General features: G+C 72.8%; 43 protein-coding genes and 1 pseudogene (1 of these 44 running past the window's edge). 15 read left to right on the forward strand and 29 right to left on the reverse strand.

Annotation, left to right across the window (positions count from 1 at the left end):
* Window positions 1-203, forward strand: a pseudogene (locus QSK20_RS26100) (hypothetical protein); the annotation flags it as partial.
* A gap of 105 nt (window positions 204-308) precedes the next feature.
* Here QSK20_RS26100 and QSK20_RS26105 read toward each other — a convergent pair.
* From QSK20_RS26105 to QSK20_RS26135, 7 genes are all read right to left on the reverse strand, one after another.
* On the reverse strand, window positions 309-1,055 hold the full coding sequence (locus QSK20_RS26105) for an AroM family protein (RefSeq protein ID WP_285791253.1): 747 nt from the start codon (window positions 1,053-1,055) through the stop codon (window positions 309-311).
* A complete protein-coding gene (locus QSK20_RS26110; RefSeq protein ID WP_285791254.1) occupies window positions 1,052-2,821 on the reverse strand; it encodes an ABC transporter ATP-binding protein in 1,770 nt (589 codons plus the stop codon). The genes QSK20_RS26105 and QSK20_RS26110 overlap by 4 nt, the downstream gene beginning before the upstream one ends.
* A gap of 43 nt (window positions 2,822-2,864) precedes the next feature.
* Window positions 2,865-3,821 (reverse strand): DUF1177 domain-containing protein, encoded by a 957-nt coding sequence (locus QSK20_RS26115; protein ID WP_285791255.1) that lies wholly within the window; start codon window positions 3,819-3,821, stop codon window positions 2,865-2,867.
* A complete protein-coding gene (locus tag QSK20_RS26120; protein ID WP_285791256.1) occupies window positions 3,818-5,143 on the reverse strand; it encodes a M20 family metallopeptidase in 1,326 nt (441 codons plus the stop codon). The genes QSK20_RS26115 and QSK20_RS26120 overlap by 4 nt, the downstream gene beginning before the upstream one ends.
* Before the next feature lie 106 nt (window positions 5,144-5,249).
* Window positions 5,250-6,827, reverse strand: a complete 1,578-nt coding sequence (locus tag QSK20_RS26125) for an ABC transporter substrate-binding protein (RefSeq protein WP_285791257.1) — start codon at window positions 6,825-6,827, stop codon at window positions 5,250-5,252.
* 73 nt (window positions 6,828-6,900) lie between these two features.
* On the reverse strand, window positions 6,901-7,809 hold the full coding sequence (locus tag QSK20_RS26130; RefSeq protein WP_285791258.1) for an ABC transporter permease: 909 nt from the start codon (window positions 7,807-7,809) through the stop codon (window positions 6,901-6,903).
* The gene (locus QSK20_RS26135) at window positions 7,802-8,809 is read right to left on the reverse strand and encodes an ABC transporter permease (RefSeq protein WP_285791259.1); all 1,008 of its coding nucleotides are present in this window, start codon (window positions 8,807-8,809) and stop codon (window positions 7,802-7,804) included. The genes QSK20_RS26130 and QSK20_RS26135 overlap by 8 nt, the downstream gene beginning before the upstream one ends.
* Before the next feature lie 166 nt (window positions 8,810-8,975).
* Between QSK20_RS26135 and QSK20_RS26140 the strand changes: the two genes are divergently transcribed.
* Complete coding sequence (locus tag QSK20_RS26140) at window positions 8,976-9,803, forward strand: IclR family transcriptional regulator (protein ID WP_285791260.1); 828 nt, start codon at window positions 8,976-8,978, stop codon at window positions 9,801-9,803.
* A 43-nt stretch (window positions 9,804-9,846) separates the two neighbouring features.
* Entirely contained in the window at window positions 9,847-10,593 is a 747-nt protein-coding gene (gene pepE / locus QSK20_RS26145; protein ID WP_285791261.1) for a dipeptidase PepE, read from the forward strand.
* A gap of 85 nt (window positions 10,594-10,678) precedes the next feature.
* Here pepE and QSK20_RS26150 read toward each other — a convergent pair whose 3' ends face one another.
* Together QSK20_RS26150 and QSK20_RS26155 are read right to left on the reverse strand one after the other, a co-directional pair.
* Window positions 10,679-12,907, reverse strand: a complete 2,229-nt coding sequence (locus QSK20_RS26150) for a S8 family peptidase (RefSeq protein WP_285791262.1) — start codon at window positions 12,905-12,907, stop codon at window positions 10,679-10,681.
* Between the two features lie 134 nt (window positions 12,908-13,041).
* On the reverse strand, window positions 13,042-13,677 hold the full coding sequence (locus QSK20_RS26155) for a flavin reductase family protein (RefSeq protein WP_502889032.1): 636 nt from the start codon (window positions 13,675-13,677) through the stop codon (window positions 13,042-13,044).
* Between the two features lie 203 nt (window positions 13,678-13,880).
* Here QSK20_RS26155 and QSK20_RS26160 point away from each other — a divergent pair, with 203 nt between their 5' ends.
* The gene (locus QSK20_RS26160; protein WP_285791360.1) at window positions 13,881-14,630 is read left to right on the forward strand and encodes an ArsR/SmtB family transcription factor; all 750 of its coding nucleotides are present in this window, start codon (window positions 13,881-13,883) and stop codon (window positions 14,628-14,630) included.
* Here QSK20_RS26160 and QSK20_RS26165 read toward each other — a convergent pair.
* Window positions 14,601-15,245 (reverse strand): TetR/AcrR family transcriptional regulator, encoded by a 645-nt coding sequence (locus QSK20_RS26165; protein ID WP_285791264.1) that lies wholly within the window; start codon window positions 15,243-15,245, stop codon window positions 14,601-14,603. The genes QSK20_RS26160 and QSK20_RS26165 overlap by 30 nt on opposite strands.
* Window positions 15,246-15,328: 83 nt before the next feature.
* Here QSK20_RS26165 and QSK20_RS26170 point away from each other — a divergent pair, with 83 nt between their 5' ends.
* Window positions 15,329-15,787: a GNAT family N-acetyltransferase gene (locus tag QSK20_RS26170; RefSeq protein WP_285791265.1), complete on the forward strand. Its 459-nt coding sequence runs from the start codon at window positions 15,329-15,331 to the stop codon at window positions 15,785-15,787.
* 553 nt (window positions 15,788-16,340) lie between these two features.
* On the forward strand, window positions 16,341-16,517 hold the full coding sequence (locus tag QSK20_RS26175; RefSeq protein WP_285791266.1) for a hypothetical protein: 177 nt from the start codon (window positions 16,341-16,343) through the stop codon (window positions 16,515-16,517).
* Window positions 16,518-16,762: 245 nt separating this feature from the next.
* Here QSK20_RS26175 and QSK20_RS26180 read toward each other — a convergent pair whose 3' ends face one another.
* The 9 genes from QSK20_RS26180 to QSK20_RS26220 all read right to left on the reverse strand — a co-directional run bounded on the left by QSK20_RS26180 (window position 16,763) and on the right by QSK20_RS26220 (window position 36,075).
* Window positions 16,763-19,228 carry a M14 family metallopeptidase gene (locus QSK20_RS26180; protein ID WP_285791267.1) on the reverse strand — a complete coding sequence of 822 codons (2,466 nt, stop codon included), beginning with the start codon at window positions 19,226-19,228 and terminating at the stop codon, window positions 16,763-16,765.
* A 479-nt stretch (window positions 19,229-19,707) separates the two neighbouring features.
* On the reverse strand, window positions 19,708-21,627 hold the full coding sequence (locus QSK20_RS26185; protein WP_285791268.1) for a hypothetical protein: 1,920 nt from the start codon (window positions 21,625-21,627) through the stop codon (window positions 19,708-19,710).
* Window positions 21,624-25,283: a vWA domain-containing protein gene (locus QSK20_RS26190; RefSeq protein WP_285791269.1), complete on the reverse strand. Its 3,660-nt coding sequence runs from the start codon at window positions 25,281-25,283 to the stop codon at window positions 21,624-21,626. The genes QSK20_RS26185 and QSK20_RS26190 overlap by 4 nt, the downstream gene beginning before the upstream one ends.
* On the reverse strand, window positions 25,280-26,470 hold the full coding sequence (locus QSK20_RS26195) for an ATP-binding protein (RefSeq protein WP_285791270.1): 1,191 nt from the start codon (window positions 26,468-26,470) through the stop codon (window positions 25,280-25,282). Before QSK20_RS26195 ends, QSK20_RS26190 begins: the two co-directional genes overlap by 4 nt.
* A gap of 51 nt (window positions 26,471-26,521) precedes the next feature.
* Window positions 26,522-31,588, reverse strand: coding sequence for a hypothetical protein (locus QSK20_RS26200; protein ID WP_285791271.1), 5,067 nt, complete (start codon window positions 31,586-31,588; stop codon window positions 26,522-26,524).
* A complete protein-coding gene (locus QSK20_RS26205; RefSeq protein WP_285791272.1) occupies window positions 31,585-32,442 on the reverse strand; it encodes a DUF4132 domain-containing protein in 858 nt (285 codons plus the stop codon). The genes QSK20_RS26200 and QSK20_RS26205 overlap by 4 nt, the downstream gene beginning before the upstream one ends.
* 410 nt (window positions 32,443-32,852) lie before the next feature.
* Window positions 32,853-33,878: an aldo/keto reductase gene (locus tag QSK20_RS26210; RefSeq protein WP_285791273.1), complete on the reverse strand. Its 1,026-nt coding sequence runs from the start codon at window positions 33,876-33,878 to the stop codon at window positions 32,853-32,855.
* A gap of 70 nt (window positions 33,879-33,948) precedes the next feature.
* The gene (locus QSK20_RS26215) at window positions 33,949-34,347 is read right to left on the reverse strand and encodes a (R)-mandelonitrile lyase (RefSeq protein WP_285791274.1); all 399 of its coding nucleotides are present in this window, start codon (window positions 34,345-34,347) and stop codon (window positions 33,949-33,951) included.
* Between the two features lie 177 nt (window positions 34,348-34,524).
* Window positions 34,525-36,075 (reverse strand): MFS transporter, encoded by a 1,551-nt coding sequence (locus tag QSK20_RS26220; RefSeq protein WP_285791275.1) that lies wholly within the window; start codon window positions 36,073-36,075, stop codon window positions 34,525-34,527.
* 129 nt (window positions 36,076-36,204) lie between these two features.
* Here QSK20_RS26220 and QSK20_RS26225 point away from each other — a divergent pair, with 129 nt between their 5' ends.
* The gene (locus QSK20_RS26225) at window positions 36,205-36,765 is read left to right on the forward strand and encodes a TetR/AcrR family transcriptional regulator (protein WP_285791276.1); all 561 of its coding nucleotides are present in this window, start codon (window positions 36,205-36,207) and stop codon (window positions 36,763-36,765) included.
* Window positions 36,766-36,916: 151 nt separating this feature from the next.
* Here the strand turns inward: QSK20_RS26225 and QSK20_RS26230 are convergent, their stop codons facing one another.
* The 3 genes from QSK20_RS26230 to QSK20_RS26240 form a co-directional block, all read right to left on the reverse strand.
* The gene (locus QSK20_RS26230) at window positions 36,917-38,791 is read right to left on the reverse strand and encodes a pectate lyase-like domain-containing protein (RefSeq protein ID WP_285791277.1); all 1,875 of its coding nucleotides are present in this window, start codon (window positions 38,789-38,791) and stop codon (window positions 36,917-36,919) included.
* Between the two features lie 272 nt (window positions 38,792-39,063).
* A complete protein-coding gene (locus QSK20_RS26235; RefSeq protein ID WP_285791278.1) occupies window positions 39,064-40,257 on the reverse strand; it encodes an NAD(P)/FAD-dependent oxidoreductase in 1,194 nt (397 codons plus the stop codon).
* Between the two features lie 140 nt (window positions 40,258-40,397).
* The gene (locus QSK20_RS26240) at window positions 40,398-42,191 is read right to left on the reverse strand and encodes an ABC transporter ATP-binding protein (protein ID WP_285791279.1); all 1,794 of its coding nucleotides are present in this window, start codon (window positions 42,189-42,191) and stop codon (window positions 40,398-40,400) included.
* Between the two features lie 77 nt (window positions 42,192-42,268).
* Between QSK20_RS26240 and QSK20_RS26245 the strand changes: the two genes are divergently transcribed.
* Both QSK20_RS26245 and QSK20_RS26250 read left to right on the forward strand, forming a co-directional pair.
* Entirely contained in the window at window positions 42,269-42,694 is a 426-nt protein-coding gene (locus QSK20_RS26245) for a MarR family winged helix-turn-helix transcriptional regulator (protein WP_285791280.1), read from the forward strand.
* Between the two features lie 111 nt (window positions 42,695-42,805).
* The gene (locus QSK20_RS26250) at window positions 42,806-43,387 is read left to right on the forward strand and encodes a Pycsar system effector family protein (RefSeq protein ID WP_285791281.1); all 582 of its coding nucleotides are present in this window, start codon (window positions 42,806-42,808) and stop codon (window positions 43,385-43,387) included.
* Here QSK20_RS26250 and QSK20_RS26255 read toward each other — a convergent pair.
* The 4 genes from QSK20_RS26255 to QSK20_RS26270 are packed head-to-tail and all read right to left on the reverse strand — an operon-like array spanning window position 43,377 to window position 49,719.
* Window positions 43,377-45,428, reverse strand: coding sequence for an Hsp70 family protein (locus QSK20_RS26255; protein WP_285791282.1), 2,052 nt, complete (start codon window positions 45,426-45,428; stop codon window positions 43,377-43,379). The two genes, QSK20_RS26250 and QSK20_RS26255, sit on opposite strands and share 11 nt — an antisense overlap.
* 49 nt (window positions 45,429-45,477) lie before the next feature.
* Entirely contained in the window at window positions 45,478-47,367 is a 1,890-nt protein-coding gene (locus QSK20_RS26260) for a dynamin family protein (RefSeq protein WP_285791283.1), read from the reverse strand.
* A 16-nt stretch (window positions 47,368-47,383) separates the two neighbouring features.
* A complete protein-coding gene (locus QSK20_RS26265; protein ID WP_285791284.1) occupies window positions 47,384-47,971 on the reverse strand; it encodes a nucleotide exchange factor GrpE in 588 nt (195 codons plus the stop codon).
* Complete coding sequence (locus QSK20_RS26270) at window positions 47,956-49,719, reverse strand: dynamin family protein (RefSeq protein ID WP_285791285.1); 1,764 nt, start codon at window positions 49,717-49,719, stop codon at window positions 47,956-47,958. Before QSK20_RS26270 ends, QSK20_RS26265 begins: the two co-directional genes overlap by 16 nt.
* Window positions 49,720-49,980: 261 nt before the next feature.
* On the opposite strand from QSK20_RS26270, the gene QSK20_RS26275 reads away from it, so the two are divergent.
* Entirely contained in the window at window positions 49,981-50,730 is a 750-nt protein-coding gene (locus QSK20_RS26275; protein WP_285791286.1) for a Crp/Fnr family transcriptional regulator, read from the forward strand.
* The gene (locus QSK20_RS26280) at window positions 50,727-51,701 is read left to right on the forward strand and encodes a hypothetical protein (protein WP_285791287.1); all 975 of its coding nucleotides are present in this window, start codon (window positions 50,727-50,729) and stop codon (window positions 51,699-51,701) included. The genes QSK20_RS26275 and QSK20_RS26280 overlap by 4 nt, the downstream gene beginning before the upstream one ends.
* A gap of 86 nt (window positions 51,702-51,787) precedes the next feature.
* Here QSK20_RS26280 and QSK20_RS26285 read toward each other — a convergent pair whose 3' ends face one another.
* The gene (locus tag QSK20_RS26285; RefSeq protein WP_285791288.1) at window positions 51,788-52,492 is read right to left on the reverse strand and encodes a VOC family protein; all 705 of its coding nucleotides are present in this window, start codon (window positions 52,490-52,492) and stop codon (window positions 51,788-51,790) included.
* A gap of 95 nt (window positions 52,493-52,587) precedes the next feature.
* Here QSK20_RS26285 and QSK20_RS26290 point away from each other — a divergent pair, with 95 nt between their 5' ends.
* The gene (locus tag QSK20_RS26290) at window positions 52,588-53,442 is read left to right on the forward strand and encodes a GNAT family N-acetyltransferase (protein ID WP_285791289.1); all 855 of its coding nucleotides are present in this window, start codon (window positions 52,588-52,590) and stop codon (window positions 53,440-53,442) included.
* Window positions 53,443-53,594: 152 nt separating this feature from the next.
* Here QSK20_RS26290 and QSK20_RS26295 read toward each other — a convergent pair whose 3' ends face one another.
* A complete protein-coding gene (locus tag QSK20_RS26295; RefSeq protein WP_285791290.1) occupies window positions 53,595-54,419 on the reverse strand; it encodes an SDR family oxidoreductase in 825 nt (274 codons plus the stop codon).
* A gap of 89 nt (window positions 54,420-54,508) precedes the next feature.
* Between QSK20_RS26295 and QSK20_RS26300 the strand changes: the two genes are divergently transcribed.
* The 3 genes from QSK20_RS26300 (at window position 54,509) to QSK20_RS26310 (ending at window position 56,759) form a co-directional block, all read left to right on the forward strand.
* Complete coding sequence (locus QSK20_RS26300; protein ID WP_285791291.1) at window positions 54,509-55,465, forward strand: helix-turn-helix transcriptional regulator; 957 nt, start codon at window positions 54,509-54,511, stop codon at window positions 55,463-55,465.
* Between the two features lie 225 nt (window positions 55,466-55,690).
* On the forward strand, window positions 55,691-56,572 hold the full coding sequence (locus tag QSK20_RS26305; RefSeq protein WP_285791292.1) for a helix-turn-helix domain-containing protein: 882 nt from the start codon (window positions 55,691-55,693) through the stop codon (window positions 56,570-56,572).
* Between the two features lies 1 nt (window position 56,573).
* A complete protein-coding gene (locus QSK20_RS26310) occupies window positions 56,574-56,759 on the forward strand; it encodes a DUF397 domain-containing protein (RefSeq protein WP_285791293.1) in 186 nt (61 codons plus the stop codon).
* A gap of 4 nt (window positions 56,760-56,763) precedes the next feature.
* Here QSK20_RS26310 and QSK20_RS26315 read toward each other — a convergent pair whose 3' ends face one another.
* Window positions 56,764-57,671 carry the 3' portion of a MerR family transcriptional regulator gene (locus QSK20_RS26315; RefSeq protein ID WP_285791294.1) on the reverse strand. 85 nt of this gene lie beyond the right edge of the window, so only the last 908 of its 993 coding nucleotides appear in the window; its start codon lies off the right edge, out of view — the gene reads right to left on this strand; it ends in the stop codon at window positions 56,764-56,766.

The following is a 57,671-nucleotide window of genomic DNA, read 5'->3' on the forward strand; positions in this document are numbered from 1 at the left end:
CGGGTTGGGGCACGGTCGAGCAGATCACCGACCCCGCCTACTCCACCACCGCGTTCCTGAAGGGCCTCAAGCAGGTCGACGGCTGGAAGGACATGCCGCTGACCCAGGCCGCCCAGACCGTGCAGGTGTCGGCCTACCCCGACCACTACGCCCAGTGGGAGAAGCAGGCCGCCGACCTGGTCGCCGAACTCTGGACCAAGTGACACCAACGAGAGCCCCTTCCCGACCCCGGGAAGGGGCTCTCGCTCGTGGGTGCACCGTGCAGCCCTACGACCGCAGCTCCCCCGGTCGGGTCGGCTCCTGGCCACTCACCGACCCGGTGGGTGGTCGTGGTCGGCCGACGAGGTGGCGAGCAGGTGAGCCACCGCACCGGTCACGGCGAGGTGGCGGGCGGTCTCGGTCCGGATGCCCTCGGCGGCGAGCACTGCCCGCTGCTCCCCCGTGTAGCCGATGCAGTCGAGGAAGACCAGGTCGGCCCCCTCGGCGGCGACCTCACGTCCGGCGGCCGCCACCTCGTCGAGTCCGGCCGTGTAGGGGTCCACGGCCGCTGCGACGACCGACCGGCCCAGGCGTCCACCCCACCGTTCCCGGATGTCGGCCAACTGCTCCGGCACGGGGCAGAGCACGCCCAGTCGCCCGGCGCCGACGAGCCGCGCCACGAGGTCGTGGGCGAGGTCCTCCGCGTGGAGCACCGGCACCGACGCCGGGCCGTGCTCGACGCGGCCGGTGCAGAGCACGAGGACGGTCCCGCAGTCGTCGGCGACGCACCGTCGGATGGCGTCGTCGAGGGCCGGGGCGATGCTCGTCGCCCCGAGCCGGGCGCGCGAACCGTCCCGCAGGCGGGAGACGAGGGTACGCTCCCCGCCGTGTGGTTCGAGCCGGGCGATGCCGTCCGCGTCGAGCAGGTCCAACGCGCCGTGTTCGACCCAGTCCACGCCGACGAGGGTCTCCTCGACGTCGGGGATCAGGTCGACGCGGGGCGCCTGGCCGATCGTGACGAGACCGAGCTTCGGCCGTACCCGGGCCACCTCTCTCCCGGCCGCCACGGGCGTCACGCCGCCTCCTTCTCGGGCAGGTCGGCAGCGGCGACACCCCGCTCGACGATGCGGCGCCGTACGGCCCGGTCGACCCGCGCGGTGGGGTCGGCGACCGGGATCGCGGCGAGCAGCGCCCTGGTGTAAGGATGCCGGGGCCTGGTGAAGATCTCCTCGACGGTGCCCTGCTCGACGACCCGGCCCTGGCTCATCACGACGATCTCGTCGGCCATCATCTCGACGACGGAGAGGTCGTGCGAGATGAAGACGTAGGTGAGTCCGAGGTCCCGCTGCAACTGCTTCATGAGGTCGAGCACCTGGGCCTGCACCGACACGTCGAGTGCCGACACGGGCTCGTCGCAGACGACGAGGCTCGGGTTGAGGATGAGGGCCCGCGCGATGCCGATCCGCTGGCGCTGACCTCCCGAGAACTCGTGCGGGAAGCGGTCGATGGCGTCCTCCCCCAGGCCGACCGTCTCCAGGACCTCGACGATGCGGGCACGGATCGCCGTGTCGTCGAGGTCGGTGTGCAGCCGCAGCGGTTCGGCGAGGGCCCGGTGGATCGTCCACCGGGGGTCGAGCGAGGCGTACGTGTCCTGGAAGACGATCTGCATCTCGGAACGGAGCCGGCGCATCTCGTCGTCCCCGGCCGCGAGGAGGTCGGCCCCGTTGAAGGTGACCGAACCCGACGTCGGCTCGTGCAGCCGCAGCAGGGCCCGACCCGTCGTGGACTTGCCCGACCCGGACTCCCCCACGATGGCGAGCGTGCGGCCACGGCGGACCCGGAAGGACACACCGTCGACCGCCCGGATGGTGGCGGCCGGACGTCCCAGCCGGCGGCGGCGCCCGGTGAAGACCTTCGTCAGGTCGGTGACCTCGAGCAGCACCGGCGCGTCGTCGTCGGGTGCCTCCGCACGGGCCGCGACGCGGGCCGGAGAGCCGTCGCTCGCCGTACCGTCCTCGGCGAGCGCCTCGACCGCCTCGACGACGTGCGCGTTGGCGGAGGGGATGAAGCTGAGCAGCCGTTTCGTGTAGTCGGCCTGCGGCGTGGCGAAGAGCTGCTCCGTCGGCGCCGTCTCCTGTAGCTCTCCGCCGTACATGACGGCGACCCGCTGGCAGGTCTGGGCCACGACCCCGAGGTCGTGGGTGATGAGCAGGACCGCCGTCCCGTGCTGTTCCTGGAGGTCCATGACGAGGTCGAGGATCTGCAACTGGGTCGTCACGTCGAGCGCGGTCGTCGGCTCGTCGGCGATGAGCAGCTTCGGCTCGCACGCCATGGCCATGGCGATCATGACCCGCTGGCGCATCCCGCCGGACAGCTCGTGCGGGTACCCGGCGAGGACGCGCGCGGTGTTGCGGATCCCCACCATGTCGAGCAGGTGCCCCGCCCGGTCCGCCGCCTGCCGCCGACCGAGCCGCATGTGCTGGCGCAACGGTTCGATGAGCTGGTCGCGGACGGTGAAGACCGGGTTGAGCGCGGTCATCGGCTCCTGGAAGATCGTCGCGATGTCCTTGCCACGGATGCGGCGCATCTGCCGGTCGGACAGGGCGGCGAGGTCGCGCCCGTCGAAGCGGATGTGCCCGCCGGTGACGTGCGCCTGCCGCGCCGGCAGCAGTCCGGTGATCGACATGGCGGTGACGCTCTTGCCCGACCCCGACTCGCCGACCAGCCCGACCATCTCGCCGCGCGCGATGGTCAGGTCGAGGTTCCGGACCGGATGGATCGGGCCACGCGACGTGTCGATCCGGATCGAGAGGTTCTCGATCGACAGCAGGGTCTCAGCCATGTCCGTGCTCCTTGTTCCGTAGGCCGCCGGCGGTCGCGCCCGGTCAGGCGCGCCCGGGGCCCGTTCCGGTCGTCTGCAGGTGGGTGGCCGGGCCGTAGAGGCTCTCCAGGAGCGCTGCCTCGGCCTCGTCGTGGAAGGACACCGTGCCCGAGGTGAAGCCCTTGGCGACCTCGACGGCGAAGCGGGCGGCGAGGGCGATGTCGACCTCGTGACTCGCGCCGGTCGCGCAGCCGGCGACGGGCGTCACGGTGGTGATGGCGACCCCGACGACCGGCGCGGCCGTCGCGACGGCCGGCTGGAGGATCGAGTTGAGGTGGTGCAGGCCGTTGCCGTACGGCGTGATGTCCTGCGTCGACAGCGCGAAGACGACGGCCGGCTCACCGGACACGGTCTCCAGGACGCTGACCAGGTCGGCACTCACCGGGAGGATGTAGCCGGCGCGGACCGTCGGGGAGATGGCGATCCCCCGGTGGTTGACGATGCGGTTGCCCTTCGTGGTGTCGATGGACAGGACGGCGTCCATCTCCGAGGTGACCTCGTGCTCGTTCATCGCGGTGATGTCGACGGGCGAGTCCATGAAGGGCACCGGGTCGTGGGGCCGGGTGGGCGCGTCGGGGCAGATGTGCGTCGAGACGACGACGTCGCCGGGCAGGATGTCGCCGCGGGCGTGCATCGCGAGGAGCTTGGCGGCGGTGGCGACGGCGGCGGTCGCCCCGTCACCGTCGGACACGTAGCCGATGAGCTCCGGCCGGGCGCCCAGACCGCCGAGGCGGCCGACGACGCCGAGCGTCGGGGCGTCGCCGCCGGCGGTCCTGCCGCGGCTGCCCGGGACGGTGACCTGGATGAAGTCGGTGGAACCCTGCTCGCCGGCCACCGTCTCGACGGTGATCGAGCAGGCGTCGTCGCCGAGGGCACGCAGGTGCTCGGCGACGAGTTTGCCCGAGGCGTCGGGACGGTCGAGCAGGTCGAGGGCGGTGAGGACGTGGGACAGCACGATCATTCGCTTTCGACAGCGGTATCGGCGACGCCGAGGTACCGGAGGGTGGTCAGGGCGTAGGTCTTCGCGGCGAGGACCACGTCGGCGACGGGTGCCCTCTCGTCGAAGCCGTGGATGGTGGCCAGTTCGGCCGGCCCGTACTGGAGCACGGGAATGCCGTGGCTGCGGAAGGTGCGGGCGTCGGAGGACGCCCACTGGAGCACCCCCTCCGCGGTGGGGTCACCGGTCAGCTCGCGCAGGGCCGCGACGAGTTCGGTGACCACCGGGTCGCTCGGCAGCGTCCAGTTGGGCTCGCTGCGGAAGCCGGTCGGCTCGATCGTCGCCTCGACGCCGGCCTCGGCGAGCAGTTCCTCGACCCGGGCGAGGACCTCGGCGCGCGACAGTCCGATCGGCACCCGGGTGTCGACGTCGACGACGCACCGGTCCGCGACGACGTTCGAGGACGTACCGCCGTGGATCGTGCCGATGTTGACGGTGACGTGCTCGAAGACGGCGCCGATGCCGGGACCGTAGCCCTCCCGTTCCTCGGCGAACGTCTTCGACCGCTCGATGAGGTCGACCACGTCCTCGGGCGGCGACGGCTTCATGTCCCAGAGCTGTTGCAGGGCGATGACGGCCTTGGCCGCGAGGAGGTTCGCGTTGACGCCGTGCAGCGGCTGGAGGCTGCCGTGCCCCGGCCTGCCGTCGATCGTCATCCGGAACCAGTTGCTGCCCTTCTGGCCGATCGTCGGGTGCGTGCGTTCGGCGGGCTCGGCGATGATCGCGCCGGTCGCGCCGTCGAGGACTCCCCGGTCGAGGAGCCAGTCCGCGCCGCGCGAGCCGCCCTGCTCCTCGTCGGGGACCGCCGCGAGCGACAGCTTCCCGGCGAGCGGGACGCCGAGGCGGTGCAGGACGACGAGCGTGTGGATGACGCCGGCGAGACCGGCCTTCATGTCGCTCGCCCCGCGTCCACGGAGGTAACCGTCGACGATGTCCCCCGCGAAGGGGGGAAACGTCCAACGGTCCAGGTCACCGACGGGGACGACGTCGGTGTGACCGGCGAGCACCAGGTGCCGCGCCGACGTGGGATCGTCGTCCACCGCGGCGTTGCTCGCGGCACGGTGGACGACGATGCTGAGGCGACCGTCGCCCGCGTCGTGGACCTCGGGGTCGAGGCCCTGCGCGCGCAGATGGTCGGCGATGAAGAGGCCGACGTCCGTGCAGTCCCCCGGAGGGTTCTCGCTCGGGATCCGGATGAGATCCCCGGCGAGTGTCAGCAGTTCGTCCCGGGTGCGCTCGATCTCGTCGAGGACCCGGGTCTCCCAGTCGGGGGGTGTCGTGGTCACGTCGGGCTCCAGGTGTCGTTGCGGGAGGGGTGGGTTCGCGGTGGCCTGGTGGCGGCGGCCGCCGGGCGCGTCGGGGTGACGGCCCGGCGGCACGCCTGCCTCGGCGTCAGCCCTTGTTGCTCATCTGGAAGAAGCGGATGATCCCGTCGGGGTACGAGGTGTATCCCTGCACGCCCGCGCGCTGCGCGACGACGATGTTGTACTCGTAGAGGTACGCCCACGGCGCCTGGGTGTTGATGATCTCCTGCGCCTTGCCGTACAGGTCGTTGCGGACCTTCTGGTCCGGCTCGGTCGCGGCCCGCTTCCAGAGGTTGTCGACCTCGGTGTTGTGGAAGTTGGCGTAGTTGCTGGTGCCGTCGCTGGTCAGCAGGAGACCGAGGTGGTAGCCCGGGTCGTTGACGAAGGACGTCCAGCGGGTGATGTAGCTCTGCACCTTCTTCGTCGCGAGCGCCTCGAGGAACTGCGGACGCGCCATGTTCTTGATGTTCATCGTCACGCCGATCTTCGCCAGCTCGGCCTGGATGAGCACGGCGGAGTCCGACCAGTCCTGGAAGCCACTGCCGAGGGTGAAGTCGAAGCTGAAACCGTCGGGGTGGCCGGCCTCGGCGAGAAGCGCCCTGGCCTTCTCGAGGTCGTACGAGTAGCCGTTGCCGGCGTCGCTGAAGCCCGGGGTCGAGCTGGCCACGGAGGAGCGCATCGGCGACGCCTGGCCCTTCATGACGTCGTTGAGAAGCTTGTCGTACGGGATCGCGTACGAGATGGCCTGCCGGACCTTCGGGTCGTCGAACGGCTTGATCTCGTTGTTCATCCCGAAGAAGAGGATCTTGTTGCTGGCCCGGGAGTCGATGGTGACGCCGGACTGCTTCGACAGGGCGTCGACGTCCTTCGCCGGCACCTCGAGCGCGACGTCGACCTCACCCTTGCTGAGCAGCTGGACGCGGTTGCTCGCCTCGCCGATGAACTTCGTGTTGATGGTGCGCAGGGCGGGCTTCTCGCCCCAGTAGGTGTCCTTGCGCTCGAGCACGGCCTCGGTCGCCGGATCCCACTTCTTCAGCCGGTACGGGCCGGAGCCGGCGGTGTTCGTGTCGAGCCACTTGGCCCCGCCCTCGGCGTTGACCTTGTCGATGTTGATGATCGAGAACGAGTACATCGGCAGGATCTGGAGGAAGAGGTGGTTCGGCGCGGTGAGGTCGATCTTCACCGTCTGCGGGTCGACCGCGGTCACGGTGTCGATGCCGGCCATACCGTAGAGGAAGCTCGCCGAGCTGGACTTCTTGATGAAGTCGAACGACTTGACGACGTCGTCGGAGTCCAGGGGCGAGCCGTCCTCGAACGTCACGCCCTGCCGCAGCGTGAAGGTGTAGCTCGTCGAGTCGGGGCTCACCTCCCACTTCTCCGCCAGCATCGGGACGATGGTGTCCGTCTTGGCGGTCGGCTTGCCGTCCACCGTGGTGCGGTCGTACGTGACCAGCTGGTCGTAGGCCGCCACGACGAACGTGTCGGAGGTGACGTCGTTGGCCTCGGCCGGGTTGAGGGTCTTGCCGCCCTCGGAGTAGGCGACGACGAGGGTGTCCTTGCCGGCCCCGTCGGCCTGCGAGGAGCCGCCCTGGTTGGCGTTGGCTCCACAGCCGGCGGCGAGGAAGGTGGCGGCGACCGCGGCGGCCAGGGTGGCGCTGCGCTTCACGCTGTTCTCCTTCGGGTCAGGGTGGGGGATGGATGGGCGGATGGACTGGCGTCCGTGGCAGGTCCGCACCGGGTCATCGGCTCGTCCGCAGGCGCGGGTCGAGGACGTCGCGAAGGCCGTCGCCGATCAGGTTGAAGCCGAGAATCGAGGTGGCGATGGCGATGCCGGGGAAGAAGGTCATCCACCACTCGCCGCTGATGATGTAGCCACGGCCGTCCGAGATCATGACGCCCCACTCCGCCGTCGGCGGCTGCGCGCCGAGGCCGATGAAGCTGAGCGACGCGGCCGTGAGGATCGCGTAGCCCATGCCGAGGGTCGCGCGGACCAGGATCGGGGCGACGGTGTTCGGAACGATGTGGCGGACGAGGATCGTGCGGTCCCGCAGGCCGATGGCGCGGCCCGCCTCGACGAAGTCACGCTCCCGCAGCGAACGGGTCTGGCTGTAGACGATACGGGCGAACTCGGGGATGCCGACGACGCCCACGGCGACCATCGCGCTGGCCAGCCCCGGGCCGAGGGCGGCGGCGATCGCCATGGCCAGCACGAGCGACGGGAAGGCGAGGAGCACGTCCATCACCCGCATGAGCACCGTGCTCACCGCGCCGCCGACGAAGCCGGAGACGGCGCCGATCGGGACACCGATCAGGAGCGAGATCCCGACGGCGATGAGCCCGGTCCAGAGCGAGATCCGCCCACCGGCGAGCACCCGGGCGAGGATGTCGCGGCCGAAGTTGTCCGTGCCGAAGAGGTGTTCGCGGGAGGGCGGCTCGAGGAGCCCGCCGGCTCCGGTCTCGGTGGGCGAGTACGGCAGCAGGTCGGCCAGCAGCGCGCCGACGGTCCAGATCGCGATGAAGGCGAGACCGACCATGGCCAGGCGGTTGCGGACCAGCAGTCGCCAGGCGGTCGTGGGCCGCGATCCCGCCCAGTCGGCCGACGCGACCCGGTGCCCCGGCGCGGTGACGGTCACGGTGGTGTCAGGCATTCTCGATCCTCGGGTCCAGGCGGGCGTTGAACAGGTCGACACAGAGGTTGACCGTCAGGTAGACGACCGCGGCCAGCAGCGTGAAGGCCTGCACCGGCGCGTAGTCGGTGGCGAGCACGGACTGGACGACGTACTGGCCGATGCCGGGCCAACTGAAGACCGTCTCGGTGATGACCGCGCCGCCGAGGAGTTGGCCGAACTGGAGGCCGACGACGGTCACGATGACCGGGGCGGCGTTCTTCAACGCGTGCTTGAGGATGACCCGGGCGGGCGGCAGGCCCTTGGACCGGGCGGTGCGTACGTAGTCCTGGTTGATCACCTCGAGCATCTCGGACCGGGTCATCCGGGCGATGATCGCCGTGCTCCCGGTGGCGAGGCACATGGCCGGCCAGATGATGTGGGCCAGCGACGACTTCAGCGCGACGACGTCACCGGTCAGGAGCGAGTCGAGGACGTAGAGCCCGGTGATCGAGGTCGGGGGGTTCACGTCCTGGGCGATGCGGCCCAGCGGGGCCGGCTCCCAGCCGAGTTTGTTGTAGAAGACGAAGATCACGAGGAGGGCGAGCCAGAAGAGCGGCATCGACGCCCCGACCAGCGAGAAGATCCGGCTGGCGTGGTCGATCGGCCGGTCGCGTCGTGTGGCGCTGACGACGCCGATCGGGACCCCGACGAGCAGCGAGATGACGATCGCCACGACGGCGAGTTCCACCGTCGCCGGCAGCCGGGAGGCGAAGTCGGTGAGGACGGGCTGCCCGGTGTGCCACGCGAACCCGAGGTCTCCCGCGAAGAGGTCGCGCACGTAGGAGACGAACTGTGCGGCCAGCGGCTGGTCGAGGCCCATCTCGACGCGGATCTTCTCGACGGTCGCCGGGTCGGCCTGCTCCCCCGCGAGCGTCCGGGCCGGGTCACCGGGCAGGACGCGGGTGAGCAGGAAGATGCAGAGCACGACACCGAACAGTGCCGGGATCATCGCGAGCACCCGTCGCACGACGTGGTTCACGGCCACCTCCAATCTGCGCGTTGTTGGGCCTGACCTGGGCTTTGCGCCACCAAGGGTTCGCCCGCCCGGCAGCTCCGTGCAATACTTTCTCTCTATCTGAGAGGGCATCCCGAACCGGATCAGGGTGCGGTAGGTTCTGACACGTCCCGCCCAGCCCGGAGGACCCATGCCAGACAACGGCGTCGCCCGCCCCCGCTCGCCGCTCCAGACCGTGGACCGCGCCCTGGAGGTCCTCCTGTCGTTCACCGAACGGCGTCGCGACTGGGGCGTCATGGAGCTCGCCGAGGCCTTCGCCATCGACAAGTCGACCGCGCAGCGGATCCTCGCCGCACTCGCCGCGCGCGGCTTCCTCAGCGCCGACCCGGTCACCCGGCGCTACAGCCTCGGCCCGACCATGTGGCGGATGGCCGCCGTCTGGGAACGCGCGGGAGGGCTGGCCGCCCTGGCGCAGCGGGTGCTCGAACCCCTCGCCTTCCAGACCGACCGCACCGCGATCTTCGCCGTCCCGGACGGGCTCCACGTCCGCTGCGTCGCCGCCGTCGACGGCGGTGGACCGCTGCGGAGTCATCCGCTCGTCGGCGAGCTGTACCCGGCCAACGCGGGAGCCACCTCCCGCGGCTACTTCGCCTTCCTCGACAGCAACGAGCGACGCGCCCTGATCTCCGGCCGGGTCTTCGCCACGTTCACCGGACTGACGAAGGTCGACGAACAGGAGCTCGAACGGCTCTTCGTCGAGACCGTCGCGCAGGGCTACGCCTACTCGGAGGGCGAGTACGACTACGCCACCCGGGCGCTCGCCGTCCCGATCATCCTCCGGGGGCGGCCCGTCGGCTCGCTCAGCCTCGGCGAGAGCAAGTACCCGGCGCGCCCGGACGACGTCCGGGACCACCTGCCCGCGCTCCAGGCCGCGGCGGAGCAACTCTCCGCCCTGCTCGACAACCGGGCGAACACGGCCGCCGTAGCCCGGCAGACCAGGGTGACCCGAGCCCACTGACCGCCGTGCCGACGAGCCTGACCGGCCGTACCAAGGAGACACCGTGACCCAGGGCCATCCGAACCTCCTGCTCCTGTCCAACTCGACAGCCCCGGGGCGGGCCTACCTGGAGCACGCGCACGACGCGATCCTCCAGGCACTCGACGGCCGGCGCTCCCTCGTGTTCGTCCCCTTCGCGCTGGCCGACCACGACGGTTACACCGACACGGTCCGCCGGGCCGTGGAGCCACTCGGCATCACCGTCCGGGGCGCGCACGAGGGCACGCCACGCGACCTGGTCGCCGACGCCGAGGCGGTCTTCGTCGGCGGCGGCAACACCTTCCGTCTGGTCCGGGCGATCCACGAGCTCGACCTGATCGGCGTCGTGCGGGCCCGGGTGGCCGAGGGGATGCCCTACCTCGGGTCGAGCGCCGGCACCAACGTCGCGACGCCGAGCCTGCGGACGACGAACGACATGCCCATCGTCGCGCCGCCGTCCTTCGAGACCTTCGGCCTCGTGCCGTTCCAGATCAATCCGCACTACCTCGACCCGGACCCGGCCTCGACGCACCAGGGCGAGACCCGCGAGGAGCGGCTCACCCAGTTCCTGGAGGAGAACGACGTCCCGGTCCTCGCCATGCGCGAGGGCACCTGGCTGCGGGTGGCCGACGGCGTGATGCGGCTCGACGGCGTGGCCACCGGCGGGCGGATCTTCCGCCGGGGGGCCGAGCCGGTCGAGGTCGCCAGCGGCGCCGACGTGACCTGGCTCGTCGAGCGGGTGGGGTCGTTCGAGGTCGGCTCGGGAACGTGAGCAGCGGTGCGTCCCCGGCCGACCGGCCCTCCCGTCGCAGGGAGGGTCCGGCCGACCGGGGACGGGTCACCGGCGCCGAGGAGGGTTACAGGCCCAGCGTCCAGCTGTTGAGGTAGCCGACGTCACCGGAGGCGGCGTCCTGCACCCGTAGGGTCCAGGTGCCGTTGCGGGCCTCCGACGACAGGTTCACCGAGTAGGTCTGGTTGATGTTGTCGGCCGACCCACCCGTACGGTTGTGCAGCACGTACGCGCTGCCGTCCGGAGCGACCAGGCTGACCACCAGGTCACCGATGTAGGTGTGCACGATCGCCACCTGCACGCTGCTGGTGGACGACGCGTTGCCGGCGCAGCCGCTGACCACGATGGTGCTGGTGGCCGTGCTGTTGTCGGCGATGGTCACGTCGGTGCCGTTGGTGCCGCCGCAACTCGGGACGACCGGGGCGCCCAGGTTGAGCGTCCAGGTGTCGAGGTAGCCGACGTCACCGCTCGCCGCGTCCTGCACCCGCAGCCGCCAGGTGCCGTTGGACGTCTCCGAGGACAGGTTCACCGAGTAGGTCTGGTTGATGTTGTCGGCCGACCCACCCGTACGGTTGTGCAGCACGTACGCGCTGCCGTCCGGAGCGACCAGGCTGACCACCAGGTCACCGATGTAGGTGTGCACGATCGCCACCTGCACGCTGCTGGTCGCCGAGGCGGTGCCGGCGCAGCCCGAGATGGTGACCGTGCTCTCCACGGTGCTGTTGTCGGCGATCGTGGCGTCGGTGTTGTTGGTCTGCGCGCAGCCGGGCGGGCCGTTGACGGTCAGCGCGTACGACGTGCTCTGGGTGGTCACCGGCCCGGTGGCGGTGATGGTCACCTGGTAGGTGCCCGGCGCGGCGCTGCCGGTGGTGGCGATGGTCAGGGCGGCCGAGGCGCCGGTGCTGATCGACGCCGGGCTGAAGCTGGCGGTCGCGCCGGCCGGAAGGCCGCTGGCGGTGAGGCCGACCGTCTGCGGGCTGCCGACGGTGGTCGTGGTGGACACCGTGGCGGTCAGCGAGCCGCCCGGGTTGACCGAGCCGGCGGCCGGGGTCACCGCGACGCTGAAGTCCTGGGTCGGCGGGACGACGTTGCCGGTGTAGAGCAGCCTGTTCGGCGAGCCGGCGCCGGGGTTGGTCACCACGTTGGCGGTGGCGTCGTTGACCAGCTTGTCGCGCACCTGCTGCGGCGTGTACGACGGGTTGGCCGCGAGCACCAGAGCGGCCGCGCCGGCCACGTGCGGGCTGGCCATGGACGTGCCGCTGATGGTGTTGGTGGCGGTGTCGCCGGTGTGCCAGGCCGAGGTGATCGCGCTGCCCGGGGCGAAGATGTCCAGGCAGGTGCCGATGTTCGAGTATCCGGCCCGGGCGTCGGTGGACTCGGTCGCCCCGACGGTGATGGCGTTCGGCGTGCTGGCCGGCGAGACGTTGCAGGCATTGGCGCTGTACTCGTTGCCCGCCGCGACGGCGTAGCTGACGCCATCGGCGATCGACGCGGTGACCGCGTCGTTGGTGGCCTGGTCGAAGCCACCACCTAGGCTCATGTTGGCCACCGCGCGCTCACCCGGGTCGTGGTCGCCGGTCACCCAGTCGATGCCCGCGACGACCTGGGCGTACGTGCCGCTGCCACCGCAGTCCAGCACCCGGACGCCGACCAGCGTGACGCCCTTGGCCACGCCGTACGCCGTGCCGCCGACGGTCCCGGCGACGTGCGTGCCGTGCCCGTTGCAGTCGTCGGCCGAGCCGCCGTCGATGGCGTCGAAACCGCTCACCGCACGGGTGCCGAAGTCGCCGTGGCTGAACCGGATGCCGGTGTCGATGACGTACGCCCGCACGCCCGCGCCGTTGTTCGGGTAGGTGTACGAGTTGTTCAGCGGCAGGTTGCGCTGGTCGACGCGGTCCAGGCCCCAGGAGGGGGTGGGCGACTGGGTGGCCGCGACGCTGACCCGGTGGTTCTGCTGGACGTACTTCACCGAGGGGTGGGCGGCGAGCCGGCGGGCCGCCGTCGCGGAGAGCCGGACCTCGAAGCCGCGCAGCGCGTGCTGGTAGGTGCGGGCGACCGCGCCGCCGTACTCCCGGGCGAGGCTCCGGGCGGAGGCGTCGACCCCGGTACGGGCGACGGATGTCTCCTTGAGCACCACGACGTACGAGTCGGCTACGGCGGTGTCGCCGCCGGCCTGGAGGATGGCACCTTCGGCGGGTGCCGCGGTTGCCGGGGCGGCGAAGGCCACCGCGGCGGCCACCGCGGTGGTCACGACGCCGAGGCGCCAGCGTTGCCTGGCAGAGGGTTCGAGAGCCATCTGGGCATGTCCTTCCATCACCGTGAGGCTTGATCGACAGATGTCGATCAGGTGAGGAGATGTTAGACGGCAGACATTCGGATGTAGATACACTTCTATTAACTGGCGGGTTTCCGACTGACCGATTGGGAGCATTACTCCCGGTCAGTGCCCCGAACCCGGGTCTCGGCGCGGAAGCTCTGCCCCAGTTCCGCCCCCAACCCGAAGTAATGTCGGAAGTTGTAGATCAAGGGACTCCAGGCAGCCGGATCGATGTGCTGGGTGCCGGGAACCACGATCCGCCGGTCCGCGTGCACCCGGCAGACCTCGGCCTCGACGATGACGAAGCCGCCGGACGCGGCCGGGTGAATCCGGGTGGCCCGCGCCTCCAGCTGGATCGGGCAGTCGGCGACCCGTGGCGGCCTGACCACCTGGGAAGGCTCCGGCCGGAGTCCCGCCGCCGCGAACTTCGCCGGCTCGTACCGGAACGCGGCCCGCTTGGATGCGGGCACCGGGTCGCGTCCGGTCAACGGGGCCAGACGCTCGACGGCGGTCCACTGGTGCGATGCCGGTAGGTTGATCACCACCTCGGGTCGGTCGCGGAGATTCCGCGCCGTCTGCCCCTGCGCCCCGAGCCCAAGGACGACCACCCACCCCAGCGCCCACGCCGAGGAGACGGGGGCGAGGTTGGCGGACCCGTCCTCGTTCTCGGTGCTCAACAGCGCCACCGGAGTGCCGAAGTACAGGATCCGGGGCTGGATGGTCAGGTGCCCGTCCGATCGGTCGGGGATGGCGTTCCCGCAGGTGGCGTTGGTCATGGTGGGACCGTAACCACCCGACGTTTCGTTGCCGGCCGAAGCGTTTCGCGGGCAGGATCGCCACGGTGAGCAGTCAGAACACCGTCTTCGGCCAGCCCGGCCGGTCCGACTCCGGCCGCCGGTACGGGCCCGGCCGCCGCGACGAGCCCGACGGCTCCCGGGCCCACGAGGCCACGGTGGGGTTGGCCACCCTGGCCGGCCTGCTCGCCGATCACACCCGAGCGGCGTTCTGCCTGGCGCTGCTGGACGGGCGGGCATGGACGGCGACCGAGCTGGCCCGGCACGCCGGGGTGGCGCCGTCGACCGCGACTGCCCACCTGCACCAGCTCGTCGCCGGTGGCCTGGTGACCGAGGAACGGCAGGGCCGTCACCGTTACCTCCGGCTGGCAGACGCCGGCGTCGCCGAGCTGATCGAGACGTTGACCGGCGCCGCACCGGTCGAGCCTGTGCCCGTCCGGTCGCTCTCGGCGGCCACCCGACGCCGGGCGCTGGCGTACGCCCGTACCTGTTACGACCACCTCGCCGGAGCCCTCGGCGTGGCGGTCACCGACGCGATGACCGGGCGCGGCCTCCTGAGCTGGGAGCGCGGGCTGAGCCTGACCGACCGGGGCACGGCATGGCTGGCCGGGCTCGGCATCGCGCCGGAGTCGATGCCGCCGACCCGCCGCGCACCGGTCCGCTCCTGCCTGGACTGGACCGAGCGGCGGCCCCACCTCGCCGGCACGATCGGTGCGGCGCTCTGCCGGCACGCCCTGGACGCCGGTTGGGTCGTCCGGATCGGTACCGGTCGGGCGGTCGCCGTCACCGCCGAGGGCCGCCGGGCGTTCCGCGAACACCTCGACCTGCCCGACCACGTCCTCGACCCGGAGCCGGGACGGCCCGAGGAGGGCGGTGGCTCACCCGGAAACCCCGGAGCCCGCCGTTGAGCCGGTGTCGCCGTGCGGTGACACCGGCCGCCCGGCGCGAATCTGGCGCAGGGCGGCTTCGATGGCTGCCTGCTGCGCGGCGGCAGAGTAGGTGTCCAGGTCGACGGCCGCCAGCGCGTTGAGCCCTTCCACGAGCGCGACCAGGGTGACGGCTTCTCGCGCGGCCTGCTCCTGGCTCCAGTCGGGGCGGCAGGCCGCCACGAGCTGCTGGATCCGGCGGAGGAACGCGCGGTTGTGCGCCTGGTGCAACCGGGCGAGTTGGGGATCGGCGAGCGCGGCGGCCAGGAAACCCACCCACACCCGGGCCTCCTCGCGTTTGTCGTCACTGCCGGACGCCACCTGCATCAGCACCGCACGCAGGGCGTCCAGGGGCTCGGGACCGGACTTCTGGGCCGCGTCGGCGCGGGCTGCGGTGCGTTCGTGCAGCAGCGTGCGGGCGTGGACCAGCAGGGCCTGCTTGTCGGGGAACGTGTGCAGCACCAGCCCGGTGCTGCATCCGGCCCGCTCGGCCACCGCCCGGAGGGTCAACCCCGCCAGGCCGTGTTCGGCGAGCACCGCCCAGGTGGCGGCCGACAACCGCTCCCGGTGGCCCTGGAGATCACGTCGTCTGGCCATCCCCGCTCCTTCGCCGTCACCTCGGAGCGATAGCGTAACATCCGTTACCGGAACACTTGTTACGGATTTGAGAGGGCACAACTGTGCAGGTCACGGTGAAGGCTGAGTCATGGGACGGTGCCGACGGGGTGCGGCTGCGCGCCGCGCAACGCGCCGAACTGGACGCCCGGTACGGCAACGACGACCACGAGCCGGGGGTCGCCCCCACCGCCGGCGACATCGACGTGTTCCTGATCGCCCGCGACGCGCACGGCGCGGCGCTGGGTTGCGGCGGACTGCGGACGCTGGGGCCGGACTCGGCGGAGATCAAGCGGATGTACGTCGAGCCGGCGGCCCGGGGCACCGGGGTGGCGGTGGCGATCCTGCACAGCCTGGAACACGAGGCGCGCGGCCGGGGTGTGGTGGACCTGCTGCTGGAGACCGGCACCGCCCAACCGGACGCGATGCGCTTCTACGAGCGGGAGGGCTACCACCGCATCGACAACTTCGGCCCGTACGCGGGTGAGCCGTTGTCGGTCTGCTACGCCCGCCGGCTCCGGTGACGGCACGACCGCGACGGCCGGTCGGTCGCTGCGCCAGCGAGTGCACCTCAAGATCCGTAAGCTGCGCTCCCGCACCCTCCACAGTGCACGGGGCCGTTAGGGTTGACGGATCGACAGTCGACGAACGAGAGACGCCCGCGCCGGGAGAGACTCCACGGGGTTCAGGCTGGACTGGGCTGCGTTGGGGGCGCTCGGTGCGGTCGTCGCGGCCATCGTCGCCCTGCTCGCCTACGTCTGGCCGCAGACCCCTCCCCCGGCACCACCGGCCCGGGACGCCGCAACGGCGGCGCCCCGGGAGACCGAGCCGACGCTGCCTGTCGATGCCACACCGAACCCGACGGCACCACCGACGACGCCCGGACCAGGTGCGAGCACCCCTGGACCAGTCAGGCCGACCCCCCGAACGCCCGACAGCAGGCCCCCGCTGTCGCTGGAGCCGATACTGCCCGCCGGCTGCCAGGAGGCACTCGCGGTCGTCGACAGGTACTACCGCACCGCAGGCTCGACCGAGCTGAGCCGGCAGGCCGCCGCGACAGAGGCGTACCAGGGGATGATGCGCGCGAGCCTGGCCGCCGAAGGGGCCGTCCACTCGGTGACGGTGGCGCTGTCGCAGGACTTCTCGACCATGCGCTTCATCCTGTCCGGCATGGTGTCGGGAGATTACGCCGCAGCACAGGCCAGGACCGACCGGGACGCCCAGACCCTGCGGGATGTCTGCGGTACCGACTGACCACGGGCCGGAGCGACCCTGCCCCGACCAAGATCAGCCAATCGCTTGACACCGCCCCGCCCCCTGTACGTACGTCGACCCCGAGCCCGGGGTGTGGGAGTTCGTGGTCGAGTCCCGGCGTACCAGCCCGCTGGGTGACAACCCGTTCCGCCTGGAGGCGTCCGTCACCCAGTGACGACGGCGGACCGGACCGACCGGCTGGGGCCTGGCCCCAGCCGGTCGTGTCGTCGTGGACGGTCTACCCGTTACCCGCCGATGGTGACCGTCGCGGTGCGGTAGTTGTCGCGCCGGTCGTTCTTCGTCGGGTCGTAGTTCCGCTCGATGTTGCCGGCGGTGTCCACCGAGAACCACCGGAACGTCGTCGTCTCGGTCACGTGGAACACCTGTCCCGGCTCCCGGAACTCGGTCGCCTCGTAGCGGGGCGACTCGAGGGTGGGCCGGCTGCCGTCCGTCGTGTAGTAGACGGTCGCCGGCTCGCTTGTCTCGAAGCGCACGTCGACGGGACCGCGGTACCTCCCGCCACCGGGGACGAGTTCGGACGTCGGCTTCTTCTTGTCCTTGCCCCACTCCGCCGCGATCCGGAACATCTCCATGATCCCGTTGGCGTACTCCATCGTCTCGGCGTGGCCGCTGACGAGCGCCGGGTCACCCACCCACGGCGGCTGGAACGAGCCACCCTGCCAGTTGCCGGTGGCCGGGTTGTAGACCGAACCGCCGACCTCCCAGCCGAAGGAGTAGATGCCGTAGGTGTGGTACATGTCCTCGCGCACGTTGCCCGCCGAGGAGTAGAGGACGTCCGACGATCCGCCCACGTTCTCCGGCGTGACGACGGTCTCCCGGTGCGCCTTGACCTGCGACAGGATCCGGCCGGCCGACTGCCAGTAGAACGCCTCGTCGCCGAGCGGCGGACGCGGCGTGGTGATCCGTCCGTCCGCGATGTACGCGCCGGGCTGCCAGAACAACTGGCCGCCGTTGGAGTGCACGGACATCATGAACTTGATGTTCGAGTACTTCTCGACCAGCCAGACGATGTTCTTCGACTCCGGCTCGGACAGCTTCTCCGGTCCCTGGTAGGTGCCGCTGGTGCAGGTGGTCGACGCGCCCGCGTAGCCGTCGTGACCCGACCCGACCCGGTAGTTCCGGTTCAGGTCGACGCCCCAGGAGTTGCGCCGGGCCGGATCGGCGTTCGCGTCCTCGCAGTGGTTGGTCAGGTTCTTCCGCTGCGAGGCGTAGTTGTAGAAGCTGTAGTTCGCTCCGTCGGGGTTGTTGGAGAGGATGAGGAAGATGTCCGTGTCCTGGACGATCTTCTTCGTCTCCTGGTCGGTCTTGTAGTTGCGCACCAGACGCTCGGCCGTCTCCAACGTGGTCGTCGCCGGCACCCACTCGCGGGCGTGGTCCTGCGCCTGGATCAGGACACCGGGGTTCCGGCCGTCACGGTGCTTGCCGATCCGCAGGACGGGGATGGAGGCCGGGCCGCGCGGCACCTCGCCCTCCGGCGCGCCGACCCGCTTCTCGTCGAGGAAGTCGGAGAGCGCGACCGGGCCCGCCGTCGGCGCGACGATGCCCGTACCCGTGTTGGTGCGGTACGGGTGCGCGCGGTCGATGAGCCCCTGGGACTGGCTCTCCAGTGCCGCGGCCACCTGCGCGGCGGTGCTGGCGAGCGCGCCGGAGGCGTCCTTGGCGAGCAGGACGCGGACCGCCTTGCCCGTCACCTCGACGGTGAGCGGGAGGTTCGCCCCCGGCCGGTCCACGAACTCGACGGTGATGTCGTTGCCGCCCTCGTGGCCCCAGGCCGCCGAGCTGACGACGACCGCCTCCTGCCCGGTACCGCCGATGGTGGCCTGCGCCTTGCGCTGGTAGCCGTTCGTCTGGTGCGGCAGGTAGACGATCTCGGCGATGTCCGGGTACTGCCGGGCGATCTCCTTGGCTCGGCTGAAGAGCTGCTGCGGGTGCTGGTAGCCGTCGACGAAGTCCGACTGGTAACCCGGCCTCGCGGTCAGCGGCGGCGGGGCGTCCTCCAGCCAGTTGGAGACGGTGCCGGTGGTCACCCCGCCGGTCGAGCTGGTGACCCGGATCTGGCTCGGGCGGGCGTCGAGCTTGAACAGGTTCCGGTGGAACATGTACTGCCCGGAGTCGACGAACCGGCTCATCGTCCGGGCGAAGCCGAACGGCGTGCCCTGGCCCGAGTCGTTCTCGAGCTGCATCGCGACGATCGGGCTCGCCTGCTGCCCCTCGGTGGTGCGCGCCTCGACGTAGAGGAAGCCCTGGCCCTTGGTGGTGAACCAGTCCGCGCGGACGACCCGGACCGTCTTCTCATGGCTGTACGACGGGACGGCCCGCGCGCCGAGGGACCGCAGGCCACCGTCGGCCTCCTCGCTCCACTCGAAGCCCTCGTCGTCGTCGAGGACCTGGACGCCCATCGCCTTGAGCGCGGCGACCTGCTCGGTGGTGACCACCGCTTCGCCCTCGATGCCGTCCGGCACGCGCCGGAGGCCGTGGTCGATGTCGAAACCGGCGGCGACCACCTTCTCCAGCATGGCGGCGCCGGTCATCTGGATACGTACGGAATTCGCCGAGTGTGGATGGTCGTGGGCGTGGTCCGCGCCCGAGGGGGCGGTCGGCTCCGCCCCGGCGGGTGCCGTCGCCACGAGGCTGCTCCCCACCAGGGCGGTCAGCGCGAGTAGCGTGATGGGCAATCGCGATCGTCGCACTCTTCCTCCTTCTGCTTGTGCCGTGCGGTTCGGCCGAGGGCCGGCTCTGGCACGAGCGCACTAATCCACTGAGGACGGTCGTCGGGAGCCCGTGCACGGCACGGGTACGTCGGGGGTGTGTCGTCGGTCGTGCGCCGCGACCGAAGGGCCCGACGCCGGTCTCCCGACGCCAGGGTGGCTGTCCGGTTCCGCCGCGACGGACGCCCCTGGAGCTGTCCCCCATCGCCACCTCGGTCGGTGGGTCCGCAGTGGCAGGAACCGGCTGGATCCGAGGTCAGCGTATGGACATCGGTGGCTACCAGCGGTCCTGGGCACCGGATTTGAGGATTAATTGAGGATCTTCACACCGGGCGTGGCCACCGCCGGTGTCCGGGCCCGCGCATGCCCGCGCGGACCCGGACGCCGGCCGGGGCGGTGTCGGACCGGGTGGCCCGCCACCCGCCCCGGCCGGCCCGCGACACCCCTGGTACGCCGGCGGGTCAGCCGGCGGGTGGGGCGGTCCAGGAGGACCGGATCAGCTCCCGCTCGGTGGCGGCGAGGTGGGCGGTCGCGGCGAGCCACGCCCAGGCGTACCGGTCCGGGTCGGGATCGGTGAGCCGACCGAAGGTGTCCCGGCCGCGCCGGTCGGACTCGTCGGCGAGCGCCGCGGCCACCGCGGCGGCGGTGGTGAAGCCGGCGCGGCGCAGCGGACCCGCCAGCCCGGCCCGCTCGCCGCGTGCCGCCTCGGCGACGGCGCGACGACCACCGGAGACGGCCAGCTCCACCAGCCGGCGGACCCGCCACAGCGGGGACTCCGCCACCGCGTCGGCATCGACGGCGAGAACCGGTTCGGTCGTCGCGGCCGGGTCGCGCGGCGGCAGGTGTCCGCCCTGGATCTGGTCGTAGCCGAGGTCCGCCCGGCCGTGCCACTCCTCCGGCAGGCGCAGCGTCGCGGTGGCACCGGGCACCGCGCCGACCGCGAGCGGGCGCAGCGTGCTGGTCCGGTCCGGGTCCAGCCGACCGATCACCCGGATCCGCAGGCCGGGTCGGGAGGCGAGCCGCCGCAGGTTGGCCACGTGGGACAACGCCGGGTGGGAGTTGACCGGCACCAGCCGGATCAGCGGCCCGTCCGGCACCGGCGCGCGGTCCCCTCCGGCCGGGTCGGCGGGGGCCAGCTCGCGGGCCAGCACCTGGTCACCGACGGCCCCGACGACCAGCAGGTCACCGCCGACCAGCGCGGTCCCGGCCCGGGCCGGATCCTCCGGGTCGTCGGCGGCGAGCTGGGCGGTCACCACCTCGGCGAGCGGGCGGGCGAACAGGTCCGCCAGCGCTCCGGTGGACCAGTCGGTCCCGGTCAGCGGGGTGGCCCGGACCCCCTTGCCGGCGCCGAGTCGGCCGTCCGGGGAGACGGTGGTGCCGGTGATCCGCAGGCCGCCCCGGGCCAGCACCGCGTGGTTGACCGCGACCGCACCCATCTCGGTGACCGCCCGCGCGCAGTCCCGGGCCCGGTCCGGGCCGCCCGGTTTCACGTCACCGAAGGAGAGGCGGCGCCCGTCGGCGGCGACCAGATGGGTGACCACGCCGGCGTACCCGGTCGCGCTGATCACCGGTTCCCGGCAGACGCCGTACACCTCCAGCGTGCCGTCCGGCTGGTAGGCCCGCCGGAGGGTGCCCACCAGCGCCGGGTCGGGATCACCGGCGGCCAGCCGGCCGGCCACGTACAGCAGGTCGTGCAGCACCTCGACCAGCTCGGCCAGTCGGTGGCCGTTCTGCCGTCCCCGGTGGGCGCGCAGGCCGCGCACCGTACGCAGCGCGGCGCTCTCGGCGCGCGGCAGACCAGCCAGCCGGGCGCTGTGCGCGGCCCGCAGCAACTCGGCCTGGGCAACCGCGCCGGCGGCCGGTACGCCGGCCGCGAGCACCGCGGCGGCGGCCCGCCACAGCGCGCCGGCGGCGGCCCGTTGCGCCTTCGTCGGCGCGGCGCCACGGCCGGCGGACGTGCCGTCCGCGTCAGCCGCCTTCCCGGCACGTCCGTTCTTGCCGCTACGCCCGGTGCCCTCCGACCGGGACGGGGCGACGACGGTGGACGCCGGATGGGTGGCCTGGTCGGCGACCGGGCAGGCCACCAGGACGGCGGTCCGGTGCAGGCACCGGGGCGTCAGCAGGCAGCTGCACCGGGCCTGCTCCGGATCGGTGACCGCGCCCGTCGGTCCGGGCGTCAGGGTGACCAGGGCCTCAGGGCCGCAGTCGACCGACACCCCGCCCTCGGCCGGGGCGACCGGCACCCCGGCCACCCGTTCGACGGTGGCGTCCAGTCGTCGGTGCAGCCGGGGCGGCAGGGACGCCACCGCCGCGGCGACGACTCCCGGCAGCACCGGCGGCAACCGGTCGGTCTCCACGGCGATGGCTGTGCGGTCCGTCAACGTGATCCTCCGCGGACGCGGTCGCCCACCCAGCGGGCGAGTTCGAGCGGGCTGAGAGCGGCGACCGGCATGCCGGCCGCGACGAGCTGCTCGGCGACCGGCACCGAGTAGCAGGGCACTCCCCTGTCGTTCAGCGCGGCGCAGCCGAGCAGGTGCACCCCGGAACCGGCGAGCGTGCGGACCTCGCCGAGCAGCCCGGCCAGCGGGTAGCCCTCCTCGAAGTCGCTGACCACCGCGACGATGGTGCGGCTCGGCACGGTCACCAGCGAGCGGGCGTGGGCCAGTCCGGCGGCGATGTGCGTACCGCCGCCGACGCGCACCTCCAGCAGCAGCGACAGCGGGTCGTCGACCCGGTCGGTCAGGTCGACCACCTCGGTGGAGAAGGCGAGGAAGTGGGTGGACAGGGTGGGCACCCCGGCCAGGACGGCGGCGGTCAACGCCGACCACACCACCGACGCCTCCATCGAGCCGGACACGTCGACCACCAGCACCAACCGCCAGTCGGCCTCGTTGCGGGTCCGGGTGTTGAAGACCGGGCGTTCCGGCACCACCACCGTCCGGCCGTCGCCGAGCCGTTGGGTGTGCGCCAGGTTCGCCCGCAGCGTACGGGCGAGGTTGATCCGGCCGCCGGGACGGCGGGACGGACGCGGGTTGGCCAGCCCGGTCAGCGCCGGACGCACCTGCGTGGCCAACTGCCGGGTCAGCTCCTCGACCAGCCGCCGGACCAGGGGGCGCAGCTTGGCCAACTGCGCCTCGGGCAGGCCGCCGGCCAGGGACAGCACCGAGGTCAGCAGCTCCATCGAGGGGCGTACCGCCGCCGGGTCGAGTTCGGTGAGCACGTCGGTACGGCCGTTCTCGGCCGCCCGGGCGATGACCTCCTCGCGTACCGAGGTGCCGAAGAGCGCCTCGAGTTCGTCGGCCCACTCGCGGGCGGTCGGAAAGGAGGCTTCCTGACCGCCGCCGGCCGCCTGACCGAGGTCGGTGGCGCCCTCGCCCTGCCCGGCCCCGTACAGCTCGTCGAGCGCGCGGGCGTAGCGGCGGGCGTCGGCCGGCAACCGGTCGGGTTGGCGGCCGAGCAGCAGCCGCCACCGGTCCGCGGGCGTGAGCCCGGCGGCCGGGATGTCCGGTCCGGGTGCGACGCCGGCCGGCGCGTCGACCGGGCCGGTCAGCGTGCCCGGGATCGGAATGCTGCGGGCGACCAGGGCGGCCCGGCCGGCCGCGTCGGCGGCGGCCCAGCGGGCCAGCAGCTCGGGCGGAGCGGACAGGGCCAGGTCGAGCCGGTCGCCCAGCCGTTCGGTGACGGTGTGCAGCAGCCGCTCCCGGGCCGCCGGGGTGAGCACGTCGAACCCGCCGCGCAGCGCCGGCAGCCGGTCCAGGAACTCGGTGTCGGTGAGCCGCTCGATCCGTTCCAGCAGCGGGTCCAGCGCGGCCGGGGCGGACTGCAGCAGCGGGTGCGCCGCCGTGAGCAGGCCGCCGAGCAGCCGGTGCAGGTGCCGTCGGGTGTCCGGTCCGGTCGCCGCGTCGATCCAGCCGGCCACCCGGGCGCCCAGGGTTTCCAGGCCGGTCAGGTCGAGCAGGACCCGGGCGGCCAGGGCGGCGCCCTGGATCAGCGCCGAACCGGACCGGGCCAGATGGTCGAGGGCCTCGTCCAGGCGCAGCCCGATCCGCTCCTCGCCGGCCCGGACCGCGAGGTCGACAAGCGCGACGGCGTCGGCCGTGGCGTCGCTGCCGGCCAGGCCGGGCAGTCCACGGACCGCCGCGTCCAGCAGCGCGACGGCCAGCTCGGCCGCCCGGGCCCGACCGTCCGCCGTGGTGCCGGGCAGGTGTTCCCGGCGCAGCGCCTCCAGCAGGTCCAGTGCGGCCAGCAGCTCGGGCAGGGTGCCGGTGCCCGGCAGCACCGTGGCGGCCAGGTCGAGCCGGTCGGTGACCAGCTCGGGCAGGTCGCACCGGGCGGCGTCGCGGAGCCCGGTGAGCAGTTGCCCGGCGGTGGGGCCGCCGTCGGCGACCTCCCGGCGGAACCGCTCCCGCAGGGTGCCGGCCGCGGCCAGCGCCGCGGTCACCCCGCGCACGCCGACCAGGTCCAGTCGGGCCGCCACGGAGGGCGTCCAGGCCAGTTGCCAGCGGGTGGTCAGGGCCGCGCCGTCCCCGGTGCCGGACACCGCGATCGCTTCGCCGTAGCCGACGCCGCAGACCTGGAGGCGTTGCAGCAGGATCTCCCGCCGCCCGTCCAGCTCGGTGCGCAGCGGATCGAGCCGGACCTCGCGGGACTTCGGGCTGTCCGGGTTGGGCAGCCGCAGCGCGGCGAGTTCCGCCTCGACCGAGGGGCCGAGCCCGGACCGGGGCGTCCCGGGGGCGATCCGGCCCCGCTCGGCGCCGACCAGCACGGTCTCCAGCGCCCTGGCCAGCGCCCGGCCACGGCCGAGCAGTTCACCCTGGCCGAGCACGGTGGTCACCGCCTCCAGCACCTCGCCCCGGCCGGGGGCGGGCAGGTCCCGTAGCCGGGCCAGGTCGCCGGCGAGTCGTACCGTCTCGGCGGCCTCGCCGGTGCCGGCGGTGTGCCCGGCCGAACGGAGTTCCCGGCACAGGTCGGTGACCGCCCGGGCGGCGGCGGCCCGGATCCGTTCCGGGTCGCCGGCGGCGGTGAAGACGGACTGCTGCCAACGCGGGTCACGGATCCCGGCCGGGTAGCCGGACCGGGAGTCGAGCAGGTCGAACGCGTAGGGCACCAGCGAGGTGACCGCCGTGCCGCCGCCACTCCTGGTGGCCGGGCCGGCCGGGGCCGTCACGGACCGGAGCGGACCGGCCGGGGCCCCGCCGGGCCGGGTGGCCGCGGCGGTGACCTCGTCGGTCGACGGGGTGGCGAGCAGGGCCGGGGCGTGGAAGGCGCCGACCACGGCGGCGACCCGCCGGCCGTCGGCGCCGGCCTCGGCCAGCACCCGACGCATGTGCCGCTCCCGGGCCAGGTCCCGGGCCGGTACGCCGTCGCCGCTGGCGCTGTCGGTCCGCATCGCCCAGCCGACGCCGAGGGCGGCCCGGCGGACCGCCTCGGGCGGGCAGCCCGGGGCCCGCACCTCGACCACCCGGTCCCACAGGTCGTCGCCGTCCCGGCCGGTGCCGCTGGCGCCGAGCGCGGCGGCGTAGCCGGACCGGCGCGGGCCGGGCACCGGCGCACCGGCGTCGGGATCGCCGTCGACGGTCGGCTCGGCGTCGACGACGACCGGGTCCGGACCGGCGGCTTCGGCGGTCCAGCCCGGGTCCGCCAGCGGCAGGTCGCAGCAGACCACCTCGACGCCGCGCTGCCGGGCCCAGCGGATCGCGGCCAGTTCCGGGGAGAAGTCGGCGAACGGGTAGAAGCCCATCGGCCCGTCCGCGCCGTGGCTGCCGACCAGGGCCAGCGGGGCCCGCGCGGCCGGGTCGGAGAGGTACGGCAGCCAGTGCTGGAAGTCGGCCGGCAGCTCGACACAGACCACCTCGGCCCCGACGGCGTCCAGCAGGGCCGGGACCACCGCCGCCAGGGCCGGGCTGTGGTGCCGCACCCCGATCAGGTACGGCCGGACCGAGCCGGCGAGCGCGTCGACCACGGCGCGCGGGTCGGCCGTCACCTCGTCGACCGCCGGCGGGGCCGCGCCGCCAGACGTACTGGGGAGGGTCGTCAACGGAGGTTCTCCCGCAGGTCCCAGAGCCGGCGCCACATCGCCGAGCCGTCCTCGGCCCGGCGGCGGACCGGGCCGTCCCAGTAGCCCAGCAGCCGCGCGTGGTCGTTCTGGTCGTCCTTGCGGACCACGCCGAGCAGGTGCCCGGGGACCAGGTCGAGCGCGTCCCCGCCGGGCAGGTACGCGGCGGCCAGACCGAGCGACGCGGCCACCTGCACCGCCTCGGCGGTGGACATCACGGTGCCGGGCCGTTCCACGTCCCAGCCCTCGCCCGACCGGCCGGACCGCAGGTCACGGAATACGGTGACCAGCGCGTCCAGCACCGCGTCGTCCACCGTGTACGTCGCGCCGGCGCGCTGCACGGCGGCGGTGGCCTGCCGGCGGACCAGGTCGGTCTCGGTGTCCGCGTCGGAGATCGGGTGGATGGTCTCGAAGTTGAACCGCCGCTTCAGCGCCGAGGACATCTCCGACACGCCCCGGTCCCGGAGGTTCGCGGTGGCGATCACGGTGAACCCGGGCATCGCGCGGATCAGGCCGTCCTCGGTGCCGGAGAGCTCCGGCACGTTCATCCGCCGGTCGGACAGGATGGACACCAGCGCGTCCTGCACCTCGGGCAGGCAGCGGGTGACCTCCTCGATCCGGACCACCCGACCGGTGCGCATCGCGGTCAGCACCGGCGAGTCGACCAGCGCCTGCGGGGTGGGGCCCTGGGCGAGCAGCAGGGCGTAGTTCCAGCCGTACCGGAAGGCGTCCTCGGTGGTGCCGGCGGTGCCCTGCACGGTCAGCGCGCTGGTGCCGCAGACCGCGGCGGCCAGCAGCTCGGACAGCATCGACTTGGCGGTGCCGGGCTCGCCGACCAGCAGCAGGCCCCGCTCGCCGGCGAGGGTGACCACGCACCGTTCGACCAGGCTCCGCTCCCCGACGAACTTCGGCGGGATGGTCATGCTGGCCGGCAGTACGGTGCCGTCCGGACCGGTGCGCCGGCCGGCGGGCAGCGTCAACGTCTCGCCGTCGCTGCCCCGGATGAAGGTCACCACGGCGCGCGGGGTCAACGCCCAGCCCGGCGGCCGGGCCCCGTCGTCGTACGCGGCCAGGAAGGCCAGCTCGTCGGCGTACCGCTGTTCGGCGGAGAGAACCTGGGCGGCGGTCTCCGGCGGCGCGGTGGGGCGGACGTGTTCCGTCACGGTCACGGGTGTTCCTCGATCTCTCTCTGGTTCGGACGGGGTCGTTCGGGACAAAGGTCAGCGGTGGTTGCCACGGGTGGGCAGGTTGTCGAACCGGGGCCGGTCGCCGTCGCGGAAGCGTCGCCAGGCCCGCCGGTAGAGGTCGGCGGCCGGCGCGAAGGGCACGGTCACGCCGAGCCCGGCCGTACCGTCGGGCGCCAGGTCGAACAGGGTGACCTTCCAGCCCTCGATCGGCGCCTGCCCGCTGCCGCGCTCCAGCCACGGGCCGGGCAGGAACAGCGACCGACCGGCCCGGGACCGGCTGGCCTCGACGACCAGGTCGGTGCCGGCGAGTTCGGTGCGGGCCGCCTTGAGCTTGGCCGGCTTCCAGCCGGTCCACTTCGCCGTGTTGCGGTCGGTCGGGTCGGGCATGGCCAGCAGCATCAGGTACACCGCCGCCGCGTCGCCGCCCAGGCCGTGTTCCCCGGCCACCTCGGCGACCAGGTCGGGCACCGACCGGGTCGGATCCTGCGGCCACCAGGTCCCGTCCGCCGCCCGCGCGCCGCCGGCCGGCTCCCCCGGGTCGGCGAGCAGCGCCGCGAACCGCGCGTCACGGACCAGGCGCAGCGCCACCTCCATCGGGTACGGCTTGGCCGCGTCCTGCCGCAGCGCCGGCAGGTACGGGTCGGTCCCCTCGGCGTCGAGCAGGTCCGGCCGCAGCGCGGGCGACGGCTGGCCGTCGTACGTGGCCAGGACGATGGCCCCGTACCGTTCCCAGCCCGCACCGGTCTCCGACGGGCTGCCCGCCACCTGACGGAACGCGGGCAGCGAGACGTACGTGTCGACGTCGAGCAGCAGGCGCGGGTTGGCCAACCGGTCCCGGAGCACGGCCAGCGCGGCCGGCAGCGCGCCCCGGCACGGGTCGCCGGCCGGCGTGTGGTGGGCGACCCAGGCGGCCAGGGCGACCGTGGAGGACAGCACCTGACCGGTGAAGCCCGTCGCCGCGCTGTCGGCCTGCCGGGCCCGGTCGCCCCTGATCTCGAAGGTCAGGTCGGTGCTCAGCTCCACCGAACGGGCCGGGTCGAGCAGCGCCGGCAGCGCCTTCGCGGGGCCCCAGCCGGTGCGGACCGTGCGCACCGCCTCGGCGAGCAGCTGTTCGGGCACCACCACCCGGCGGCCCAGGGCGGCGTTCCAGACCGCCGCGGCGGCCGCCACGTCCGGACCGTCGGTCCACAGCCGGGCCGGCTCGTCCGGCAGCAGCGCCGCGACCACCGCCCGCCGGAGCTGCGGGCTGGCCTCGTGCAGCACCCCGAAGGCCAGCTTGACCTCGCCGACCTGCCTGATCCCGAGCGCCCGGCGCAGCTCGGTCGGCACGGTGCCCACCGAGTCCACGTACGGCAGGCCGGCCAGCACCAGCTTCGCGGCGGTGGGGGTGACGCCGGTCAGCTCGGCGAACCGCTCGGCCGCCTCCGGCCGCCAGGGCAGCGGGCCGCGCGCGGCCCACTCGGTGAGGAAGCCGGCCAGCCAGCCGTCCTTCCGCTCGTCACCGACCGGCGTCGAGGACTGCGTGGTGTACGGCTCCGGCACGGCGAACACACCGGCCGGGTCGTGGTGCAGCGCGTCGAAGGAGTAACCGGTGGCCGTGCCGCTGGAACTGCGGACAGCGACGAACGCCCCGTCGGGCAGCGGCAGGATGCCCGGCCGGCGGGGCCGACGGTTGCCCTCGTGGTCGTTCAGGTCGTCGTCCAGCAGGTGCAGGGTGCAGCGGCGCCACCGGCTCGATCCGACCGCCACGCTCAGGTCGAGCCGGTCCAGCTCGGTGAGCAGGGCACGCAGCGTCTCCCGGTGGTCGTCCGGGGTGACCGCCGCGACCGCCCGGTAGGCGACGGCGGCGACCCCGCCGAGCACCGGCCACCAGTCCAGGGCGGCCGGCAGCGACGGTCCGTCGAGGTGCAGCCGTACGCCGGGGTCGCTCCCGGTGGGGGTGGCCCGCTGGGCGGCGAGCGCCTGGAGCTGAGCGAAGGCGTGGACCGCCTTGTTCGCCCCGTAGGCCGAGCCACGCAGTCCGTCCAGCGCCCGGTTGAGCTGCTCGTCGGTGGGTCCGGTCACGGTGACCACCGGCGCCACCGCCGCCGGGGCGGACAGCGACCGGGTGAGCCGTTCGGTCACCGCGTCCAGGTCGGTGCGCACCCGGGCGGCCAGCCGCAGCAACCCGGCCACCCCGGCCAGCACCGCGTCGTGGCTGACCGCCGGCACCGTCGAGCGGACCAGCTCGACCAGCGCGTCCCGGTCGTCCTCGTCGGCGGTGGCCGGTCCACCGGAGGCGGCGGCCGGTGCGCCGACCGGGGCCGCCGTAGCGGCGACGGCCCGGCCGGGAATGGTCTGCGGGGCCCGGAGCAGGCCGGACCGGGTCGCCGCCTGGGCTGCGGCCCGCGCGGCCGCTTCGGCCAGGGCGGCACGGCGTTCGTCGAGGGCGACGGTGAACAGCGCGGCGGCGGTGTCCCGGTCGATCCGACGCAGGGCGGCGGAGCCGGCCGGGTCGCGGGGCAGCAGGTTGCCGAGGAACTCCGGCCCCGGCAGCGGGCGGGAACCGGAGGTGTAGTCCCGGCTGGACGGCGGGCCGGCGGCGGCCGACGCCACCCCGTCCGGGTCGACCAGGACGAGACCCTTGAGGACGGCGCGCGGCCGGTCGTCGCCGGGCAGCACCAACGCCGCGATCGGTTGCTGCCCGGGGGCCACGGTGACCGTACGCCCCGCCAGGTCCTCGCCGCGTACCGAGCCGTCCGGCAGGGTGACCACCCGCCAGCCGAGCAGACCGTCCACCGGCGCCGCGGCCGGGGTGGCCCGGTCGGACAGGGCGGGCCGCAGCCAGCTGCCCGACTCCTGGAGGCGGCTCCCGGCGACCGGAAGGTCGGCCAGGAACCGGGGCAGGCTGCGCCGACCGTGGGTGCCGCTGGCCGGGTCGTACTCGTGCCAGCCGTGGTCGCCGTCGTCCTCGCTGCGGCGGTGGACCCAGTGGGAGAAACCGTCGGTGATGACCGACCGTTCCGACGGGACAGCGGTGTCACCGGCGTGCAGCACGCCGTCGCCGGTGGTCCGTCCGCCACCGGGCAGCGGCAGGGTGATCCGGTTCGTGCGCGGCTGGCTGCCGTGGTGGTCACCGGCGATCGGCTGCGGCTCGCCGGGCGACGAGTGCCAGTAGCCGCGCAGGTTGTAGCCGAGCGACTCGGAACGCCAGTAGACCAGCAGGTGACCGTCGACGTAGTGGTAGCCGGGCTGGCCCCACATGTCGCCGGCCGGGATGCGCAGGTCGTGACGGAGCACGATGCCCTCGGCGCCGAGCACGCGCACCGTGGTCGGCCCGCCCAGGATCAGGTACGGCCAGGCTTCCTGCTGGACCGGCTCGATCCGGCGGTCGCCGCCGGTCACCTCCTGCCGGGCCAGCTCCCAGTCCGGCCAGCCCAGCTCGTCGATGAGGCCGCCGCGCAGGCTGCGGGCGACGTGCTCGACGAGGTCGACACCGAGGGCCTGCCCGAGGTCGCCACCCCCGGCGGGGCCACCGGGTCGGTCGAGGTCGCCGAAGACCAGACGCAACGCCTCGACCGGGAGCCGGCCCAGCCAGTCCACCGACTCCGGCAGGTACGGCAGTCCGGTGGTGAACCGGTCCCGGATCCGGGCCCGCAGCCAGTCGGTCAGCAGCGGCCGGACGCCCGGCGTGCCGACCATCCGGCGCAACGCGTCGGGCTTGTCGTCCAGCTGGTCGAGGCCCCGGCGCAGGGCCCCGGTGAACCGGTCGTCGCCGGCCACCGCGAGCAGGTCCCGTTCCCCGCCGACCCTGGCCCACTCCGCCAGGTCCAGGGCTTCGCGCTCCTTCGGCGGGTCCACCGGCAGGTCGAGGGCGAGCAGCAGGTCGAGCAGCTCCAGGTCGCCGTCGGCGGCGAGGGTCTCGCCGCTGGCGGCCAGTTCGGCGCGCAGCCGGTCGGCCATCCGCTCGACGAGCGGGTACAGCTCCGGCATCCGACGGCGGCGGTAGCCCGAGTTGGCCCGGCTCGTGAAGCGGCGCAGCCAGCCGACCGAGCCGTCCTGCGGGCGGGTCGGGCCCGGCGCGTCCGGATCGGAGAGTCCGGCGAGCGCACCGGTGTCGGTCAACAGGGTCAGCCAGGGAACCAGGTCGTCCCGGTCGGTCGGCATCAGGTCGAGCAGGCTGCCCCGCACCGCCGGGTCACGTCCGGCCAGGGCCGTCACCACCGGCCGGTGCGCCTTCCACCAGCCGGCCGGTGCCTCGGCGGTCACCGGCAGCCGGAGCAGCTCGGTCAGGTAGGCCGCCTCGCGGTCGGCGACCGCGGCGGCGCCGGACCGGCCGGCGGCCTTGGCGGCGGTCCGCACCAGCCGGTTCACCGCGTTGGCCGACTGGGTGGACGGCGCGACGCCGGCGGCCGCGGCCCGCAGCGCCAGCCGGCAGAACCGGTCGAAGGCCTCGTCGGCCGGCAACTGGGCGGCCAGTTCCTTCGCGTAGCCGGCCAACGCGGTCGCGGAGACCACCTTGGCCGAGGCGAACTCGACGTAGACCTCGTCCAGCCGGTTCAGGTCGACCGGCAGGCCGTGCTGCGCCTCCGCCTTGCGTGCCTTGTTGAACAGCTGCGTCGCGTAGGTGTCCTGCCCGGCGGCCAGGAACACCCGCGCCGCCTGCTCGAAGAACGTCGGCAGGAAGTGCGGCAGCGTACGGGCGAACCGGTCGGCGATCCCCTGGTGCCCGTCCAGGGCGGCCTTCGGTCGGGACCGGACCTGCTTGGCCAGCTTCTGCAACTCCGGCACCACCGCCAGGGCGTGCCTGCCGTCCGCCGGGTGGTGCACCAGCACCCACTCGGGGAAGGCCAACGGGCGACGCGGGCCCAGCCCGACGACGGCCGGCTCAGCGCCCGGCGTCAGGCCGAGGAACCCGACGGCGATGTCCTCGCCCTCGCCGAGGGCGGCGTCGACCAGGCGGACCACCGGCCGGTCGTCGAGGGCCGGATGCCGGTAGGTGCGGGCGGTCAGGGGCACCGCCCGGTCGCCGGCCCCGGCGGTGTCGGTCGGCAGCACCGCGCCGGCGGTCAACAGGCTCTCGGCCGAACCCTCGCCCGACATGGTCGTCATCGCGGTCACGCCTTCGTCCCCGTTCCGGTCACGGCGCCGGAGAGGGCCGTCGCCATTCGCATTCCTTCCGACCAGGCCACCGGCCCGACCTCGGTCAACCGCAGCGTCGGCCCGTCCACCACCGACCAGGAGAGGGTGCCCAGGGTCGCCTCGGAGTCCCAGTAGTCCTCCTCGAACCAGATGGCCGCCTCGACCGTGCGACCGGCCTCCCAGACCCGGCACCGGACCTGCGAGCCGGAGACCCGGAAGCCGAGCGCGGCGGCCCGGACGGCCAGCCGGTTCGGGACCGTGGTGCCCCGGAATTCGGTGACCGCGGTGTCCCGGTCCTTCAGGTCGGCGGGCCGGTCCCAGGTGCCCCGGTGCAGTTGCTCGATCCGCTGGGTGGCGTCGATCTCGTCGGCGAACTCGCGCAGGTCGGTCAGCTCGGCCAGACGCACCGGGTGGGGAAGCGTGGCGCTGGCCGGCGAGAACCGGACGGTCTCCCCGTCGAGGTTGACCACCCGCAGGTCACCGGTGTCGGTGACGTCCCGCAGGAAGCCCGACTCGGCCGGGTCGTCGCCGAGCACCACCAGGTCACGCAACGCGTCCCGCCAGGCCGGGTCCGGCCAGACCCGGGCCAGCAGCCCGGTCGGCACCGGCAGCGAGGAGACCACCCAGGCGTCGACCCGGGCCAGGCACTCGGCGGAGTGGCGGTCCAGCCACTGGGCGAGTTGGCGCAACCGGTCCACCTCGGGGCTGTCCCGCAGCACCTTCGGCAGGGTCTTCAGTGGACGGCCGGTGGCTCGCGGACCCGAGGACCGGGCCGCCACCTTCCCGTCGACGAGAGAGATCTCGTACGAGTCTCCCACCGGTAGCCAACCCATCAGGAATACCCTCCGCAGTGGCAGAAAGCCATATTTCACAAGGAATCGCCATGATCGACGACGCAGCGCGAGGCTAACAGTAGTGACCGACACAACCGGCCCCGCAGTGGCGGCCTCGGCGACGCGGAGGTCGGTCGCGCTGGCGCGGACGAGTCCCGGCCGGTGTCCCGCGGCGAGCGACGGACGAGGAGACACGGCCGGCAGAAGCCGGGTCGCGCCGAGGCTGCGGTCACCGGGGTGCCGAGGGGTGCCTTGTGCAGCGGCGAGGGCCGCCCCGGCACGTGGCGGGAATCAGCCGGCGACCGGAGGACGGGCGTGCCCCCGGAGCGGGGCGCGGTGCCGGGGAGCGCCTCCCACGCCAGGGGCGACGGGTCGGGCCCCTGCGGTGACGGCTGGGCCTGCGTGACCGGTCAGCGGCGACGGGCGTCGGGCCGCAGGGACGGGCTGGTCCACTCGTTGTCGGCCGGGTTGAGGGTGATCCCGGGCGGGACGATCTCGTCGATGCGGTCGAGAACGTCGTCGGTGAGCGTCACGTCGGCTGCGGCGAGCTGGGCTTCGAGGTGCGCCATGGTGCGCGGGCCGATGATCGGGGCGGTGACGGCCGGGTGGCAACGGACGAACGCGATGGCCAGCGCGACCAGGCTGATCCCGGCCTCATCGGCGAGCCTCGCCAGCCGGTCGGCGGCGTCGAGCTTGCGCTGGTTCTCCGGCAGCGACAGGTCGAAACGGTCCGCGAGGCGCTTCCGGGCCACCGACGCCGGGCCGATGTTGTCGGTGTCCCGGTGGTAACGCCCGGAGAGCCAGCCACCGGCGAGCGGACTGTACGGGATGACACCCATGCCGTACCGCTGGGTCTGCGAAAGGATCTCGTTCTCGACGGCCCGGGTGAGGATCGAGTAGGGGGGTTGCTCGACCACGAACCGTTCCCGGCCGCGATCCCGCGCGACGTACTGCGCCTCGACGATCGCGGAGGCCGGAAACGTGGAGTGGCCGAGGTAGCGGACCTTCCCCGCACGAACGAGGTCGGTCAGCGCGCCCAACGTCTCGTCGAGGTCGACCGCGGGGTCGTAGCGCTGCATCTGATAGAGGTCGATGTAGTCGGTGCCGAGCCGGCGCAGCGAGTTCTCGACCGCCTGCACGATCCAGCGCCGCGAGCCGCCGCAGTGGTTCGGGTCGTCGTCGAAGGGCATGAAGAACTTCGTCGCCAGCACGACGTCCTCGCGGCGCCCGGCGAGCGCCTTGCCGACGATGGTCTCGGACTCCCCCTGCGAGTACAGGTCCGAGGTGTCCACGAAATTGATCCCGGCGTCCAGCGCCCGATGGATGATCTTGACGCACTCGTCGTGGTCCCCGTTGCCCCACGCCCCGAACATCATCGCGCCGAGGCCGAGCTTGCTGACCGAGACGCCGGTACGTCCCAACAGCCGGTGCTCCATGGCGACACTCCTGAGAAGCTGGGCGGGATCAAGTGGGGGGCGCCCTGTCGAAGGCGAGAGGCGGGGCGGGTCAACGGGCGGCGTACTCCTCGTCGGTGACCAGGTCGCCCCACTCGGTCTCCGGGCCGCCGTCCTCCGGGGCCTCCCACATGGCCAGATGTGTCATGAAGTGGTCGGCGGCGGCGCCGTGCCAGTGCCACTCCCCCGGCGGCGTCCAGATCGTGTCGCCCGGACCGATCTCGACGACCTGGCCGCCACGGGACTGCACGAGCCCACGGCCCTCGGTCACGTGCAGGGTCTGGCCGACCGCGTGCCGGTGCCACGCGTTGCGGGCACCAGGGGCGAAACGGACCACGTTGACCCGCATGCGTGACGGGGTCTCGCCTTTCACGATCACGTCGTACCAGGCGTCGCCGGTGAACGTCTCCGCCGGTGCCCTGACCGTCGGCTGCTGGTGCAGGATCTCCATGCCGTCAATCCCATCCATCGGGTACCGAACTGGCTTCCCCAATGGATGGGGTTCATTCGTCCGGCGTTCCGACCGCCGGTGTGCGGCACCGGCGCCAGGTGGTTGCGCCCGGCCCCGCCCGGACCCGACACCCGGATCAGGGCGGGGCCGGGTCCGGGCGGGGCCGGGCGGTCGAGGTCAGGAGCGCCGGCCGGAAGGGATGACCTTCCACGCGATCAGCGCGGACACCGCCAGCAGGACCGCGGCGATGACCGAGGTGATCTGCATCCCGTGGGCGAAGGCGTCGCGGGCGGCGGCCAGGACCTGGGCGCCCTGCTCGCCGGTGCCGGCCAGGGCCTGGGTGCCGGCGGCCAGCGAGTCGGTGACCGCCGCGCGCGCGGGGGCGGTCAGACCGGACAGATCGGGCAGGCCGGCGCGGTACAGCGCCATGTGCAGGGTTCCGAGCAGGGCGATGCCGAGCGCGACGCCCAGTTCGTAGGACATCTCGGAGATCGCCGAGGCGGCTCCGGCCCGCTCTCGGGGCACCGCGCTCAGGATGGCGTCGGTGGAGGCGGTGAACGCCATCCCGATCCCCAGCCCGACCAGGATCAGCCCGGCGGCCAGGCCGGCGTAACCGGCCGCGCCTTCGGTGATCGCCAGCACGCCCAGCCCGGCCGCGGCCACCAGCAGCGCCGCGGCCAGGGCCCGTCCGACACCGAGCCGGGCGATGATCCGGACGGCGACGACGACCACGGCGATGGACGCCAGTGTGGCGGGCAACTCCCGTAGGCCGGCCTCCAGGGGCGAGTGACCACGGACCAACTGGAGGTACTGGGAGAAGAAGAACAGCAGCCCGCTGAACGCGAAGATGGTGATCAGCGAGACGAGGATGGTGCCGGTGAACGCCGGCCGGGCGAAGAGGGTGACGTCCACCAGGGGCGTCCGGAGCGTGCGCTGACGGCGTACGAACACCAGTGCGGCGCCCACGCTGAGCGCGGCGGCCAGCAGGCCGGCCACGTCGATGCCGCTCTTGGCGGTGTGTTTGACCGCCCACACCAGCGGCACGATCGCGGCCACCGACAGCACGGCGCTGACCAGGTCGAACCGGGCGGCAGCGGGGTTGCGCGACTCGGGCACCAGCAGCGCGACGCTGATCAGCACCAGCAGCATGATCGGCAGGTTGATGACGAAGACCGACCCCCACCAGTAGTGCTCCAGCAGGACGCCGCCGACCAGCGGGCCCAGCGCCGCGCCGCCGGAGGCGCCGGCCGACCACACCGCGATGGCGCGGGTGCGCTGGGCCGGGTCGGTGAAGACGTTACGCACGATCGACAGCGTCGACGGCATCAACGTCGCCCCGGCCACGCCCAGCAGGACCCGGGCGGCGATCAGCCAGCCGGCGGTCGGCGCGAAGGCCGCCACCAGCGAGGCGGAGCCGAAACCGGCGACGCCGATCAGCAGCAGCCGCTTGCGGCCGATGCGGTCGGCCAGCGTGCCCATGCTGATCAGCAGCCCGGCCAGGGCGAAGGAGTAGGCGTCGCCGATCCACAGCACCTCGGTGGAGGTGGCCCCGAGGTCAGCGGTCAGGGCCGGCATCGCCAACGCCAGCACGGTGCCGTCCACGGCCAGCAGGGTCACCGCCAGGGTGAGCGCACCCAGCGCGGCCCACTGCCGGGCTCCGGCCCGGACCGGGCGGTGGGATGTGTCGGGCGTGGCACCGACCGACGGGGAGGGCGTCGCGGACGTCATTCCCCCAAGCTACCGACCATATGGTCGGTTGTGCAAACCATTTGGTCGGCTCCTAGGATCGACGCAGCGGTGAAGCGCGCCGCGCGGAACGAGCCGGAGGCTGTGATGCAGGGTCGGGAACGCGACACGGTGAGAACCCGCCGGGTGGTGCTGGACGCCGCCGCGAAGGTGGTCGGCACACACGGCTCGGGCGCCAGCGTGGACGCGATCGCCCGGGAGGCCGGGGTCTCGAAGAGCGGCCTGCTGCACCACTTCCGCTCCCGCGACCAGTTGCTGCTCGCCCTGGCCGAGGACATCGCCGAGCAGTTCGCCGCCACCGTGTACGCGGCGGTCGATCCCCGCGACCACGCCCCCGGACGCCTGGTGCGCGGCTACGTCAACGCCACCTTCGACGATCTCCTCGACGGATCCACCGTCCCCGAGCAGGCCATGCTGGCCGCCACCCTGTCCACCGTCCCCGGCGTCGCCGAGGTGCTGCAACGCGACAAGCAACGGTGGCGGGAGGCGTTCGACGCCGACGGGCTGCATCCGCAACGGGCCCTGCTCATCGTCCGCGCGGCCGACGGCGTGGCCATCGCCGGCCTGTACGAGGGGGACAGCGATCCCGAGGAGCTGCGGCAGGCCCGACATCTGTTGCTGGCGCTCAGCCGCCAGGACGGCCCCCTCGTCGACCTCCCGGAGGCCGGCTGACCGGCGGCCCGGCGCGGGGACCTGCGCACCGGGGACCTGCTCGTCGGCGGCCTCGCGGAGCCGCCGCCGAGGTCGGCGGATCCGGCGACGGGCGGGCCGGACCCCACCGTGTCCCGTAGGACGGGGTCCGGCCCTCGTCGGTGGCGCTCCGTCAGCTCGCCGGGTAGCGGACCAGGTAGACCGGCGCGCCGGTCCGGGTCGTGTCGGCCGGTTCGCCCACGCCGTTGACCACGTGGTCGATCGTGCCGGCGCTGAGGTTCACCGTCATCACGTGGTGCAGCCGGACGCCCGGCGTCACCGGGACCTCGAAGCCGTTCTCCGTGTGGATCGAGGGATTGTTCTGGTTGAAGACGTAGACGCCGCCGCCGTGGAGCGTGTGGTGGCGTACCCGGTCACCGACCTTGTAGCCGGCCCAGCCCTGGACGTCGCCGTTCATCCAGTCGGCCTGCGTCGGCGGGTCGTACGGCAGCTCGTTCTGGTAGAGGACCGTGGTGCCGTGCTCACCGTTCCAGACGGTGTTGTACCGCTGGAAGTGCTCGACAAAGAGGCCGGTGGCGGTCACGTGGTCCCCGTTGATGACGGCCCCGTAGCGTCCGGTGTTGGTCCGCCACCGGTCGGTGTCGCCGTTCACGCCCTCGGTGAACCCCTCGACACCGTGGTCACCCCGCCACACCCAGGTGTGGTCGATCAGCACATGGTCGCTGTTGACCTCCAACGCGATGTGCGTCCTGCCGATGTGCGGGCCGCCGACCCGGAAGTAGACGTCGGAGAGGGTCGTCGGGTTGCGGGGGTCGCTGCGGTCGGGTCCGTGCTTGCGGCCCACCCGCAACAGGACCGGCGACTCGGTGAGCCCGGCGTCGATCGTCACGCCGGCCACGACCACGCCGGGAACACCGGCGACGTCCAGGGGGACGGCGCCGTCCACAGCGGTCAGCGTGGCGTGCCCGATGCCGAGGACCACCGTGTCGGGCCGCCGGACCTCGATGCTGCGCGCGATGTCGTACACGCCCGGGGTGAGCAGCAGGTGCCGGCCACGGGCGAGTTCCCGGTTGATCACGTGGACCGGGTCGGACGGCCGGGCGACGAAGAAGTCGCCGATGGGGATGGTCCGGCCCGGGGTCAGGCCCTCGGCCCAGGTGACGCCCCGGGTGTCGCGCCGCGCGGCGGGCACGCGGACCTGGTACCGGCCCTTAGCGTCGACGAAGAGGTACGGCTTCTCGCGGCTGACCGGGGTGGTGTCGAGCGTGGTGTAGGGCGGGTCGGGGAAACCGGCGTCGTCGGGCGCGCCGACGACACCCGCGAAGACCTGGTTCCACACCGCGTTGGACCAGCTCTCGACCTCGCTGTTGCGGGTCAGCCACTGCTGCTGCGACCCGTTCGTGGTGGCGGGCAGCCGGGAGTCGGCGATGAAGCCGCCGCTGGCGTACTGCGGGCCGGCGGTGCAGTAGTCCATCAGGGACAGGCCGCCGCCGCTGATGTCGAGCCGCCGCATCGACACCGCCTGGGACACCGCCCAGAGGTTCGCCGTGGAGCGGCAGCCGTCCTGGCCCGTGGCGTTGATGCGGAGCGACAGGTTGGACACGGTGCGCCAGAAGTTGACCAGCGCGATGCAGTTGGCGGTGCCGCCCTCGGTCAGGCAGCGGTTGTACGCCTCGATCTTGCCGTTGATGACGACGTCGGTGGGCGAGGCGCCCAGGCCGGAGATCTCGGTGTAGTAGCCGACCTTGATCTGGAGCGGCTGCTCGGCGGTGCCGTAGACCCCCGGCTTGAACAGGTAGGCGAACCGCCTGGTCCCCATCTCGTCGTTGACCTGGGCGGCGTGCGTGGCGTCGAGCTTCGCCTGGATCTCGCTGACCGGCATGCTCGGGTCGAAGACCGTGACGTGGGATCCGAGGTTCGGGGTGTCGGGGCGGGGCGGGCCGGCGGAGACCGGGCTGCTCACCGTGGTGGCGGCGAGGGCCAGCGCGAGCCCGAACGTGAGCGTCCGGCCGAGCCGTACCCGGAGGTGGGTGGGCGGGATCGTCAAGGGTTCGTCCTATCGACGAGGCGGTGGAAACGCCCGGTTCCGGCGGAGCGGTCCCGCCGAGAGAGCGCTCTCTCATCCTGTCGGAGATCTCGCGCTTTGTGAAGGGCCGTCCGGTCCGGCTCGGCCTCTCCCTCCACCGACGGCCCGTTGCCCACCGGAGCGTCGGTCGCCGCACGCCTGCGTGCGGCGGCGTCCCGCGAGAAAGGACGTCGCCGCACGACAGGCGTGCCCGATCCGCCACCGGTCGGACCGGCCACGGACACCGGCCCGACCTACCGTTCGGCGGTCGCCAGGTTCTCGCCGCGCCCGGCCCGCAGCAACTGCTGGCGCTGGCCGTCGCTGAACCACAGGTTGCGCGTACCGGGCCGGCGCGCCTCGTACGCCAACTGCTTGACGGTCTGCCTGACCACGACTTCCTTGAGCCTCCCGGCGAGGCGTCCGGCGAGGTGGAGCCCGGTCGCGGTGTCGTTCCGGCGGGCGAACTGGACGATGCCGGCGTGACGTCCCAGGCTGATGCACTGACCGACGAACCCCACGTCGACCGGCGCGGGCTGCTCCCCCGCGATCCGGCTGAGCACCGTCTCGGCGGCCTGCGGGCCCAACTGCACCGCGGCCTGACAACCCATGCGGTACGGCAGGCCCGACGGCGCCGCCGAATCGCCGGCCGCGACGACGCGTACGTCGTCCACGCTCGTCAACGTCTCGTCGGTGAGCAGGCGGCCCAGGGCGTCGGTGCTCAGCCCGCTGCGGTGCGCCAGGTCCGGCACGCCGAACCCGGCGGTCCAGATGGTCACGTCGCTCACCAGCTCACGGCCGTCCCCGAGCCGCACGCTGTCGCGAGTCACCGCCGTCACCGTCGCGCCGGGGCCCTCGACCACCGTCACGCCGAGTTCGGCGAGTCGCCCGGCCACCGCGCGCCGACCCCGCGGATGCAGGTACGGGCCGAGCGTCCCGCCGCAGACCAACGTCACGGTACGGCCCGCCTCCGCCAGCTCGGCGGCGGTCTCGATGCCGGTCGGGCCGGCTCCGACGACCGTCAGGGCGGCCGTCGCCGGTGCGGCGTCGACGACCGGCCGCAGCCGCTGCGCGTCCTCCAGGCTGGCGATCGGGTAGGCGAACTCGGCGGCTCCGGGCACCTGCGGGTCGGCGCTGCCACTGCCCACCGCGTAGATCAGGTAGTCGTAGCCGAGCGTGCCGCCGGAGGCCAACGTCACGCCGCGCCCGGCTGCGTCGATCCGGGTCACGGTGTCCACGAGCAGCCGGACGTCCCGGCCCAGGACGTCCCGGTAGTCCACGAGCGCGTCGTCGGATCCGCCCACCAGTTGGTGCAGGCGCAGCCGCTCCACGAAGCTCGGGCGCGGGTTGACCAGAGTCACGGTCACGTCGTCGCGTCGCGTCAGGCGATTGGCCGCCATCACCCCGGCGTATCCGCCGCCGACCACGACCACGTTGCTGTTCCCTGCCATGGTGTCTCCTTCGTCAGAGGGTTCGACCTGAAGACACCGTGCGACCGAGCATTGTGACAGTGCGTGACGCAGTTCACTCCACACCGTGGGGGTCGGCACCGTCGCCGCGACGCCGGCCCCGGTCCATCTCGAGCGCGCCGTCAGGCGGCGAGGGCGGCGTAGCGACCGGCGCGTTCCAGCAGGCCGTCGTGGCTGCCGGACTCGACGATCCGCCCGTGGTCGAGCACGGCGATCTGGTCCGCGTCCCGCACGGTGGAGAGCCGGTGGGCGATGGTGATGGTGGTGCGCCCCCGGGCCACCTCCTCGAACGCCCGCTGCACGGCGCGCTCGGTCTCGGTGTCCAGCGCGCTCGTCGCCTCGTCGAGGATCAGGACGCGCGGGTCGCGCAGCAGCGTACGGGCGATGGCGAGGCGTTGCTTCTCGCCGCCGGAGAAGCGGTGCCCCCGCGAGCCGACGACCGTGTCGTACCCGTCGGGCAGCCCGGCGATCAGGTCGTGGATCTGGGCGGCCCGGGCGGCGGCCTCGATCTCGGCGTCGGTGGCGTCCGGGCGGGCGTAGCGCAGGTTCTCCCGGACCGTGGTGTGCAGCAGGTAGGTCTCCTGGCTGACCACCCCGACGATCGCGGACAGGTCGGCCAGGCGCAGGTCGCGCAGATCGACGCCGTCGACGGTGATCCGGCCACTGGTCGGGTCGTACAGTCGGCTCACCAGCGCGGCCAGGGTGCTCTTGCCGGACCCGGTCTCGCCGACCAGGGCCAGGCCGGTGCCGGCCGGCACGTCGAGGGTGATCCCGGCGACGGCGGCGGTGTCGCTGCCGGGATAGTGGAAGGTGACGTCGGTGAGACGCAGGTCGCCCCGGACCCGGCGGGGGTCGACGGCGACCGGCTCGGCGGGGTCGTCCACCTCGACCGGCAGGTCCAGGTACTCGAAGATCCGGGCGAACAGCGCCAGCGAGGCGGTCACCGAGACGCCCACGTTGAGCAGGCCCATCAGCGGACGGAACAGTCCGCCCTGCAACGTGGTGAAGGCGACCAGGGTGCCGATGCTGAGCGTGCCGGCGGCGCCGGGCAGGCCGGCGCTGAGGTAGAGGACCGCCGGGATGGCGGCGAACACGATGCTCATCGTGGCCATCCGCCAGCGTCCGGCGAGTTCGGAGCGCAGTTCGAGATCGACCAGGCGGGCCGACGAGGCGGCGAAGCGGGCGGCCAGGGCGGGGCCGGTGCCGAGGGTCTTGGCCAGGTGCACGCCGCTGACCGAGAGCCCCTCCTCGACGGTGACGTTGAGGTCGGCCAGCTCCCGCTGGCGGCGCGCGGTGATCTCACGGCGCAGGTGGGCGACCCGACGGGTCAGCCAGATGGCCGGCGGCAGCACGACGAGGGAGACCAGGGCGAGTCGCCAGGAGAGCGCGACCATGGCCGCCCCGGTGGCGATCACGGTGGTCAGGTTGGACGCGATCGAGGTGGCGGTCGAGGTGACCACGCTCTGCATGCCGCCGATGTCGTTGGTGATCCGGGACTGCACCTCGCCGGTGCGGGTGCGGGTGAAGAACGCCAGCGACTGCCGTTGCAGGTGGGTGAAGACGTCGGTGCGCAGCCGGTGCATGACCTGCTGTCCGACCCGGGTGGAGATCCAGGTCTGCGCCACGCCCAGCACGGAGGTCACGGCGGCGACCGCGACCATGCCGCTCACCAGCCAGACCAGCAGCGTCAGGTCGCGCTCGGGCAGGGCCCGGTCGATCACGGCGCGGAGCAGGAAGGGCGAGGCCATGGCGAGCACCGAGGACACCACGATGATGCCGGTGACCGTGGCGAGTGCGCCCCGGTGCCGGGCGAACAGCCGGCCGATGCGCCGCAGCGACACCTGGCGGGCCTGCGCCTTCTCTTCGACGCTGACCTTGCGGGGGCCGCGGTCGCGGCCGGAGGGGTGGGGTTCCAAAGAGGCTTCCTTCCGTCGATAATGCTGAGGTTACCTCAACATGAGGGAGCAACAGCTTCTGCTGTTACCGTATTCCCGTGACGGCGGAGACCGACGAGCCCGAGAACAGCCTCGCCGAGGCGTTCTGGGCGGTGACGCGGCGGCTGCGCCAACGCACCCGGGAGGCGCTCGCGCCGTGGGACGTGACGCCCGCCCAGTCCCGCGCGCTCGGCGTGCTGACCCGGCACGGCGCGCTGCGGCTCAGCACGCTCGCCGAGCACCTGCGCATCGCCCCACGCTCGGCCACCGAGGTGGTGGACGACCTGGAGGCACGCGGCCTGGTGGGGCGCCGGTCCGATCCGACCGACCGGCGCGCCACCCTGGTCGCGCCGACCGAGGCCGGCACGCGTGTCGGGGCCGCCATCCAGGCCGCCCGCCGGGCCGCCGCCGAGGACCTCTTCGGGAGCCTCCCGGCGGCCGACCGGGAACAGTTCGCCCGCATCCTGCGTACGCTGCGCGACTGACCCGCCCGGAACCTGGTCGTCGTCCACCGGGGGCGGGTGGTTTTCCGATTCGGTCACCGGACCGCCTCGGATGATCGGGTCTCCCGGAGGACCCCGTGCTTCCATACCGATATGTCGATCGAGATTCCTGACCCCGTTCCGGTCGAGATCGTCGCCAGGTGCGCTCCGACCGATCCCCCGGACGACACCGTCCCGTTGACTCCCAAGGAGGAGCTCGACCTCGCCTGCACGATCGCGGCGTCGTTCCAGCAGAACATCCAGCACGCGGACAGCAAGGGAAGCATGCTCGCCGTCCTCGCGTCGGGGGTCGTGACCCTCGTCGTCACCCAGGCCGATCAGGTACGCGACGGCCTGACCGGAGCCCGGCCGGTCGCGGTCGCGTTCGTCGTCACACTGGTCGTGCTGGTGGCCGCGTTGGTGACGACCGGGCTGCACCTCGCCGCCGCGTTACGTCCCCGGATCACGCCTCCCGGCCCGGCCAACCGTTTCGCGTTCCCGGCGGTGGCCGGACGGGACACGTGGTCCTCCGACATCCGGGTCGGCGACCTGCGGACCGAGGCGTGGGCCCTCAACCGGCTGTTGGCCGACATCGCCCTGGCCAAGCATCAGCACATCGTCGGCGCGATCCGGGGCGTCGCCCTCCTGGTGGTCGCCTGCCTGACCATCCTGGTGCTGGGCGTCGTCACCGGTTGACGAGGGCTTTCCGCCACGCCGCGTCGCCCAGCGGGGTGAACAGCACGGTGCCGTCGTGGCTGGCCGAGGCGAGGTGACCGCCGCCGGGCGAGAACGCCACCCCGCAGACCCGGCCGTCGTGCGTGGTGGTCGTCAGCGCGTCTCCGGTGTCGGCGGACCAGATCCGGGCCGTACGGTCGTCGCCACCGGTCGCGATGAACCTGCCGTCCGGGCTGAACGCGACGCCGTGCACCCCGTCGTCGTGCGCCAGTTCGTGGAGCACCTCGCCGGAGTCGACGGACCAGACGCGGCAACGGGTGTCGTGGCAGGCGGTCGCCAGGCGTCGACCGTCGGCGCTGAAGGCGACCGCGGTCACCCAGTCGTCATGGGTCAGTTCCCGCCGGATCCCGAGGCTGAGCAGATCCCAGACCCGCACCAGCCGGTCGGCGCAGCCGGTGGCGAGCAGCCGCCCGTCCGGGCTGAACGCGACCGCCTTCACGAAGTGGGGGTGGGAGAACTCGACCAGTCGCCGCCCGGTGCGCGCGTCCCACACCCGGGCGGTCCGGTCGTAGCTCGCGGTCGCCAGGCGCTGCCCGTCCGGGCTGAACGCGACCGCGCTGACCCAGTCGGCGTGGTCGAGGACAGCCAGGCGTTGCCGCCGTACCGCGTGCCACACCCGGGCGGTGCCGTCGAGCCCGGCGCTGGCTATCAGCTCGCCGGTCGGGGAGAACGCCACCGCGGTGACGACCGGCGGGTACGACCTCCCGACGAGCAGCGGTGGGTTGGCGCTGCCCGTCGCCCGCCACGAGTGGCCCGGCGACGCCATGTCCCGTACCTGCACGTCGGCGAGCGAACCGAGCGCGAGCCGGCGTCCGGTCGGCGCGAAGGACACCGCGCTGAGCCGCTGTCCGGTGACGATCCGCGCCGGGACCACTCCGTCGGCCGCCCGGTCGTCGCCGGGCCACGCCGCCTCGGCGGGCATCCGGGCGAGCGCGAGCGCTCCCCGGACGACGGCCAGGTCCGGTCGGTCCAGGCGCAGGACGGTACGGCCGGACCGGCGGCTCAGCAGGTTGCCGACCAGGGGTATCCGGCTGGACCCGCCGACCGGCACGACGCGATCGACGTCCGCCCAGTTCATCCCCAGTTCGGTGAGCATGTTCTCGGCCACGTCCACGGCCCGGGTCAGGTCGGGGCGGAGCAGCGTGTCCAGCTCGTCACGGGTGAGGACGAACTCCTGCGGCACGTCCAGCTCGGAGAGGAACTCCCGGCTCGACGTCTCGCGCGACAGTTCGATCTTCATCCGTTCCGCGTCCGCCCGCAGCAGTTCGCGGCGACGCAGCAGGTCACCGTCGACGGTGCCGCCGCGCAGGAACGCCGTCGCGTCGGGGAACCCGTCGGCGATGTGCCGGACGATCCGCCGGTCGAACCACCGTCCGCCGACGTCGGACAGGTGCCCGGGGGCGCCGAGCACCTCGAACCGACGGTTCGGCGTCGACCGGGCCACCGCACAGTCGAAGGTGCCCCCGCCCAGGTCGAAAACCAGCGCGGTCATCGGCGCGCCGGTGGTGCCGGCGAACGCCGAGGCCGCCGCGGCGACCGGCTCGAAGACGACCCGTACGACGCGCGGGTCGAACCCCGCCCGTTCGGCGGCCGACACCATCCGGTCCCGCTTACCCTGCTCCCACGACGCCGGGACGGTGATCACCACCGTCTCCGGATCGCCCGGGACCTGGGCGCGGGCCAGCTTCCGGAGGAAGCCGAGCACCTCGGCGCACAGCTCCTCCCCCCGGAAGGAACGCCCGCCGATCATGGACGGCGTGTCGCTGCCGAAGTCCGCCTTGAACTCGCTGCGGAAGTGACTCGGCCGGGAACCCTTGGCCCGCTCAGCCGCGGCACCGACCACGATCTCGCCGGCCGCGCTCAGGAAGACCGAGGTGGGGATGCTCTCCTGACGGCCGAGTTCGCCGCGCGGGTCGCCGCAGACCACGGTGCTGCCGTCGTCCCGGCTGACCGCGACGACGGACTTGCAGGTGCCGAAGTCGATGCCGTAGGCCAGTCCCATCAGACCCTCCGTTCCGCCCGTGACGCGTCGGGCCGGTCGGGGGCGGGCATCAGTCGTTCCCCTCGTGCCCGAGGGAGCCGAGCCGCCCCCGGAGGTCGTCGTGCTGTTCGAGCAGCCGGCCGTAGATGTCCAGGAGGTTCTCGAGCGCCCCGATCCTCGCCGTCCGCTGTTCCTGGGTGTCCTTCAGCGCCGCGGTGAGGTCCCGGCCCCGGTCCGTGAGCAGCTGCCGCTGGGTCTGGCGGTGGGCCTGCCGCGCCTTCTCCAGTCCGACGGCGAGGTCCCGGGCCAGGGCGCCGACGCTGCGGTCGGCGGCGCGGCGGGCGGAGTCGAGGCGGGGCAGGACGTAGTCGCGCAGCTGGGCCACGACGTCCCGACGCTCCTGGAGCGCCTCCTGCCGCTGGGCCTCCTTCTTGCCGGCGAAGAAGCCACTGATCTTCCCGATCAGCATGCCCCCGGCGGCGCCGACCGCCGTACCGACGACCGGAATGATCGACCCGGCGATCGCGCCGATCGCGGCCCCGGTGCCGCCGCCGATCATGACCCCGGCGAACCGGGTGCGGAGCCGACTGAACACGCTTCCCCCGGTCAGCGTCCGGATCGTCAACTCACCGGTCGTGCCGCGCGGGCCACCGGGCACGTCGTCCTCGGCGGCGGCCGTGTACCCGTTGCCCAGCCCGTACTCGAGCGCCACGGCGACGGCGGCGGCCCGCAGCTCACGGCTGGCCCGGTCGGCGATGTCGACGGTCAGGCTGATCGTGTCCTTGGCGAGGCGGGGCGGGTCGTCCGGTGCCGTGGGGCGGTTGAGGACGTCCCGGAAGCCCTCGCCCAGGCTGTCGAAGTCGTCGGCCATCCGTTCGAGCACGGGCCGGGTGGCCCGGTCGAAGCGGTTGGCGAGCTCGGCCGCCTCGGTCGGCGCGATCTGGTCGAGGGCCGCCAGGTCCTTCTTGATCTGGTCGAGCTGGTCACGGATGCCGGCCGAGGACTCCTCGGCGCGCAGCGCGGCGATCTGGTCCGCCAACGGTTGCCGCAGCGTCTCCACCAGCTCCAGCCAGGTGTCGAGGGCCGCGCCGACCCGGACCCGACCGCAGGTGGCCGCGAGACCGTCCCACAGTTCCCGCTCCAGCAGCGGGAACCCCGACTCGGTGAGCAGTTCCGCGTCCTCGTCCTCGTCGGCGTCGTGCTTGCGCGGCGCCGAGACGCCGACCACGGTCAGCTCCTCCACCGGCCGGTCCACCAGCTTGGCGATCTTCGCCGCGGCCTCGGCGACCGCCTGCGCGGGGTCCACCACCATGTCCACGAACGTGACCGCGGTGATCACCGTCGGGCAGACGTCGATGGCGTCGGCCAGGAAGTCCAGCTCGTTCGTGCTCAGCCCCTCCTGGGCCGACGCCACGAAGATCAGCGCGTCGGCGGCCAGGATCTCGCTGCGGGTGACCACCCCGTGGGCCGGATTCATGCTGCCGATGCCGGGGGTGTCCACCAGGACCAGCCCCTGCTTCAGCCCGTCGAGGGGAAGCCCGACCGCGATCCTGGTCACGTTCTTCTCGTTGAACGGGTTGCCCTGCTCGGTGGCGTAGTCGGCGATCGCGCTCAGCGGGATCTCGCGCGGGGGCGGCATGTCGTCCGGCCCGTTCGCGGGTGCCGCGAAGTGGACGACCGCCACCTCGACCGGCGCGTACGACAACTCGACCACCACGGACGTGGCGATCTGGACGTCGACCGGGAACAGCCCGGACCGGTCGACCAGCGCGTTGAGCAGGGTCGACTTCCCCCGCTTGAACTCGCCGCAGACGACGACCCGGTACCGCTCGTCGGCGAGCCGGTGCCAGGCCTGCTCGGCGGCCTCGAAGAGCGGGGCCGGCGCGCTCCGCTCGGTGATGTCGATGACGGCGCGGAACCCGGACAACACGGCCTTCCGCAACTCGGACAACTGGTTCATGGTGCCCTCCTCGGGTTCAGGGTCGGCACCCGACCGCGTCGGGGTGCGTGGTGACGACCTGTTGGGTACGCAGCAGCGAGCCGCGCCAGAGATAGCCGACCCGGACGGTCTCGGCGATCACCTCGGTGTCGACCGGGCCCGGCCGGCTCGCCACCACCTCGTGCCGGTCGAGGTCGACCGGACCGGCCGGGTCGGCGATCGCGACGAGTCCGGCCGCCTCCATGACGGCCGGCAGTTGCCGGTCGAGCCAGCGCAGGACCGCGGCGGCCTGGGCCGGGTCGGTCGGCGTCGCCCGGGACGTCAGGTCGGCGAGCCGGTCCGCGATCGTGACGAGTTCCCGCACCCCGCCGGGAGGTTCCCCGGCGGGGGCACCGGCCGGCCGCGCCGTCCCGTCCGCCGGTTGCCCGGAAGCTCCACCCGCTCCGGCCACGGACTCCGCACGCCGGTCGATGCTCTCCTGGAGGGCGGCCACCTGTACGCCGAGCGCGCGCAGAGCGGCCACGGCCTCGTCGATCCGGCTCTCGATCCGGCGCAGCTCCCGGCGTCGCGGCCGTCGCCACCACCTCGACCTGTCGGGCAGCCAACGGGTCAGGTTCGCGCGCATGTGGGTGCCTCCAGGTCGTCGGACGGGGGGTGCGTGCGGTGCGGCCGGGTCTCCGCCGAGGCCGACGTGCCCGGCCCGGACGATGCCCGCCCGGCGTCCACGGTCGCCTCGGCCTCGATCCGTTCGAACGAGCGCATGAGTTGACGGGCCACCAGCGCCGCGACGGCGTCCCGCATCGGATCCTGGAGCTGCGCGGCCCACCAACCGGCGGCGGCGCGGGCGGCCCGCGCGATGTCCCCGGCGGTCGCGGTCGGCGGCAGTCCGACCCGGGAGGCCGCGTCGAGGCCGTGTTCTCCGGTCACCCGGAGCAGCGTGTCGACCTCCTCGTCGACCAGTCCGAACTCGCCGTTGTAGTAGCGGCCGAGGGTGCGCAGTTCCGCGAGGCCGGGCAGCGCGTCGTGCAGTCGTTCGAGCTGGGAGGCGACGTGGTCGACCTCCGGCGCCACCCGGAGGCCGGCGCGCTGCGCCGCCAGTCGCAGGCGGACCACCTCGGCGCGGGCGCGCTGCGCCACGCCGTCCACCTTGAGCAGCGCCGACCGGTTGCCGAAGTGCCGGATCACCAGGGCGCGGAGCCGGGGTATCCCGCTGTGGTCGAGCAGCCGCTGCCGCACCTGCCCGGGACCGAGCCCGTCGTCGAGGTACCGGCACGCCAGTGCGACACCCCAGGCGCCGACCCGGGTGACGAGGTGCCGCCGCTGGTCGACCGGGAGCCGTACACCCCGGAGGTCCTCCCGGTTCGCGAAGCGTTCCGCGTCGCGCAGGAGCCGGACGACGTTTCCCGCGCCCCCGTCGCGGACCAGGTCGGCGAGCCACTCGAACTCGCGGTCACCCAACCGGTTCGCCCCCGCCGCGAGCAGCCCCGCGACCGGCAGGACCGTGTAGAACGTCCGGGCCGCCGGTGCCCAGCCGAGCAACTGCCGGGCCAGTTGGTCGCCGACCGTGAGCGGGTCGCGGGCGAGCGGGTCGACGCCCCTTCCGGCAGTCCGGTCCGGCCAGTACTGGTCGCACCGGCTGAGCACACCGAACGCCTTCAACGGGGTCAGCGAACCGCCGGCGGAACCGATGAACTGCGACAACGCCGTGTGGTCACGCTGGTGCAGGGCACGGCTGAACAGGTAGAGCACCGCGTCGGCCTGGTCGAGTTCGGCGATGCTCTCCCGGTGTACGGTCGCCCCGTCCCGGCCGCTGTCGGCGAGCGCCTGTGCGAGGGCGTGCCGTTCGGACCCGTCGGCGATGTCGCCGATGCCGAGGATGTCGCGGGTGTTCGCGGCGTCCACCACGTGCACGCTGCCCAGCCCCGGCGTGTCCACCAGGCGGAAGTGGCGCAGCAGCGGGTTGGGGATGCCGTACTCGACCTTCCGGATCCGTCGCAGGTGCTCGGCCCGGCGGGCGTCCCGGGTGGTCAGCTCGTGGAACTGCGCGGGCGCGAACCCCGTGGACACCGTCCCGTCCTTGTAGTGCACGACGATCTCTGGCCGGTCGGCGTACCGGAACTCGCTGACCGTGAAGGTCAGCTCGGCCCGCCCGGTGGCACTGAGCTCCGCGCCGAGCAGAGCGTTGACCAGGGTCGACTTCCCTCGCTTGATCTGACCGACGACGGCCAACCGCATGGGCTCGGTCAGCCGCAGACCGCCGGTCCGCAGGATCCCGGCCAGCGGCGCGAGCTGCGCGCCGCCGCGGTCGGCCAGCGCCGCGCAGGAGGCGAGCAGCTCCCCGGCATCGACCGGCTCTCCTGGTCGGACCGCCATGTTCCTCACCGTCCACTGTGTCGGTGGTCCCGCCCGATCGCGAGCGCTGCCGGCGTAGATGGCGATGATGCTAGGTGCGCGGCCGGACGCGCTTCCCATCACCGGATGGGAAGCGGTGAGCCGAACAGTGCGTCAATTGACACGAAGAGCGACCGTCCTCGACCACAAGGAGCGATGGCCGACCATTGTGGAGCCCGATACGGTCGTCGTCATTCGGAGTGGACAACTACGTCGCTGGCGTCAGCGGGTGTGGGGCATTCGATGAGTCATGCGCACCGACCGTGGTCGGCCACGACCGGGGCCTGGCGCCCCGGCACCCTCCTCGACCGGCTCCGCGAGGCCGACCGGACCGCGCTCGTCAGCCTCGGATCCGACCGGCGGTACGCCTCGGGCGAGGCGCTGATGCTGGACGGGGACAGCAGCACCGACGCGTTCGTCGTGCTGGGCGGCTGCGTCAAGGTGCTCGGCGGAACCGTCGACGGTCGTACCGTACTGCTGTCGTTGCGGGGTGCCGGGGACATGGTGGGCGAGCTCGCCGCGATGAACGGCACCCCCCGGTCCGCCTCGGTCTTCGCGGCGACCGCCGTGCGGGTCCGGGTGATCACCGCCCGGTCGCTCCGGACGTTCATGGCCGAGCGTCCCGAGGCGGCCACCGCGATCCACGCCTCGGTCGCCGACAAGTTTCGGCGGGCGACCCGGCACCGGGTCGACTTCACCACCGCGTCCACCCTGGTCCGCCTGGCGTTGGCGCTGCAACACCTGGCCGAGGCGTACGGGCGGCCGTACGCCTCCGGCGTCCGCATCGAGGTCCCGCTCAGCCAGCCGGAGCTGGCCTCGCTCGTCGGGGTCTCGGACCCGAGCCTGCAACGGGCGTTCCGCCGGCTCCGGGAGACCGGCCTGATCAAAACGGAGTACCGGCGACAGATCGTGTGCCGCCCCGACCTGCTGCGTCATCTGGTCGAGAGGGGCACGCTGCCGCCGCCGGCAGCGCAGGAGGGAGACGAGCGATGATCCGCCCCGCGACCCCGTACCGGTTGAGTCTCTTCGTCGACGTCGAGGGCTACAGCACACGGTCCGTGCCGGGTCAGCTTGACGTGCAGGAACGGCTGCTCCGGGTGGTCCAGTTCGCCTGTGAGCGGGCCGGGATCCGACGACTGGACCGGGAGAACGTGCAGGACCACGGGGACGGCCAACTGGCGGTCCTGCCCGAGGGGGCGGACCTCGGCCGGGTCGTGCCGGGGCTCATTCTGGGACTGCGGCACGGACTGCACGAGGCCAACTCCGAGCCGGGTGACGCCGGCCGGATCCGCCTGCGGGCGGCCTTCGTCGGTGGCAGCACCGGCCGGGGAGCCACCGGCTTCGTCGGCCAGGCCGTGATCATGGCCGGTGACCTGGTCGGCTCGCCGGTCTTCAAGAAGGTGTTGGCGGCACTGGCCAACACCGGAGCCGATCTCATCGTCATCACCGACGACTTCCTCTACCAGGACGTCGTCAGGAGCCAGCGGTACGGCGGGGTGCCGGCCGAAGAGTTCCGCGCGCAGCAGGTCGTCGCGCGGGCGCACGGCGCTGGGCAACCGGCGTCGGAGGTGCGGGTCTGGTACTACCTGCCGCCCGCCGGACCGGCCCCCGACCGGCGGGCGGCGCGGGCCGTCTGGCGCGGCACCCGGGCGCCGCTGACGCTGCTGGGGCTGGACAAGGTCCGGCAGCGGATCCGGGACCGGCGCGGCGGCATCGGCCTCGACGGTCTGCTGGTCGACGTCACCGGCACCATCTCGGAGCGGCTGCCCGCCGACCACCACGAAGCCGGTGACGTCATCGCCGTGGACGTGGTGTACGACTTCTCGTCGCACGTCCACCACTCCGACCAGCACGGGCCGGCGGACCGGGCCGGCGCCGCCTCCGGCGGTCACCCGCTGACCGGGCAGCACGGCGCATACGCCCACCCGACGTATGACGGATCCGACCAATCGACCGACGCGTGACGGCACTCGCCGGCCCGGCGACTCGACGACAGGGCTCAGGCGGTCGCCGGTGCGCTGACCCACCGGCCGCATCGGCCGCGCCCCGGTCAGCTCCGTCTGACGGAGAACTCGTTGCCGTCCGGGTCGGCCAGCACGACGACGCCATCCGCACCGGTCTCCAGGCGGGTGGCCCCGAGGGCGACCAGCCGGTCGACCTCCGCCTGCTGGTCGCCACCGGCCGGGGCCAGGTCGAAGCGCTGCCGGTTCCGGCCCACCTTCGGGGCCACCGGCGGGCCGCCCCACGCGACCTTCGTACCGCCGTGCGGGGACTGGACCGCGGTCTCCTCGTCCTGGTCCCACACGAGCGGCCAGTCCAGCGCCGCGCTCCAGAAGAGGCCGACCTCGCGGGTGCCGTCGCAGGCGACCTCCCCGAGCAGCCCGCACCCGGCGAGGAAGTTGTTGCCCGCCTCGATCACGCAGAACTCGTAGCCCTCGGGATCGGCCAGGACGACGTGCCCCTCCTCGGGGCGCTGCCCGACGTCGAGGTGGCCGCCGCCGAGCCGCAGCGCCGTCGCCACCGTCTCCTGCTGACCGGCGGCGCTCGCGCTGGTCAGGTGCAGGTGCAGGCGGTTCGGCGGGGTCATCTCCGCGCCGCCGGACGCGAACCGGAGACCGACCTGGGTGTCGTCGCCGGGCAGGAGCACGCCACCGGCGTCCTCGACGACCTCCCGGCCGAGCAGACCGGCCCAGAACCGCGCCAGGCGGGTCGGATCGTGCGCGTCGAAGGTCACCGACAGCAGTCGCAGAGGCATCACCGTACGGTAGGCACGGACCCGCAGGGCGACAAGGCAATATCCCGTTGAGCCCGGCGGGGCGGCGGTGTTTGGATCTCGACGTGTCGGTGGTGATGAGCACGCCAGGGGTCGACGGGCTGGGCGAGGCCGTACGTGTGCTGCGCCGGTGGCAGCACGACGGGTCGCCGGTACAACTGCATCCGGGGGACCTGGGCTGGCACTGGAGTTTCGGAGCGGAGACGACGGCCCGCGCGGTCCGGACCTGGAGCCGCGACGGAACGATCCTCGCCGTCGGGCTGCTGGACGGTCCCGGGCTGGTGCGGATCGGGATCGCCCCCGACGCCGGCCAGGACGAGGAGCTGGCCCGCCAGATGGCCGACGACGTGACGCGGCCGGAACGCGGCGTCCTCCCGCAGGGAAGCGTCGCCGTCGAGGCGCGGTGCGACGGCGTGTTCCGTGCGCTGCTGCTCGCTGCCGGGTGGGACCTCGACGAGCCGTGGACACCGCTTCGACGTGACCTCACGGAACCCGTGGCGGACCGCGGCGTACGGATCGAGTCGGTCGGCCCGGAGCAGGTCCACGAGCGGGTCGCCGTGCAGCGCGCGGCGTTCGACCGGTCGACGTTCACGGACGAGCGGTGGCACGCGATGGCGACCGGACCGGCGTACGCCGACGCCCGGTGTCTGGTCGCCTACGACGACCACGGCACCGCGGTGGCGACCGCGACGGTGTGGTCGGCCGGTCCGGGACGGCCCGGGTTGCTCGAACCGATGGGCGTGCACCGCGACCATCGCGGCCACGGGTACGGCACGGCGATCACCGTCGCGGCGGCGGCAACCCTGCGCCAGATGGGCTCGTCGAGCGCGATCGTGTGCACCCCGAGTGCCAACGCCGGTGCCGTCGCCACCTACCGCTCGGCCGGCTTCCAGCAGCTCCCCGACGTACCGGACCTGCGCCGAAACCCCTGATCAGCCGCCCCGCCCCCGCACCGCCCCCGCCCCGCACCGCCCCCGCACCGCGTCGCCCCGTCGATCATGGAGTTCGGGCACCCACCAGACCGCCACAAAGACCACATCCCGTGGCACCACAACTCCATGATCGACGGGGAGGGGCGGGCGGGTCAGGGGGTGGTGCGGAACTGTCCGGCGTGTTCCTGAGCCCACTGGGCGAAGGTTCGGGCGGGCTGCCCGGTGACCTCCTCGACGGTGGGCAGGACCACGCCGGCGGTGTCGGGAGGGTTGGTGGCCAACTGGATTCCGAACTCCACGTAGTCGTCGTCGTAGCCGTAACCGCGCAGCCGGGCGCGTTCGCCGTCCTCGGTGAGTTGCACGAAGGCGATGTCCTGACCGGTGGCCTCGGCGAGGATCCGGGTTCGTTCCCGTGGGGTGAGCGCCTCGGGTCCGGTGAGCGGGTAGGCGCGTCCCCCGTGGCCGTCCCGGGTGAGCGCGGTCGCGGCGACGCGGGCGATGTCAGCTTCGTGCACCATCGCGCTCGGGTAGGCGGCGAGCATGGAGACGGTGCGACTGGTACGGATCTCCTCGGCCCATTCGAGGGCGTTGCCCATGAACTCGACGGGTTGCAGGATGCTCCAGCCGATGGTGCTGGACATGAGGGCGTTCTCGACGCTGGTGGGAGACCAGCCACCGAGTACGGTGGCGCGACCGACGCCATGGCGCTCGGCCAGGTCGACGATCTCCGAGCCGTTGGTCAGGTCGTCGAAGCCGTCGCCGCCGAACGTGATCAGGTGGATTCCGTCGACTCCTTCGAAGGCGGGTCCGAGCGTGGCGGTGTCGGTGAGGTCGCCTGCCATCACCCGGACGCCGGGCGGCAGGTCGGCCTTCGCGGGATTGCGGGTGAGCGCTCGGACGTCGTGCCCGGCCTCGTGCAGTTGAGCGACGAGGTGACGCCCGACCTGGCCGGTTGCTCCGGTGACGAGAATGCGCATGCTCGTAGGTCCTTTCCGTTTCATGGCACGTCCCATCCTCACCACCCTTGTGGCCGCTATACGGCCACAAGGATCGCTAGAGTCGGGTCATGTCGAGCAGCACCCGGGTCCTCGAACTCCTCGGACTGCTTCAGAACCGGCGTCACTGGCCCGGCGACGAACTCGCCCGTCGCCTCGGTGTCAGCCAGCGCACGCTCCGCCGTGACGTCGACGGCCTCCAGGAACTCGGGTATCCGATCACCACGACGCGGGGCACCGGCGGTGGCTACCAGCTCAGTCCAGGGGCTTCCCTCCCGCCCCTGGTGCTCAGCGAGGAGGAGGCCGCCGCCGTGGTCATGGGGCTCAAGGAGATCGCCTCCCGCGCGCACCCGATGTCCGGGGAGGCCGCGCTCAGCGCAATGGCCAAGATCGTCCAGGTGCTTCCCGTACGTATCCGGCGCCGCGTCGACAGCCTCCGAGCCGTCGCCGTTCCGGCGCCGGGCACCGAGGCGCATGCCGCCATCACCGATGTCGCCTCGTTGACGACCATCGCCCTGGCCTGCCGAGATACGGAGACGCTGGAGTTCACCTATCGCAGGCGAACCGGTCAGGTCACCAGCAGGACGACCGACCCGCACCGGATCGTCAGCGTCGAGAACCGCCTCTACCTCATCGCCTGGGACCACGGCCGGGGCGACTGGCGCACCTTCCGGGTCGACCGGATCGATGGCCCGGACTGCACCGGGAAGAGCTTCGCGCCCCGCCGGCTGCCTGCCGACGACCCCGTCGGGTACGTGCACGCCCAGATCAGATCGATGCCCGCCAGGTATCCCGTCCTTGCCACCGTCCAGGCCCCCGCGGAGCGGGTGCGCAACGAGATCGGGCACTACGGCACCGTGGAGCCCGTCGACGACTCGTCGTGTCGGGTGTACCTCGCCGCCGATTCCCTCGCTTGGGCCACCTTCTGCATCGGAGCACTCGAAGCCCCGTTCGTCGTGCACGGACCACCCGAGGCCGTCGAGTACATGCGCGACTGGGGGCGACGTCTGGCCGCCGGCACCCGTTGAGGCCGTTGCCGCCTGGCCACACCGTCCGGTGACCGAACCCGAAAAACGCGAATTGCGCGTACGGGAATTGCGCGCACATGGCTGTCGTCGGCGCATTCCGGTAGGGTCCGATACGTAATAGCCATTGCGTGGACGGCAACGGGTCAACCATTTCCTCAGCGACAGGTCGACGTTTCACCGGTGGCGTACCGATGTAACAAAACGCAACGCAGGAAAGGGTGGCGGATGGCCGACGACATGGGATCGACCGTCCCGAGACGGCAGCTCGGGCGGGCGCTGCGGGAGCTACGCACCGAAGCACAGATGACCCTCGACGGCGCGGCGGACGCGCTGCACTGTAGCCGGCAGAAGATGTGGCGCATCGAGTCCGGCCTCGGCTCGGCCCGCGCCATCGACGTGCGGGCCCTGTGCGAGTTGTACGGCGCGACGCCCGAACTGTCCCGCGCCCTCACCGCCCTGGCCCACGAGACCAGGGCCAGGGGCTGGTGGCACTCGTACGTCGATGCCATTCCCGAGTGGTTCGAACTCTATGTCGGCCTGGAATCCGCCGCGTCGTCCATTCGCCGCTTCGACGAAGCTCTGATCCCCGGCATGCTACAGACGCGCGCCTACGCCTTCGCGGTCTACCAGCACCGCCGCACCATGACGGACGCGGAGCGCGAACGTCTGGTCGAGGTACGACTGCAACGACAGGCCCTTCTGCACCGGAGACTGCCTCCGGCACCCAGGGTGGAGGTGATCCTGGCCGAGGCAGCGCTGCTCCGCACGGTCGGCAGTGCAGCAACGATGGCTGATCAGCTTCGGCACCTCCTGGCGGTCGGCGAACTCCCCAACGTCTCTGTTCGAATTTTTCCCCTCAGCGCCGGCCTGCACTTCGGCGCGGTCGCCGGCTCGTTCGTCATGCTTGACTTCCCGATCCGGAACCGGATCGAGCCCGAGCCGTCGGTCGTCTACAAAGAGTCGTTGACCGGTGCGCTCTACCTCGACCGCAAGGAAGAACTCGCCATCTACGACGAAGTATGGGCGAGCCTCGATGATCTGACGCTGGATGAGGCACAATCAAGACAGCTGATCAACAAGATCATCGGGGAGGTTCACCGTGGCTGAAATGGCCGGCGCTCGGTGGCGCACGAGCACCCGCAGCGGCGACAACGGGGGTGACTGTGTGGAGGTCGCCGACAACCTGCCCGGCCTCGTCGCCGTACGCGACAGCAAGGACCCGTCCGGCCCGGCCCTGACCTTCTCCCCCGCCGCGTGGGCCAGCTTCGTCCGCTCCGTCAAGCCGGCGCACTGACCGGTCAGCGCGCCGGTAGGGCCGAGGCGCGCAGTGCCGCAGCCAGCCACTCGTACGGGAACGACTCCGGTGGCACGCTGTTCACAGCGGTGACCAGCGCCATGTACCGGTCGAGCGGTCCCTCCGGGTCCGGCGGCGTACGCTCCCACTCCGCGCCCGCCAGCATGTGGTCGGCGGTCTCGATGCGGAACTCGGGCGTGTCCGGTATCCCGGGGTTGTCCGGTGTCGCGAAGATGCCGGTCAGCCACCCCATCCACCGGTCGGCGATCTCCCGCCCCCGGGGCGAGTCCGGCGCCACCCGCTCCCGCGCCGCGTCCATCGCCGCCTCGGCGATCGGCGTGGCGGCCTCCAGGCTGTCCAGCATCGGCGGCGAGGTCATCAGCGGCCCGGCCCCGGTGGTGCACACCTCGCGCAGATGACGGCGCACGGCCTGCCGGACCTCGGTGTCCCGGACCAGCTCGGCCAGCTCGATCCACGCCTCCAACTGGGCCGTGGTGGGATGATCGGGCAGCTCCGGCCGGGCCGCCCGCCACCACTGGATCATCCGCTCCGGCGGCTCCCAGCCGGTGGAGACCTCGGTCCAGAACTCGTCGATCAGCCGGTCGCGCTCCTCGTCCGACATGCCGGCCAGCTTGTGCATCAGCAGGACCTGCTCGGCCGTGGAGTCCTGTCGCAGGATGGCCGACAGCACCGCGCGTCGGCTGCGCAGCCGCGCCTCCTGCCGGGCCAGCAGGGCCAGGTGGGTGGCGGCCAGCTCGCGCAGCGTCGCCTCGCCGGCCAGTACCCGCCGGATCTCGTCCAGGCCGGCACCGAGTTCCCGCAGCGTCCGGACCAGCTCCAGGCGGGCGATGGCCGACACGTCGTACCGGCGGTGGCCGGCCGGGGTGCTGGCGGCCGGCGTTACGACACCGG

The sequence above is a fragment of the Micromonospora sp. NBRC 101691 genome (genome assembly GCF_030269285.1).
GTDB lineage: Bacteria > Actinomycetota > Actinomycetes > Mycobacteriales > Micromonosporaceae > Micromonospora > Micromonospora echinospora.

Coding starts and splice junctions, on each gene's coding strand:
- QSK20_RS26220 (WP_285791275.1), bottom strand. CDS start 36,075: ATGACGTCCGCGACGCCCTCCCCGTCGGTCGGTGCCACGCCCGACACA.
- QSK20_RS26210 (WP_285791273.1), bottom strand. CDS start 33,878: ATGGAGCACCGGCTGTTGGGACGTACCGGCGTCTCGGTCAGCAAGCTC.
- QSK20_RS26215 (WP_285791274.1), bottom strand. CDS start 34,347: ATGGAGATCCTGCACCAGCAGCCGACGGTCAGGGCACCGGCGGAGACG.
- QSK20_RS26300 (WP_285791291.1), top strand. CDS start 54,509: ATGTCGAGCAGCACCCGGGTCCTCGAACTCCTCGGACTGCTTCAGAAC.
- QSK20_RS26130 (WP_285791258.1), bottom strand. CDS start 7,809: ATGCCTGACACCACCGTGACCGTCACCGCGCCGGGGCACCGGGTCGCG.
- QSK20_RS26270 (WP_285791285.1), bottom strand. CDS start 49,719: ATGGCGGTCCGACCAGGAGAGCCGGTCGATGCCGGGGAGCTGCTCGCC.
- QSK20_RS26110 (WP_285791254.1), bottom strand. CDS start 2,821: ATGGCTGAGACCCTGCTGTCGATCGAGAACCTCTCGATCCGGATCGAC.
- QSK20_RS26165 (WP_285791264.1), bottom strand. CDS start 15,245: ATGGCCAGACGACGTGATCTCCAGGGCCACCGGGAGCGGTTGTCGGCC.
- QSK20_RS26255 (WP_285791282.1), bottom strand. CDS start 45,428: ATGGGACTGGCCTACGGCATCGACTTCGGCACCTGCAAGTCCGTCGTC.
- QSK20_RS26280 (WP_285791287.1), top strand. CDS start 50,727: ATGATCCGCCCCGCGACCCCGTACCGGTTGAGTCTCTTCGTCGACGTC.
- QSK20_RS26175 (WP_285791266.1), top strand. CDS start 16,341: ATGCGCGCGAGCCTGGCCGCCGAAGGGGCCGTCCACTCGGTGACGGTG.
- QSK20_RS26310 (WP_285791293.1), top strand. CDS start 56,574: ATGGCCGGCGCTCGGTGGCGCACGAGCACCCGCAGCGGCGACAACGGG.
- QSK20_RS26140 (WP_285791260.1), top strand. CDS start 8,976: ATGCCAGACAACGGCGTCGCCCGCCCCCGCTCGCCGCTCCAGACCGTG.
- QSK20_RS26115 (WP_285791255.1), bottom strand. CDS start 3,821: ATGATCGTGCTGTCCCACGTCCTCACCGCCCTCGACCTGCTCGACCGT.
- QSK20_RS26205 (WP_285791272.1), bottom strand. CDS start 32,442: ATGGGTTGGCTACCGGTGGGAGACTCGTACGAGATCTCTCTCGTCGAC.
- QSK20_RS26250 (WP_285791281.1), top strand. CDS start 42,806: ATGTCGATCGAGATTCCTGACCCCGTTCCGGTCGAGATCGTCGCCAGG.
- QSK20_RS26285 (WP_285791288.1), bottom strand. CDS start 52,492: ATGCCTCTGCGACTGCTGTCGGTGACCTTCGACGCGCACGATCCGACC.
- QSK20_RS26235 (WP_285791278.1), bottom strand. CDS start 40,257: ATGGCAGGGAACAGCAACGTGGTCGTGGTCGGCGGCGGATACGCCGGG.
- QSK20_RS26260 (WP_285791283.1), bottom strand. CDS start 47,367: ATGAACCAGTTGTCCGAGTTGCGGAAGGCCGTGTTGTCCGGGTTCCGC.
- QSK20_RS26295 (WP_285791290.1), bottom strand. CDS start 54,419: ATGCGCATTCTCGTCACCGGAGCAACCGGCCAGGTCGGGCGTCACCTC.
- QSK20_RS26265 (WP_285791284.1), bottom strand. CDS start 47,971: ATGCGCGCGAACCTGACCCGTTGGCTGCCCGACAGGTCGAGGTGGTGG.
- QSK20_RS26150 (WP_285791262.1), bottom strand. CDS start 12,907: ATGGCTCTCGAACCCTCTGCCAGGCAACGCTGGCGCCTCGGCGTCGTG.
- QSK20_RS26275 (WP_285791286.1), top strand. CDS start 49,981: ATGAGTCATGCGCACCGACCGTGGTCGGCCACGACCGGGGCCTGGCGC.
- QSK20_RS26290 (WP_285791289.1), top strand. CDS start 52,588: ATGAGCACGCCAGGGGTCGACGGGCTGGGCGAGGCCGTACGTGTGCTG.
- QSK20_RS26305 (WP_285791292.1), top strand. CDS start 55,691: ATGGCCGACGACATGGGATCGACCGTCCCGAGACGGCAGCTCGGGCGG.